The organism is Pseudoalteromonas lipolytica, assembly GCF_900116435.1.
GTDB lineage: Bacteria > Pseudomonadota > Gammaproteobacteria > Enterobacterales > Alteromonadaceae > Pseudoalteromonas > Pseudoalteromonas lipolytica.
This window is the reverse complement of record NZ_FPAZ01000001.1, coordinates 284,439-342,109: the sequence shown is the minus strand read 5'-3', so window position 1 is coordinate 342,109 and position 57,671 is coordinate 284,439. Positions and strand designations below refer to the sequence as shown.

Below are 57,671 nucleotides of genomic sequence, written 5' to 3'. Positions count from 1 at the left end.
GTTTTGGCCAGGCGTTTGTTGGTATTGCGTTGTTTTTCTTTGCATTTACGACAATTCTTGCTTATTACTATATCGCAGAGACAAACGTTGCTTACTTAAATCGTTATTTCAAGGGGAGCATTCCACTTGTTCTTGTAAAGCTCGTTATTATGTTTATGGTGGCATACGGTATGGTTAATAGCTCTGGGTATATCTGGGCTATTGGTGATATCGGTGTTGGCTTAATGGCGTGGATTAATATTGTGGGCATTTTAGCTATCTTTTTCGTGGCTAAGCCTGCGCTTAATTGTTTACGCGATTATGAAGAGCAAAAGAAAGCCGGTGGCGAAATTACATTCGATCCTATTAAGTTAGGGATTAAAAATGCCACATTCTGGGAAAAACGCCTTGAACAAAAGGCAAAAGATAAATTATAAGTTGCTAAAGCAATAAACTTAAAGTGTGGGTTAGAGCGTCTTAGTTATTACTATTTTCGAATCTTCACGATTGAATGCAATTCGAAAAAGACATCGACTCATAAAACAAGTACAATAAAGGGCGCCTAAAGGCGCCTTTTTTATGCGTAGTATGGAGAAAGATATGGCGATTATTAGTTGCCCGCAATGTGCAAAATCAATATCTGACAAACATAAACAATGTCCTCATTGTGAGTGCCAAGTCACTGAGCTGAGCAATGAGCAGTTGCAGCAAATGCAAAAAGAAACGCGCATTCGTAAACAGCAAAAGTTTATGAATCATTCTTTCCTCGCACTGATTTTATTTTTAGGGGGCTTTTTCTGTTATTACTTTATTCACCCTGAAGCAGAATCTTTAGAGTGGTATGCCTATTCGGCAGCCATGGCAGTAGGCTTTGTATGGTATATTGTAAGCCGTATCTATTTAGTTGTTTTAAAAAAGAAAAAGTAACATGAATATTGATCACATCGTTAAGAATATCACCCCAGAAGTATTTGAACGTCTTCAGTATGGCGCATCAACAGGCAAATGGCCTGATGGCACGGTATTGACTGAAGAGCAAAAACAACAAACCGTTCAACTCGTGATGCTTTATCAAGCTAAAGTTTCGCAGACCAATGAGCAGTTTACCATTGGTGCCAATGGTGAAATGGTGCAAAAGAGCAAAGCTCAATTGCAAAAAGAATTCGCATCTGAAAATGAAATAGCTAGGTTTAGTGAAAATGATCTTTAAACACCTATTTACACCGAAATGGAAACACCCTAAGAGCCAAGTTCGTTTGGCTGCTGTTGAACGCCTTGACTCAGAACGTGATGTCAACATTTTGAATAGCATCGCGCTTGAAGACAGTTCAGCAGAAATCCGTAAAAAAGCATTGAATAAAGTAAATGATATTGTTTTATGGTGGCAAGTATATAAACAAGATCAGGCATTAAAAGAGATTGCCGAACAGCATATAAATCAAGCGGTGTTAAACACCGACAGTCAGCTTGATGAGAGCATAAAAAACGAATTCATTGAACGTTTTGCACCCGTTAAAACACTTGAAAAACTCGCGTTTGCAGAAAAAGAAATTCAAGTGCGTGTTAAGTTACTAAAACGCTTAGCTAACCCAAACCTAGTTGATAAAGCTTTCAAAGAAGGAAGCGAAGAGTTACAGCTCAAATTAGTTGAACTTGTAATTCAACACCAACTGTCTAAACCACTTTTGAAACATGCTAAAGGTGAAGCGCATACGCAACTTGCTGCCCATTTAGAAAATGAGCGTTTAGCCGCTGAAATGCCGGCTAAAGTTGAAGCTGATACCCGAATTGTACTTGCTAAACTTAATGCACTGCGTGAAAAAAGTGATTTCAACCTAGTATCTCAGCAACATGCTGATTTACTACAGCAATGGCAGGCCATCGAGTTAAAGTGGCTAACGGATGAACAAGTCAACTTATTAGATAAAAAATACTCAGTCATTATCGCAAAGTTAGATACACATCTTGCGATACTTAGCAAAGAGCATGAGGCGCAGCAGCAAAAGCTTGCAGAGCAACAGCGTCAAGTGTTGGCACTGGCTACTTTAGAAGCGCTAGGCGAAGAAATTGAAAATGCATTACAGCTCGGTCTAGAGACCCCAGAACAAATACAGCAAGATTGGCTTGAAGCGAAAGTAAGTCAAGCAAAAGAGGCACTTGCTGAGACTGAGCTTGCTGACAATCAAAATGTACGTGATGTGAAACAGCATTTAGCGAATTTGTTTAAACAAGTGGAGCAGTTACCACAGTTAGTTGCTGCGATTGCTGACTATAAAGCGGCATTCGATGCTTTATCTGCGGTTACGACAAGCGACGATGAAACACAGTTTGATACGCTAAATAAAGAGTTTGAGCAGAAAAGCAAATTCGCGCGAAAAAAACTCTCGCATATCCCGTCTCGCCTACAAGGGCGCTTTAAAGCTAACTTAACGGAATGTGTGAAAGCGTGGCAACATGCTATGTTGCCATTAACGAGTAAGTTTGACAAAAACCAACAAGCCGCGAAGCGCAAAGCACGTGATGTTAAACGTTTGATTGATCAAGGTCGTTTTAATGTTGCCTTTGGTGTTTTTAAAGGATTTGAAGAGTTATATGAGACATTAACCGAGTCTTATAAGCAGCCATTAAATACATTAAAAGCAGATCTTGAGGCACAGCTAGCAGAAGCGAAAGACTGGCAAAAATATGCATCGGCGCCGAAGCGCGACGCTATTTTACAAGAGGTCAGTGAGCTTGTTGCAACGCCATGTACCGATCCTAAACAGCGTGCTGAGCAAGTTAAACAATTACGCCGTCGTTGGAATGAATTAGGTCGCTTAGATACTGATGCCGAAAAACAGCAGGGTGAACTTTTTGATCAACACATTGAAGTGTTGTTCACGCCTTGTCGTGAGTATTTTGCAGAGCAAGAGCAGTTGCGCGAGCACGCAAAAACACAGCGTTTAGATATTATTGCACAAATGCAGCAATTAGCTGAGCTTGATGCACAGACCGATGATTTTGACTGGAAACAGTTTGAAAGTAAGTATAACCGCATCAGTAAATCATGGCGTTCTGCGGGTAATGTAGACCCTAAAACGTATCGTGAATTACACAGCGAGTTCAAAACGGTTCAGTCGCAAGTGAATGCGAAGTTAGCTGCATTTCACAAAGCCAATGCGGAACAGAAAAGTGCCCTCGTTGAGCAGGCAACACTACTTTCTCAATCTGACGACCTTGCAACCGCATGTCAGCAATTAAAGGCATTGCAACAAACATGGCAAACAATTGGTTTTGCTGGCATGAAAGCAGAAAACACGTTATGGCAGCAATTTAGACGTGTCAACGATGAGACATTTGCAAAGCGTAGCGCAGAGTTTGAAATACAAAAGCAAGCTCAACAGCAGAATGATGAAGTCGCTGCAGTGGAATTAACCGAGCTTGAGTCTGCGTTAGGCAGTGTGGTTCACTTAGCACAACTTAAAGACTTAGCGGCTAAATTATCGGCATTAGACTACTCTAAATCACTTAGTGGTCGAGTTGCGCAATTAGAAAGTGCCATCGCGGCGAAAACAGAGGTGCTTGGTAAACAAGCTGAACAATCAAAGCTAGCTGCTTTGTTTAGTGCCCTAGAAGAGGGCAGTACTATACCGGCTCAATTTCAGGCTTCGTTAACAACAGCATTAACTGCGCAGCAGTTGTTGACACGTATTGAAATTTTAGCAGGGGTTGAATCAGCCGATAGCCAATTACGTATGACAGAGCAAGTTGCAATGCTTGATGATAAGCATCGTGGCGAACAGGCTGATGTTTACTACTATCTAAAACAACTTTTAGCGGTCAGTGAAGGTTCAGTTTCACCTGACACACTAGCTAGGCTTAAAGTTATATTCGCAATTTAACGATTAATAGCAATCGATTAAGGTATTTAGTTTTCTCTCAAGATAAGTGGGGTGTCATATCCTACTTATCTTGATTATTGAAAGATTAAATAAGTTAACATGGTTGATTTAAGCCGCTTTTAAAGCGGCTTTTTTGAGGAAAAAAATGAGAATTTTAATATTACTTACGTGTTTATTTTTAGGGGCGTGTAAGAGCACAGATCAAGGTGTATCTGTTTATTCATTTACAAATTCAGAAATAGAAACTGCACTTGCAAATCAGTTACCAAAACTCAGTGAACAAATTAAGTTGATGGGTTTGCCAGTTGATTTTTCAGTGAATGACTTAAGTGTTAACGTTGGTCCAGATAAACGCGACGTAGTCGTTTTAGGCGCAGACTCAAGTGCAGTGATTAAAGCGTTTGCACTTAAATACCCAGTAAGATTAAAACTAAAAATCGAGGGGAGTCCTTTCTATGACAGTGAGAAAAAAGCGGTGTTTCTTCGTAATGTGAAATTAATAGACACCACGGTCGATACTGCTGGGTTTAAAGGTAATTTAAACTTACTAGATGAGCAAGCGATGCAAGTTATAAATAGCTTTTTAGCCGTTAATCCAGTTTATAAATTAAATATGAATGACCCTAAAGTGGCACTACTAAGTAAGTTACCTTTGGATATGAAAGTATCACAGGGTGAAATTCTCTTAGTACCTACTCTCTAGAAAGGGTATCAGCAAGCAGTGTAAAAAGCGGCAAAATGCCGCTTTTTTAATGTATTGAGTGCGTCAATTTAAAAATAGTTAAGTCGTTTTTCTAAAAACGTCAGTGTAATTTTGTAAACGTCAAACTTAGTCGCCAACTGACTATCACCAATCCGTAAAAATAGATAATCATTTTGAGTGATAAAACCTGTGCCACCTGCGACAAAAATGTCTGATTTACGACTGCATGGATGCAGGAGGTAGAGCAATGCAGGAGCAATTGCCGAAAACAACTAAATAGCGACATTTTTACCTTATTATTGACGCGGTTTTATTGCCTAAACATAGACCACTTAATTAAGCCAATTGGTATAACAGTCCTTTATTACTTTACTTGTTTGCTAATCAAAAGCTTGTCATAATGCTCGTGATATTTCGCGAGTGGAACCTATGTATGATTAAGGAATTTTTAAACGACCCAACATTATTACTCAATGCGGTAGGTGAAGGGATTTATGGCTTTGACTTATCGGGCAATGCGGTGTTTGTTAACCCTGCCGCAGAGCGCATGACGGGGTGGCATGCCGATGAGTTATTAGGTAAAAAAATTCACCAATATCATCATCATACTAGAAAAGATGGCTCGCCTTATCCTGCCGACGAATGTCAGATATATTGCACCATGTTTGATGGCAAGCACCGGCATGTAACCGATGAGGTGTTTTGGCGCAAAGATGGAAGCCATTTTGCAGTAGAATACACCTCAACACCTGTCTATAAGAATGGTGAGCTGATAGGGGCTGTCGCGATTTTTCGCGACGTTTCAAAACAACAGCAAACCGAACTCGCTTTGCGTGATGCATTGGCGCAAGTACAGCACTTATCTGAACAATTACAAGAAGAGAATGCTTATCTTATTTCTGAGTTAAATGAAGATTGGCAAGATTCGGGTCTTGTTGGAAAAAGTCACTCATTTCAAACGATGCTTGAACAAATTACCCTTGTCAGCCAAACAAACAGCACAGTGCTTATTTTGGGGGAGAATGGCACAGGTAAAGAACTTGTCGCACGTAACTTACATCGTTTGAGTACGAGAGCTGAGCAACCTTTTATCAAAGTAAATTGTGCTGCATTCTCAGCAAATTTGATCGAATCTGAATTATTTGGTCATGAAAAAGGGGCGTTTACAGGCGCGAATGAACGCAGGAAAGGTCGCTTTGAGTTAGCTGATAACGGAACGCTTTTTTTAGATGAAATAGCAGAGCTACCGCTTGAATTACAGAGTAAACTTTTGAGAGTATTACAAGAACATGAGTTTGAGCGCGTAGGGGGAACACACACTTTAACTGTGAATATTCGTGTTATTGCAGCCACAAATCGAAACTTATGGCAGATGGTAGAGCAGGGAAGTTTCCGTATGGATCTCTATTACCGATTAAATGTATTTCCTATTCGCGTACCAGCATTGCGTGAGCGAAAAGAAGATATCCCCTTGCTTGCTGCTAATATTATTAACCAGCTTAATAAGCGTCTTGGCAAACACTTTAAAGGTCTTACAAAAACAACCTTGGCACAGCTTGCTAACTACGAGTGGCCTGGCAACATTCGTGAATTACAAAACATACTTGAGCGTGAAGCAATTCTATCAAAACAAAATGTTCTGCAATTATCATCTGCGTTGAGTGATAAAGACCCTGCTTCTGGTGTGGTACTTTCACTTGATGCCGCGCAAAAACAGCATATTTGTACTGTACTCAAGCAGTGTCATGGCAAAATTTCTGGTGAGGATGGTGCTGCGACATTACTTGAGTTGCCAGAAAGTACTCTGCGATCAAAAATGAAAAAGCTAGGTATTAAATACTAAGGCGCGAAATATCACGCAAGCTCGCGGTATTTCACGAAATTAAGGCGTTCTATATATTTTATATCGTTATTTTTCAATGTGTTATGTGTGTTTTGTTGTTGGCCTGATTGTTGCTCTTACTTGTTAGAACCGAGACTAACAGTAAGTAGCAAAATGAAATTAGAAATCAAAGAGCAAGACCTAATCATCAAGCCCTATAATCAAGCCCTATAATCAAGAGGGTCCCATTTATATTCGTGAGCAAAAAGGCCGTTTTCAACGTATTCGTCGATACCTTGGATGGGTTTTAATGCTTATATTTATAGCGATTCCATGGATACCTTATAAAGGTCACCAAGCAGTGCTATTAGACGTTGCGAGTCAAAAGTTTAGCTTGTTTGGCCTAACGCTATTACCCCAAGACTTTATGATTTTAGCTATGTTATTTATGACTGGTGCATTTGCCTTGTTTTTCGTTACGAATTGGTTAGGGCGAGTATGGTGTGGCTACACCTGTCCGCAAACAATCTGGATGTTAATGTTTACATGGGTTGAGCAAAAAATAGAAGGATCGAGAAACCAACGTATAAAAATGGATAAGGCACCTTGGTCGGCAACAAAAGTACAAAAAAAAGTGATTAAACATGCTGCGTGGTTACTTATTTCATTAATCACATCGATGTCTTTTATGGCGTACTTTATTCCTGCAAAGTCGTTATACATGAGTTTATTTACGCTTGAAATGTCAGGTATTGTAAGCTTCTGGGTGTTTTTATTTGCATTTTGTACGTATGGCAATGCGGGTTTTTTACGTGAAAAAATGTGTACTGTCGCCTGTCCTTACTCTCGTTTTCAATCAGTGATGTTTGATAAAGACACGTTAGTGGTAACTTATGACCAACAAAGGGGAGAAACACGTGGTGCACGTAAACGTAAAGCCGACCCTAAAGCACTTGGGCTAGGTGACTGTGTTGACTGTAATCTATGTGTTGAAGTTTGCCCTGCTGGCATCGATATTCGTAATGGCTTGCAATACGAGTGCATCAACTGTGGGTTATGTATTGATGCTTGTGATAGTACAATGGAAAAATTTAACTATCCAAAAGGGTTAATAAAATATGCTTCTGAAAAGCAAATGGATGGTGAAACGACAAATCCATTTAGGTTGAAGCTACTTGGTTATGGTGGTCTAACAGCTTTGTTTATTTTAGCTATGGTTGTATGGACAGCAATGCGTACGCCAATCGAAGCATCAGTGATAAGGGATAGAAACGCTTTATATCGGGTTAACTTTGAAGGGCTAGTTGAGAATCCTTACACGTTGTCGATTATCAATAAAACACAGCAGCCGTTAAATTATACGATTGGCATTTCAGGAATTGATGGGGCAGTGTTGCAAGTAGCAGAGTCAATTTTAATTGAAGCCGGTAAAATGAAGCGAGTGCCAGTGACTGTTGTTGCAGATGGCTATGGGTTAAAATCAAAAGTGACATCAATTCGTTTTCATATACAAGCACTGGAAGATGCGAGTATTGGCATAACGAAAGAAAGTAAATTCTACAGAGATTAAACAGTGGCTACCTATACCATTGTGCTTAATTAAGTGGTCTATTTTGAGGCAATAAAACCGCGTTGATAACAAGGCAAAAATTTAGTTATTTAGTTGTTTGAAACCAGACATTTTTAACGCAGGTAGCGACTGGTTTAATCACTCAAAAAGATTAAGTATTTTTGCACATTGGTATTAAATGGCTTGTTTTTAACAAGCCATTTCTGCTAACTCTAGTTGTTTTAGAACATAGGCCTTTGCACTGTCTAAATCATCATATAAACAGTCTAGAATTTGAATCGGTGATTGTGCTTGCGCAATTACACGCTTCATTTGGTTTAGCACAATGGATGAGCTAAATATAAACGCGGTGGCTTTACAATTGGTATCTTTCAACTCTTTTAATAAGCTGACAAAACCGTGCTCAGCATCTGGGGTAGTTGCATATAAATTTGTTGAATGACTAATGTATGCCCACGGTTTTCCAGCTAAATCGCAAATATGTTTTTTTAATCCAGCCGCGAAGTCGTTGACCAAACGTGCATTAATATTACCAGAAAATTGCCCAATAATAATGGGGCCATCAGTGATTATAGCGACACTGCCATAGTGATTCTTAAAATTCAATTTGCTTCCCTATCTAATTAAAAGAGCGCGAATTTTATACAATCTGCAGTGCGTGTCTAGCGATTTTTTGAACAATAGCGAAAAAGCATAACTTTTTCGCTATTGTTTATTTTAATTAATAATTTACCTGTATTACGTCCATATGTGTATAATTTATATGCAACATAATTGATTTATAACTAACTAATTATTAACAACGTAATCAAGTGCTCCGGTAATAGAAGCGACTTGAGCATTGATGCAAATTGTATCGTTAGCGTGTGGGCTGTCAGGGTATACCTCTGTGGTAGTAACATATTTTGCATTGGTTAAACCCATGCATAAACCCAGTTTTTTCGCCTCGTAATTTATGACGCCAAATTGAGTTTGTACAACACCAATGAGCTGGTTGTTTTCATCGCTTGGAGCAATATGTGTTACCTTTTCAACGGCTTTAATGATTGCTGTTTGAAAGGCATCCTGCGGTCGTTCACTGTCTGCAACAAGGTAAAAACCATCAGGAATGTTCCAATTATCGTGGGTTTTTGCATCTCGGGCTGCCAGCGCTGGACGAAACTCACTGTTATCGGTATCGGTTGTTTCATGCAAATCAACATGCACTAACGGCGCGATATCATGCTCTGCTAAAAAAGACATAATAGCTGCTGATTCTTCTGCGGGGCTATTTTTATAAAATGAACGATTAGGATCTGTTGCGTTCGGATTCCAGCGGTTGATTGTTTCATAACCCCATGGGCTAATACACGGCACAACCAAGATATTAAAATGTTCAAGGTAGTCAGCTGCTTTTGTTTTAGCAAAGGCTAGTGCACCATGAACGCCACTTGTCTCATAGCCATGAACACCTCCGGTTATCAGCACACACGGTTTATCTGCTTGCCAATGCTTACTTTTTAGAATGTAAAGAGGGTAGTTTTCGGTGTCATAACTTAGTGCACCATACTGCTCAATATCGAAGTGAGCTGATAAGGCGTCTAATTGTGAAACAACATCATCTTGGTAGCTTCGCTTGACAGATTGTAACTCAAGCCATGCTTTTTTATCTGCGTCGTTCCATGGCTTACCAGGGGTTCCGATAGGATAATTCATAAAATACCTTTTTGGATTTAGGTGCAAAAAAGCCAAGCTTAACGAAGCTCAGCATAGCCTGCAACTAGATAAGGTCAGTGGTAATATTTTCCTCTTCATACAGTTTTGCATGATGATGCTTATGAATATCAAACAAGTATTGACGCATAGCGTCTTCACCTTCGCAAATTTTTTCTATTTTAGCTGCAACGCCATTACTTGTGACACGCACAGGTTTTGCACTAATGACGACATGCTCATTATTAGGCAGATTAAAAGCGAGTAAAATTTCTTTATCGAGCGTTTCCTCAGCATTTTTGGGTTGCAACAATACGCCCGTGCTAGACAGTGAAATAATCAGGTATTGTTCTGTTTGCAATTCTAGGTTGGGGGTACGCCAGCTGCGTTCAATTCCTTTTGTATCGATCACTTCGGGGGCACTTAACGTGGGGGTAACTTGCCCTTTGTCGTCAACAATAAACTCAAGTGGAAACCACAATTGATAAATACCCACTTCAGCAAGTAAGGTTAGCTTGGCATTGTTTAACAGACCATTCAGCTTGTCGGGTAAATTAAAGTTAACAGATATTTTAGTGTCGGTTGTTAAATCTTTTACACCGTGTTCTGCCTCAAATAGGCTGTTGAAAAAAGAGAGCTCTTGTTCTGATAAATGTGACATTTATAACTCCTTTTAAGCGCCTTCAACGCATGGTAACTCAATATTATAATTTGTACAAATTTCGTACATATGCTAAGCACTTATTATGCCAAGTGCGTTGTGATTTATTTTGTTGCTCATTTCACTTACACTGGGGGAAATAGTTTACAAGGATTTTATTTTGTCGAGTTTGACGGGTGTTAATAAGAGTTTAGTGATATTTGCTGCATTAGTTATTGTTCTAGCAGGAATTAAAGCTGCAAGTGTGATTGTTATTCCATTTGTCTTGGCGGCATTTATTGCCATTATATGTAATCCCTTAATTCGTTTTTTTGCCCGATATGGCATCCCCAAAGCGATAGCAGTGATATTTGTAATGATGATAATTGTTGGTGTGGGGATCAGTCTTGCCGGGTTGGTTGGGCAATCGATGACAGATTTCTCGAAAAATCTCCCAGAATATAAAGCGCAATTAAAAGAAGAATTTGTGTGGGTAGTCAATGTTGCCGCGCGTTACAACATTTTGATAGACAAAGAACAAATAATATCACTGTTTGATCCAGGTAAAATAATCGATGTTGCCACTAACATGCTAACGGGGCTGGGTGGTGTAATGGCAAATCTATTTTTGATTATTCTAACCGTAGTATTCATGCTGTTTGAAGGCCCTATGTTGGGCAAAAAGATACATTTGGCATTAGATGACCCCGAAATGAAAATGAAGCAAATTGACCGTTTCTTAGACTCAATTAACTCCTATTTAGCCATAAAAACGATGGTGAGCCTAGGCACGGGTCTGCTGGCTGGTTTTATGCTTTGGGCGCTTAATGTTGATTATTTTGTGCTGTGGGGTGTTGTTGCTTTCATGTTTAACTACATTCCTAATATAGGGTCGATTATTGCCGCGATACCTGCAGTATTATTGGCGCTGATAACCCAGGGCCCGCTGGTGGCCAGTTTTATTGCCGGTGGTTATCTCGTTATTAACACTGTAATGGGAAATATTGTTGAACCAAAATTTATGGGTAAAGGCCTTGGTTTATCAACGCTGGTGGTTTTTTTATCGTTAATATTTTGGGGATGGCTCATGGGTACTGTAGGTATGTTGTTGTCGGTACCGCTTACGATGATCGTTAAAATTGCGCTAGAGACAAGTCAAGAAGGGCGCTGGCTTGCTACTTTGCTTGGTAATGGTGAAGAGTTAAAACTAGAAGATTAATAAAGGCGCTTAAGCGCCTTTTTTAATTTAATGGTCGTTGTAAAACTTTAATATGATTTTCTAAAATCTCAATCTCACAGTGTTTATAGGTAATTGCCGCTGTTGTTGCATTTGGCATTTTTTGTAAGTAGCGCCAACGACAGCTGTCTTCTAAATAACGTTCTTGGTTTTTTAAACTACGCTGAAAAATAGGCAAAAGTTGACTATTACCTGTCTCTTCTTTAATTTTTTCGATATCCATTGTAAGTTTGTTGACCCACATTTTATGGTCACGTTGTAAATCTTCAATGGTTTGATCTAAGCATTGAATATAATGCTTAGTTTCATCAGGATGATTGCCTTTAAGCACACAGTTTTGATCTGCGATTGCATGCGAGCTGAGGGCGAGTAGGCTTATTAGGGCTGATGAACTGATTAAAGAAGGTCTATTTTTTATCATGATAATTAAACTCTAAGATAAACTCTGCACCACCTAGTTTTTCAGCATCGCTGATTGTTAGTGTGCCATTGTAGGAGTTTACTAAATCGGAAACGATGGCCATACCCACCCCATGACCGCTTTCGTAAGTGTCTAGACGTGTGCCACGTGTTAATAACGATTCACGCTTATCGTGTGGGACACCCGGGCCGTCATCACAGATACTCACCGTTAACGTTTTATTTTGTATAACCTTTATATCGACCTGAGAACGGCAGGCTTTACATGCATTATCAATTAAATTCCCAAGTAGCTCCATTAAATCAGTTTTATCCCCTAAGAAGTAATCTTTTTCGCTCACCTCTGAAGTAAAAATAATATCTTTATCACGATACACTTTAGTCATTGCACTTAGGATAGAATCAATAACAGGTTTGATGTGGGTTTGCTTTTTCCACGTGTCAGATGCTCCCGTTGCAGCGCGTTTTAATTGATGTTCGATCATCACATTTATGCGGTCTAGCTGTTCTTGTGCATCTGCGTCATTGGCTAAAGGGCTCGACTTTAATACAGCCAGCGGTGTTTTTAGGGCATGCGCCAAGTCGCTGAGTGAAGCACGGTAACGTTCTTTTTGTCGCTGCTGTGATTCAAGCAAAAGGTTTAAATCGGCTTTGATTGTTTGTAGCTCAACAGGGTAAAGCCCTCTTATTTGTTGATTATCACCCGATTCAATCGCTTTAATTTCTTTATCTAACCGTTGTAAAGGTCGCGCACTCCAAACAAAGCCGATTGCCATCAATGCCGCAATGGCTACCCCCATTACATACATCCAATTGACGAGTGTTTGTTTAAAACCATCCATTAAACGCAATAGGGCGTCGTTGCGTTTGAGCAAAATGAAGCGAGCATGTTCTGATTGATCGATGTTTTCTAATATAACGGTGAGCGTTAATTGCCAGTACACAACATTATTGTACTCTACACGGCGAAAATCAGCGGAGCCTGCAGGCGCTTCAAAGTTATCGGGAATAAAATTAATATTTGTGGCTGACTCAGAATACCAGACGGGTAAATCACCTCGGTAAATCATTGCATAGGTATCTGAATTTAATCGGTTTAATTCTGGCGTTAAAATTGTGCTTGGCATCACAATACCACGCTCGGTGAAATCAACTTCAGAGATCAATGAGTAAAGGTGAGCTTCAAGGGTTTTTTCGGTCGCTTCGACTAGGGAGGCATAATAAGCTTTACCAATTGAGAAAAATAAAATGGGTAAAGCGACCAATAAAACAAAGACAAGGATAAATCCTTGCCTTACTTTAAGCGGAATTTGCGATGCTACCACTGACTTTTAAGCCTGTAACCACGGCCGCGTAATGTTTCAACAGGGTTCAATGTACCCTCAGGGTCAAGCTTTTTACGCAAACGTAAAACAAAAACTTCGATAACGTTTGAGTCAAGGTCAAAGTCTTGGTCGTATATATGCTCAGTTAACTCAGATTTTGAGATCACTTTTTGCGGATTAACCATCAAGTACTCTAACACTTTGTATTCGTATGCCGTTAAGCTTAATTCTCTATCATTAACCCAGACTTGTTGTGAGCGGGTATGGATTTTTATCGGGCCGGCTGTCATTTCTGGGTTTGCTTTACCTGCACTGCGGCGGATAAGTGCATTACAACGGGCAATTAACTCTTCAACATGAAATGGTTTTGTTAAATAGTCATCTGCGCCAGCATCTAAGCCTTCTACTTTATCTTGCCAACGGTCACGTGCTGTTAAAATCAAAATAGGGATTGTAATACCCTGAGCACGTGCTTTGTTGATTAGCTCAATACCATCAATTTTTGGTAAGCCAAGATCGACCACAGCCATATCAAGCGGGTACTCTGTAATATGAAATAAACCAGCTTCACCGTCGTGACAAAGGTCTACACTATAACGCTCTTTTTCTAGAGCATTACGAAGGTTGTCTGCTAAATGTAAATCATCTTCAATTACTAAAATTCGCATTCTTAATCCTTTTTCACTTCGCCAGTTTTTTTGTTCACGTGGACATCAACCACATGGCCGTTCGTTTTTAAAATTCTCACGGTATATATTTTTTCTTGCTCTGTGATCTTGAGGGTTCGGCCATCTTCAGCTTTTTTAGCTATAACAACAGCTTGCTTTTTAGTCACCTCAGCAGGTTGCTTGTTATTTGCAGCAGCTTGATAGCTTGAAAGTGCAAATAGTAGGCTAAAACTGAAGGCTAACAATATGCGCATGATGGGGAACTCCTAAACCAGACCCTTTTAGTTTAATTAACCAATTAACTAAAACTCAAGTAAAAACGTTAAATTAAGTGATTCAACGAGCAAATTTTAGTTAATAAGCAGTGAACAAACACTGAATTGTTGCTTCAGTTAAGTTCAGGCCTAAAAGGGCTTAACCAAATACTTTTTTAAACGGCTTAACCACAGAATTATCATAAACGCCCGCAGCGATATAAGGATCGTTGGCTGCCCATTCGCGAGCCGCTTCTAATGATTCAAACTCTGCAACGACTAAAGAGCCAGTAAATCCAGCTTCGCCAGGATCTTCATTGTCAGTTGCTGGCAATGGGCCTGCAGTGAATAATCGGTTTTGATCGGCTAACTCTTGCAGGCGAGCTAAGTGAGCAGGACGTGCAGACTTACGTGCCTCTAAACTATTTTCAACATCTGTTGAATAAATCATATACAACATGGTGTGTTCCCAAAGTAATTTTTGAAAATAGTAGCATATTCTTGTCAATAGACGAGAAGTTATTCGCGTAATAATCTTTACAGCTGGGCATATAGCTTTAACTTATAAAGCTTGAAATACGCGGTGTAACACTGGTAGAGTCGCGGGATTGAAAAAATAATAATAAGGTTTTTAAATGAGCGAAAAACGCGAGCATTTTAGCTCCCGCCTCGGTTTTATTTTAGCGGCAGCGGGTTCTGCTGTAGGAATTGGTAACTTAGTGGGTTTTCCAGTTTCGGCAACTAAAAATGGCGGTGGCGCTTTCCTTTTAGTTTATGCACTGTTTGTCATTTTTATTTGTTTACCGGTAATGATGGCCGAAATGGCAATGGGTCGCAAGGCGCAAAAAGATCCCCTTGGTTCGTACAAGCTTTTAGCGGGTAATGAGCCTAAATGGAACTTTGCAGGCTTTTTAGCAGTATTAACGCCATTTATGATTGCTGTTTTTTATATGGTAATCACAGTGTGGATTTTTGGTTATTTATCGCAAACTGCATTGGGTAATTTAGATGCACTCGCTCAGCCAGATAATTTTGGCACGTTTATAAACAGTTATACTGTGTTTGGTTACATGGCTGTTGTCGCCATTATTGTAAATTTAATTCTGGTGGGTGGTGTTAAAGAAGGTATTGAAAAAGCCGCGAAGTTTATGATGCCAGCGCTTTTTGTACTTTTAACGGCCTTAGTTGTTTATGTATTAACCCTTGATAATGCTATGGCGGGTGTTAAATATTACATCGTTCCAGATTTTAGTAAAATGGATGCTAGCGTATTAAATGGGGCATTGGCTCAAGCGTTTTTCTCTTTATCGTTAGGTATGGGTATCTTAATGACCTATGCGTCGTATATTTCTAAGAAAGATGACATTGTTGGCAGTGCAAAAATGGTCGCGGTCACGGATTCATTAGTGGCATTTATTGCTGGTCTTATGGTGTTACCTGCTATTTTTAGTTTTAACCCAAATACAGATCCAAGTACGTTATCAGACTCATCAGTATCAATGATTTTTGTGTACTTACCCAAAATTCTGTTAGCTCTTCAAGCTGACATCGGATACTTTGGTGCGTCGGTCGTTGCTTTTGTATTTTTCTTATTGGTGTTTTTTGCCGCAATTACGTCATTAGTTTCAATTGTTGAAGTACCAACAGCAACGCTAAGCGATCGTAAAGGTATTAGCCGTAAAAAAGCGTTAGCTATTTTAACGCTTTCAACAGGTGTTTTAACGGTTTTATGCACCATGTCGTTTGGTATGGTGGAGTCGTTAACGTCGTTTGTAAATTATGGTGGCGCAGATAAAAGCTTATTCGATATTGTTTATGACGTGTTCTACGATACTATTTTGCCGCTGAATGGTTTAATGGTGTGCTTGTTCGTTATGTATCGCTGGAAAAAAGCAAATCTATCTGAAGAGTTAAGCCAAGGTTGTGAAGGTTATATAGGCAGCTTTACAGAAAAGTATGTGAACTTCTCTTTATCAACATTTATTCCGGCTATTTTATTGCTTATATTTGTAAATACTGTCGCAACGAAGTTCTTTGCATTTAGTATTTTCGGATTTTAAAAACCCGTTCGTTATTGAGCCGCGCACCTTGCGCGGCTTTTTTATATTCGCTAAATAGCCCCTGCATCTAAAACATCACCCAGTCCCAAAGTAAACATCCAAAGCCCCCATAAGCTGTGCTCGATAACACAAACAAAAGTGGAGCGGCTTTTCGCATATGTATAGGAGAACAACAGGCCGCCCATAAAGGCAAGCAGTACCGCAAGTACATTGGCATAGACAATATGAGCGAGGGCAAAGACTGAAGCACTCACAAAAATCCGCACTGTTTTGCTTGGCATAATGCGTTTATAACGGTGAAAAAAATACGTCCTAAAAATCAGCTCTTGTGGCATCACAGATAAAATAGGATAAAGCAGCAACAATAACAGCCAGTCGTTGAATGAGTTTCGGGGTAATGAAAACCAATTTTCTTGATTTATGATGCCGTAAAACATACCTGAAAAGAGTGCACCTAAAAAGAAAAAGCTAAATAGCCTGCGCTTAACGGCACTAAATTGACCAAGACTGGTTAGACGAAAGCGCTTAAAGTGGGGGTCTGATAACAGTAACATCCCGCAGACACTCATTAAAATGATTAGGGCGGGTATCAGCCAATTCGCAAGGTGTGCGCGTAACAAGAAGCCTAAAAGCGGAAGCGAAACAAATATGAGGGTAAATTCAAACCAGCGGTATTGATTGGCGTTCAATGTCGTCTCAGCGCGTTTTTTGTTTACGTTACCAAGCTAAGACGACAGTTTTATGACATTACAGTTCTTTCGTATCGGTGTTTTCGTCATCTTCGGGTAAGTATTTGAACAGCAGGATAATGGTCGCAAGTACGCAAACAAAGGTGATACCCATTAAACCAAATACTTTAAAGTTAACCCAAAAATCGAGTGAAAAATTATAAGCAATATAAATATTAAGTGCTGAGATACCCGCTGTAACAGCCACCCAGAATAAATTTAGTTTATTCCACAACGAGTCGGGAACAATGACTTCTTGTTTACTTTCTGAGGCATTTTCTAAAATTGAACTCAATGCTTTTTTTACGAGGTTTTTACCAAGTACATAACGGCTAAATAATAAGGTGAAACTTAAAATTGCGTATACAATTGTGGCTTTCCATTTTACAAATTGCTCATCATGGAAAACTAACGTTAATGTTCCTAGCACGACGGCAATAGCAAAAAAGACCCAGTGGCGAGTCGGTACTTTACCTTCCTTAAAATAACAATACGCAACTTGTATCAAGGTAGTTAGCATAAGTACTGCTGTTGCCCAGTAAATATCAACGAGTTTGAAAACCGCAAAAAACAGAATCAGCGGAATATATTCAATAATTGCATGCATAGATTTTAAAATGCTCTCATTTAAAAAGATAATGGGTTGTATCAATATATTGGCTAAGATACAAGGTTGACTTAGCTTTCCTTAACGCTTAGCCTGCCGAGCCAATTTAACCTAAACCCGTGTTTAGGTTGTTTTACCTTATCTTTTTCCGCTTAACCTTAGATGATTAAGCGGCGTATTTTGGAGCAGTTTATGAATAAAGCCGCCTTAGTGTCACAAATGGCAGCCCACAGTGAATTAACTAAAAAAGACACCCAAGCAGCGCTGAATAGTATGTTAAATGCCATTGAAAAATCACTCTCAGAAGGTGATCAAGTACAAATTAACGGGTTTGGTACCTTTGCTTTAAGTTATTACCCAGCACGTAAAGGCCGCAATCCACAAACGGGTGAAGAAATTGAAATTGAAGGCGCAAATAAACCTGTTTTTAAGCCTGCTAAAGCCTTAAAGGATATTCTTTAAGTAGGATTTGCAAAGGCACTGTAGTATTTACAGAGGTTGTCGCAACTCATTAAATATAATTTGAATAATATCAATGTATTAAGCTTGGCATGTTGTCTGCTTTTACTGGTGTAGTTTCACAGTAATAAGGAGGTAACATGTCAGATTTAAACAGCCAACTTAATGGTAAAAAGATTGCAATTCTAGCCACCAATGGCTTTGAACAAAGCGAACTACTGTCACCACGAAGCGCTTTATTAGAAGCTGGGGCGCTAGTCGAAGTGGTATCTCTTGAACGTGGGGATATTACAGGCTGGAATGAAAATCAATGGGGGGAACGTGTCACTGTAGACCGTGTTGTGAGTGAAGCTGACTCAACGGAGTATGACGCGTTATTACTGCCAGGTGGATTATTTAATCCAGATACGTTACGACAAGATAGCGATGCAAAAGCATTTGTGGATGGCTTCTTCAGTGCCGGTAAGAACAAACCGATTGCGGCGATATGCCACGGCCCATGGTTATTAGCCGAGATTAACAAATTACGTGATCGGAAAGTGACCTCTTATCCGAGCATTAAAACCGACTTAATTAATGCAGGTGCCAATTGGGTTGACCAAGAAGTGTGTGTCGACGAAGGGATTGTAACAAGCCGCAGTCCTGCTGACTTAGAGGCGTTCAATCGTAAGTTTATTGAGGAAATAAAAGAAGGCGTTCATCGTCATCATTAGTCATAAGCAGCAAAAAAGGGCCACAGGGCCCTTTTTTAATATTGGTTGCGCGTTACTTCGTTGCCGCTTTCATACTGGCAACAAACGCCTTTAAACCACTTTGCATTGCTGCTTGGTCGTCAAGGTTTGCTTCGATGATTTTTACAACCGCAGAGCCTGAAATTGCACCAGCAGCACCCGATTCAAGCGCCGATTTCACATCGTCAGGTGTTGATACACCAAAGCCGAGCAAAGCAGGGGCAGCATGGTACTCTTTTAACTTTTTAACCAATGAATCAGCAGGCATTTGTGCTTTGGTTTCAGTGCCCGTAACCCCAGCGCGTGAAAGCAAGTAGGTATAACCACGCCCGTATGATGCACACTGACGTAAGGTGTCGTCATCGGCATTCGGGGTTGCGATAAAAATTGGGTCAATGCCATTTTTCATTGCCGTTTGACGAAACAGCTTTGATTCGTGCAGCGGCACGTCAGCCACTAAAATTGAATCAACACCGGCGTCTTTTGCATCGTGATAGAACTTTTCGATGCCCCGCTTAAACACAAGGTTTGAATACAGTAATAAACCGATGGGAATGTCGGCATTGTATTCACGTACTTGTTTAATAATATCAAAACAGTCTTGGGTATTTATGTTCTCATCAAGTGCGCGAATGTTCGCTGCTTGAATAACTGGGCCATCGGCAATTGGATCTGAAAACGGGATACCTAGCTCAAGCGCATCTGCGCCGCCATCTATCAAACTTTTGATGATTTCAACACTGAGCTCTTTATTAGGATCGCCAATGGTGACAAAGGGCACAAACGCACCTTGGTTTGTCTCGTTTAATGTGGCGAACATGTTTCCGTAACGATTAGTTTGGCTCATAGCGCGCCTCCTTCTGATAAAACACTGTGAACGTGAGCCAAATCTTTATCGCCTCGGCCACTTAAATTAACCACTAAAATTGTGTCTTCGGTTTGTTGCTCGGCATATTTCAGTGCATAAGCCAGTGCATGACTTGATTCTAGCGCAGGGATGATCCCTTCATTTTTAGCAAGGAGCTGAAATGCTTCAAGTGCTTCGGTATCGGTAATACCGACGTACTGAGCTCGGCCCGTTTCATGTAAATGAGCGTGTTGAGGACCCACAGCAGGGTAATCAAGGCCAGCAGAAACAGAGTAAGACTCTTCAATTTGGCCATCATTATCTTGCATAATGTACGTATAGGTGCCGTGTAAAATACCTTTCGTGCCTTTACATAAAGTAGCACCGTGCTGGTGGGTATCTAAGCCTTTACCCGCAGGCTCTACACCAATGAGTTTTACACTTGGCTCATCGATAAAATCAGTGAACATACCAATGGCATTTGAGCCACCCCCTACACAGGCTAATACGGCATCAGGCAAACGGCCTTCTGCTTTTAATACTTGCTGTTTTGCCTCTTCGCCGATCATTTTTTGGAACTCGCGAACCATGGTCGGGAATGGATGCGGGCCTGCTGCTGTACCTAGCAAGTAATGGGCATCTTTGTAGTTTGCAGACCAATCACGAAGTGCTTCGTTTACTGCGTCTTTTAACGTACCAGAACCGGCTGTTACGGGTATAACTTCTGCGCCCATTAACTTCATACGAAACACGTTAGGCTGCTGACGCTCAACATCTTTTGCACCCATATAAACGCGGCATTTTAAACCAAGTAGGGCACACGCAAGTGCTGTTGCAACACCGTGCTGACCAGCCCCTGTTTCTGCAATCACTTCTTTTTTACCCATGCGTTTTGTTAATAACGCTTGGCCCAGTACTTGGTTGGTTTTGTGTGCACCACCGTGAAGGAGATCTTCACGCTTTAAATACAATTTAACCTTGGGGTTTTTTATTAAGTTTCGGGTTAACGTTAATGGCGTTGGACGACCTGCGTACTCATTCAATAATTTTTCAAATTCTGCCTGAAAAGCAGGATCGTTTTGTGATTTATTAAACTCTGCTTCTAATTGCTTAAGTGCTGGTACAAGCAGTTGTGGTACGAACATACCACCAAATTCACCGAAATAAGCTGGATTTTGCATTCTAACCTCAATAATTTCTGATATGCGAAAACGCATTGTGTAATTTTGTTGGGCATTTTTTACCTGCTGACGCTTCTACGCCAGAATTTAGGTCAAGCCCCTTGGCACCGCGATAAAGCGCTGCATGAATATTCTCTGGATTTAAGCCGCCCGCTAACATAAATGGCACTGTGGCTGTGTCTAATATTGACCAATCAAAGGCTTCGCCAGTGCCACCTTTTTGGGTTTTGCTGTATGTGTCGTATAAGTGGCGGTCAACCCCTTCAAGCGGTTTTGGTAAAGTGCCATTTACCGCTTGCGCTTTCCAAATCTCACAGCCAAGTGGCAACTGCTTTCTGAGACTTTGAATATACTCGCTATTCTCATCACCATGTAATTGGACGGCGGCTAATTTTAGGCTTTGTGCGTAGTCAACGACTTGTTCAAGTGGTGCGTTAACAAACACGCCAACATAGGCAAGCGGGGCACTTTGTGTCACTTGTTTTGCGCAGTCAATATCAACATAACGAGGCGATTTAGGGTAAAAAATTAACCCTCCATACACCGCACCACTTTGATAAGCAGCCTCAGCATCTTGTGAACGGGTTAAACCGCACACTTTATTTTCACCTAAAATCACCTTGCGGCAAGCTGCGTCTAAATCGCGTTCAGCCATGAGTGAACTGCCAATTAAAAAGCCGTCACATAAAGGAGCAAGGCGTTTTACATCGTTGTGTGTGTATATACCAGACTCTGAAATAACTACTTTGTCGTTTGGTATTAAGGTGCGTAAGCGTTCAGTGGTTGCCAAGTCAGTACTTAAATCACGCAGGTCTCTGTTGTTGATGCCAATCAAACGAGCATTCAGTGCAAGTGCACGGCTCACTTCTTCTTCGTTGCTAACCTCAGTCAGCACCGACATATTTAAAGTATCTGCGACGTTATGCAGTGCTAAGTATTGCTCATCATTGAGTACTGACAGCATTAATAAAATGGCATCACCGCCTGATAACCGCGCCAAATACACTTGGTACTCATCGATGAAAAAGTCTTTACAAATAATCGGCTGCTCAACCTGACTGCGCACATACTCAAGGTAGTGATAGCTTCCTTGAAAATATTTCTCGTCGGTTAATACGCTTATACAGGTTGCGTATTTTTTATAGACTGCTGTAATTTCATCTAAGTTAAACGGTTCACGGATAAGCCCTTTAGAAGGCGATGCCTTTTTACATTCTAAAATAAATTGTGTGCCTTTTGCCGCCAGCGCACCTTCAAAATTACGGGTGGTTGGCACAACATCCGCAATGAATGATGTAAGTGGACGCTGTGCTTTTCTGGTTTCAAGTTCGATACGTTTGTCGGCAACAATTTTGTCTAATACGTTAGCCATGACTTACCTCAATAATTGCGTTCAATGTGTTCATCGCGCTGCCAGATGCTAACAACTCGGTTACGTGTTTCGCGGCTGTTTTTAAGTCGCTTGCTTTGCCTGTTAGGTAAAGTAGCGCTGCAACGTTGGCAATAATGGCTGCGTTGTGAGCGTCTTCCCCTTGGCCTTGTAAAATCGCTAAACTGGCTTTCGCATTATATTCTGGGCCTTGACCTGCTAATTGTTCAAGTGAATAGTTTGCAAGACCAAAATCGTTTGCTGTCAGCGTGTACTCGGTTAGCTTGCCATCATTGAGCTCAACGACGTTGGTTTCGCCGTGTAGTGCAATTTCGTCGGTACCGGCTCCATGCACTACCATAGCGCGTTGCGTGCCGAGGGTTTTTAGGGTTTCGGCCATCGGTAAGCAAAGAGATGCATCGTAGACACCAAGCAATTGCACGTGGGGTGCGGCTGGGTTGGCAAGCGGACCTAAAATATTAAAAATAGTGCGGCTTTTCAGGGCCGTACGTACCCCCATCGCATGACGCACACCGCTGTGATAATGCGGGGCAAATAAAAATGCAAAGCCAGTGTTTTCTAAGCATGTGGCAGCTTGCTCTGGGCTCATATCAATATTGATGCCCAAGGCTTTTAGTAAATCAGCTGACCCCGAGTTACTCGATACGCTACGGTTGCCATGTTTTACCATATTGATACCCGCAGCTGCGGCAACAATGGCAGCCGTGGTACTTATATTAATCGTATTTGAGCCATCGCCACCGGTACCGCAGCTATCGGCTAACAGTGTTTTACTGGTGGTAAATGGCACTGCATTGGCGCGCATAGATGCTGCAGCGCCAGCGATTTCGTCGCTCGTTTCACCTTTAAATTTTAACGCGATAAGTGCAGCAGTTAGCTCTATATCATTTAATTGGCCATTCATTATTGCATCGAATAAGGCACTTGATTGCTCAAACGATAAGTGTTGATTGGCCAATAATTGGTTTAACGGGGATAGGGTTGTTGCTTCCATGTTATTCCTCTACTGCACGCGTGCGGTTAAAAACTCAATACTTTGCTGTAATAGCAAGGCGCCGTTTGGCGTTAAAATCGATTCTGGATGAAACTGGTAACCAAGTGCATTATCTTGCGGGTGATAAATTGCCATTGGAATATTTTCATACGAGGCAATGACATCGACTGCGTCTGGCACTTTAGTTGCCATGAGTGAGTGATAACGCGCTACTGGCATTTTTTCACCCATCCCTGCAAATACAGGGTGATCAGACAACGCAATAATCGACGATTTACCATGTACGGTTTCACCTGCATGGCCAATCACGCCACCATAACTTTGTGTTAATGCTTGTTGGCCTAAACAAATACCTAGCATTGGGAAACGTCCCTTACAAAGCTCAATTAATGCCATTAAGCAGCCCGCATCTGAGGGGGCTCCCGGCCCAGGTGATAACACGAGTAATACTGGCACAGTTTCTTGGCACATTTTGTTATAAATGCTTTGTGCACTGATATTGTTACGGTATACCACTAACTCGCACCCTAACATAGAAAGTTCATCGACTAAGTTATAACTAAATGAATCAAAGTTATCTAAAAAGTAGATTTTATAGGCTGATGGTGTGTTCATTATTGTGCCTCATAAGTCGATTGAATTGCGGTAATCACTGCTTGTGCTTTAGCGCGCGTTTCATTGGCTTCTGACTGCGGGTCTGAATCAAACACCACGCCAGCACCTGCCTGTACATAAGCCATGCCGTTTTTCACAAAGGCTGAGCGAATTACAATACAGCTGTCCATCGCACCATCACCGGTTAAATAACCAACTGCACCACCGTAGCTACCACGGCGCTTTTGTTCTGTTTGACGTACAAGTTCAGCGGCTCGTACTTTGGGAGCACCGACTAAGGTGCCCATATTCATACATGCTTGATACGCATGCAGGGCATCAAGTTCAGGTTTTAATGTACCGACCACGCGTGAAACTAAATGCATCACTTGTGAGTAGCGGTCTACTTTTAATAGCTCTTTGGCATGGCGTGTACCCGGCACGCTTATGCGGGCGACATCGTTACGGGCTAAATCAACCAGCATTAAATGTTCAGCGCGCTCTTTTTGGTCGTTACGTAGTTCAAGTTCAATGCGGCTGTCTAAATCTGGGTTTATTTGTCCATTGGCAAATTTACCGCGTGGACGAGTACCTGCAATTGGATACACTTCAACTTGCTTGCTATCAACACAATATTTAAGTGCTGACTCAGGCGATGCACCAAATAACACAAACTCTTCGTCGCGCATGTAAAACATGTAAGGACTGGGGTTTTGTTGCTTAAGTTGGCTGTAGGCATGAAGTGAATCTGGGCAGGCAAGAGAAAAAGTACGTGATGGTACGACTTGGAAGATATCGCCATCGACAATGTTCTTTTTTAATTTGATGACATGCTCGCAGTATTGCTCATCGCTGACATCAACCGAGACAGGGCTTGCACCGTTTTGCTTTTGTCCTTGGTATTGCACTGCGTTGTCACATACGCTGTTCAAGCGTTCTAGCTGCTGACCGACTTCGAAGCAGTTGGCATGCACTTCTGGGCCGTTAAACACATTACCAATCAACTCGGTGGTTTTGGCTTGATGGTCAATTATCACAAGTGTTTCGGCTAAATAGAAAACATAGTCTGGGCAGCTGTTTTCACCTTCAGGTACGTCAGACAGCGTTTCAAAATTTGCGACCATGTCGTAGGCAAACACCCCGCCAAGAAAGACTGAAAAAGGGTTGTCTGTGGTGCTTTTTATACTGTTTATACAGCTACGAAGAGCGCTAAAAGCATTGTCGGCAATCAGTTTGCTGGCTTCGTCAATATCGATCGCTACTTCGTTGTAGGTCAATGTGAGTGTGTCTTCAATAAGCACAGCATCGCAGTTTTGCACATGGCTTTGTAAATAAGGTAGTAATTGTTTGCCGTTATTTGACTGTGCTGTCAGTGTGACGTGTTTACCATGGCAAACAATACGTAGCGCTGAGTCAACCAAAATTAGGCTTTTGACACTGTCTTTAGAGTCAATTTCTGCAGACTCTAACAGCAGTGAATTGGGTTTATCGAGTAAACTGTATAATGCAAGTGGGCTACTAATGTAGTCACGCACTTGAGTGATACTGGTTACCTCACCCGGTGTCGTTGTTATATGACTAAAAATCAAACCTTATTCTCCCTCATTCCCAAAAATAAAAACCCCGCAAAGCGATGCTTAAGCGGGGTTCGTATAATAATGTCTATAAATTAGATAGACCCTTACCGTCCCGCTAAGCCAGGCGCCACCCCCAATGATGTGTAAGAGTTGCTATGTTATTCATTTATAAAACCTTAAAATTTAGATATAAAAAAACCCGCTACATGAGCGGGTTTTGAAATCGTATAGACACGACAATTCGTCACCCGCTATTTACGAGTGCCACCACCAAATTGTGATTTGAATTGTTTTGTTCATTGTTATTTCTTTTTCAACGTGTCTTAAAGTGCATACAGTAAAGCGTACCTGAGCCGATACTGTCAAGCATTAATTTACAACAATTAGTATAAAATCTTTGTTATACTCCTATCAATGATTCAAGAACTTACGTTAAGCAGTCTTTTCCTTTGATAAAATACGATTTACATAGCCACACCACATATTCTGATGGTCAGCTATCAGTCGAGCAACTATTACACCGCGCGGTTGAAAAAAATATAGATGTGTTCGCAATTACCGATCACGACACATTGGCGGCGATAGCCCCTGCACGTGACATCATTGCGAATGACGATTTACCGCTTAAATTAATTGCCGGTGTTGAAGTGTCAACTAAGTGGGAAAGCTTTGAAATTCATATTGTTGGTTTAAATATCGACGATGAGAATGAAGCCTTGATTTCGCTATTAAGCTCGCAACAGGCGAAGCGTGAAGAGCGTGCTATCGAGATAGGTCATCGCCTCGCAAAAAATGGCTTTGAAGGTATTTATGACGAAGCGAAAGCATTTGCCGACAATGCCCAAATTACCCGCGGGCACTTTGCTCGCGCACTCATTGAGCGCGGCGTAGCCAAAAACTTTCCAGGTGTCTTTAAAAAATACCTAGGCCGTGGCAAAACAGGCTATGTACCAAGTTGCTGGTGCGATATGCAAACGGCGATAGCGGCTATTCATCAAGCGGGTGGGGTGGCTGTTCTGGCGCATCCTGGTCGTTATCAAATGTCGAATAAGTGGTTGCGTAAGTTGATAGTCGAGTTTAAAAACGCGAGGGGCGATGCAATGGAAGTTGCACAACCCCAGCAAGCACCAAGTGAACGCCAGTTTTTAGGTGAGCTTTCTAGAGAATATGATTTACTCGCCTCACAGGGGTCAGACTTTCATTTTCCTACAAGCTGGTTGGAGCTGGGAAAAAATTTATACTTACCCAAAGATTGCCAAGGTGTTTGGCAAGCGTGGGAAGGGCAATAGGAGCGTGTAATGAGTCAGTTTTTTCATATCCATCCAGATAATCCACAACCGAGATTAATTAGTCAAGCTGTTGATATTATTAAACAAGGTGGAGTTATCGTGTACCCAACTGATTCGGGTTATGCGATTGGTTGCAGTATTGGTAATAAACAAGCAAAAGAGCGCATAGAACGTATTCGAGGCATTGAAAAACACCATAATTTTACCTTGGTATGTCGCGATTTATCTGAGCTCTCAACATATGCACGTGTAGACAATCAGCTGTTTAGGCTGATTAAAAATAACACACCAGGACCGTACACCTTTATTTTTAAAGGAACCAAGGAAGTTCCTAAACGTTTACTAAACGAAAAGAAAAAAACCATTGGTATTCGCGTTATTGAACACCCGATTACATGTGCCTTATTGGCTGAATTAGGGGAGCCGTTGATGTCGTGTTCCTTAATTTTACCGGGTGAGCAATTCACCGAAGCTGATCCCGATGAAATTCGTGATCGCATCGAAAAGCAAGTTGATTTAATTATTCATGGTGGTTATCTTCCTGAACAGGCCACTACAGTGATTGATTTATCAGATGATGATATCGAAATTTTACGTGTTGGTTGTGGCGATACTAAACCGTTTGAAATATAGAGACATCATTGACAAGCTCAGAGCGTAATGCCCCAAACGACATACAAGAGCCAGTGCAGCAAAAGCTGCCACTGGCTTTTTTGCATGGCAAAGCGGTGGTCGACAAGCCTGAAGATTTATACATTCCACCCGATGCACTTGAGGTTATTTTAGAGACCTTTGAAGGTCCGCTCGACTTACTCTTGTATTTAATTAAAAAGCATAAATTAGATGTACTAGAGCTGTCGATTTTTAGTATTACGGAACAATACGTTCGCTATGTTGAAATGATGAGTGAGTTTCAACTCGAGCTTGCGGGTGAATACCTAGTGATGGCAGCCTTGTTAGCACAAATTAAATCACGATTGCTGTTACCAAAACATGAGGAACTGGAAGAAGACGACGATCCGCGCGCAGAGCTAGTCAGACGCTTACAAGAATACGAGCAATTTAAAAAAGCAGCAGAAAACCTTGACCAGATCCCTCGAGAAGGTCGTGATATTTTTGTAGCAGAGGCATTAGCCCCCGAGTTTAGCGAGCGTGAAGCGCTATTACCAGACGTCGAAATGAAAGACTTATTACTTGCATTAAGCGATGTAATGGCACGTGCTAAAACATTTGAACATCATCATATCACCGCAGAAGCACTGTCTACTCGTGAGCGCATGAGCTTAATTTTAGACAAGCTATCCGAAGCCCAATCACAATTACCATTCCATACGCTGTTTACCGTTGAAGAAGGCCGAAGCGGTGTCGTTGTAAGCTTTATCGCTATGCTAGAGCTGGTAAAAGAAAACCTCATAAGCTGCTTTCAAGTTGATGCCAATAGCCAGATTTACGTAGGGCTGGTGGAAGAAAGTTAAAGTTTAAAGCTGTCAGAGTTTAGACACCCTTTTACTGAGAGAAGCTTTTAATCCACTAACCACTGACTATTCTAATGTTATTTGTGCGTATACGCACAGAAGCTGTTTGTTTTACGCTATTTTCATTGTATTACAGCTGAGCTAAGCTGTGTTTAGTTTCATGGTTCTCATGGGAAATGAGTATGTTAAAGAATTCAAAGTCAAGTTACGGCTGGGTGGCTATCTTACTTCACTGGTTAATGGCACTTGGAGTATTTGGTCTGTTTGGCTTAGGTGTCTATATGGTTGAGTTAACCTATTACGATACGTGGTACAAAGGCTCTCTTGATTTACACAAAAGCGTTGGCATTACCTTAGCTGCTTTATTATTGTTTCGATTTGGCTGGCGTTTATTAGGCACGCAACCAGACCCTGTTGCAGGAAGCTCTAAAGCGGTAAACATGGCTGCGCACTCTGTACATAAATTAATTTATTTAGCCCTTATTGTCATTGTTACATCTGGCTACTTAATTTCGACGGCTGATGGCCGTGCGATCGACGTATTTAACTTATTTGCTGTTCCGGCTTTACCCGAGTCGGTGGCTAATCAAGAAGATATTGCAGGTAAAATTCACTTTTATGCCGCGTATGGGCTAATAGGTGTTGTTGTTTTACATGCTTTAGGGGCACTAAAACATCATTTTATCGATAAAGATAAAACCTTAATTAGAATGATCAAACCATTGAAGGATGATTAATATGAAAAAATTATTATTAAGCACAGCACTAAGCGCTGCACTTTTATCTACAGCGAATGCAAATGCCGCAGACTATGTGATTGATACAGACGGTGCTCACGCATTTGTTACATTTAAAATCAAACATTTAGGCTATAGCTGGTTACACGGTCGTTTTAATACGTTTTCAGGTGATTTTAGTTACGATGACAAAGCACCGGATGCATCAAAGATCAATGTCACTATTGACACAAAAAGTATCGATTCGAACCATGCTGAACGTGATAAGCACTTACGTGGTAAAGATTTCTTAAATGTAGATAAATACCCTACAGCGACGTTTAAAAGCACATCAATCAAGTTTGATGAAGAAGGCGATGAAGCCGATGTCACTGGTGAGTTTACACTTAACGGTGTAACAAAAACGATTACTTTTGAAATTGATAAAATTGGCGAAGGTAAAGATCCATGGGGTGGTTACCGTGTTGGCTTTGAAGGTGAAACAAGCTTAAAACTGGCTGATTATGGTATTGATTACAACTTGGGCCCAGCATCAACTCATGTTGATATTGGCCTGTTTATCGAAGGTATTCGTAAGTAACGACTACACGAAACGTGCCGCTTAATGAGCGGCACTTTCATTTCTATCTCTTAACCTTTTTTCTAAGATTGGTTTTAAGTTATCTGGCAACCATCGTACTAAGATATCTTCAAAATTTTGTGTATGCGCTATTTCCTCCAGCGCTTTATCTAACAAGGTAATCATTGCATGGCCTTGTTCATTGTTTGTGCAGCCAATATAACCAACACTTAATTTAGGCGCTTCAGAGAGTGTTAGTTGGGTTAATTCATTCTCGAATCCCATCGAGTGCGCCAAATAATAATGCTCACTTGGGTATCCTAATAAAATATCAATGCGCTTTTTGTGTAGCATATAAGTTAAGCTTGCAAGGGTATCGCGGCCTGGTCTTGAGATAATATTTGCATCATGGCTTGAGTTAATTACGTTATCTATATTACTGCCAAATGAGCGGCTCATTGATACACCTAATGCAAGGTGTTTGTCGTTAAGTAATGACTTTAGTGATACCGGCTTAGAGGGATCTAAATTAAGTTTTTCAATTAGCTCTTTACGAATCGCAATGGAGGGTGACAAACCTACAGTGGACGTGTGTGTTGTAAATGCAATGTGTTGTTTGCGATGTTCGCTTTGATATAGAGACAAAATGCAGTAATTATTGTGTGGATTTGATAGCTCATGAATGGCACGACTAGCAGGCAATAAAGTGCGTGTGAAAGTGTAATCGGGTAGAGCATTTTTAAGCAGTTTAATGACACTTTCGTCACGTCCCATGCCTTCGTAACGGTCATTCATTATGTAGTAGGGGGCAAAATCAACTACGATCCATTCAATCGTTTTAGATTGATTAGTTGCATTTGCAAAAGGGCACAAAAAAAATAGTAAAAAAAACCATGCCAAACGCATTTTCACTACCTATTCGTAGGTTAAAAATATAAGTGTAGCAGGAATTTAGATAAGCGTACGAAAGTTAAAAACTAAAACGCCAGCGTGGTATGCTGGCGCTTTTTCGGTTTGGGTTTAGTTGGCCTTTAACCATTTTACAAATTGGCGTGCATCGCTCGCCTTTTGGAAGATGGCATTCTTTAGGCCTTGCGTGTCGCTAAAAATTACACGCTGTTTGTTAACCGAAATTGATTGCACTGGATGTGCTATTTGGATCAAAGATCCATTGTATTTGTATGACATAATAAAACTCACTCTTTCTTTTTGTCAGTGTTCTGTAGAGCTTTGTAAGGGAACTTATAATACAGACTGACATTTGTTGTCTTGCCTACAGTGTTGACTATATTTGTGACAGTTTGGTGATAATTTTAAAATTCATCAAAATGTCATTGAGTCACACAGGTGCAAGTATTTATACGAATATGCGGGAATTACTGGATCAAGGTAAGGGGTTAACCGCGAGGTTTATAAAAACCAGACGAGTAGACTACTGCAATAAATATTTAAACGCAAGTATTATTTTTCTGGATGTTTATTTGAAACGCGCGTATTCTTTACGGGCACAATAATAACAACACAGAAGTACATAAATGAACTACCTTTTGGTGTCAGATATATTCGGAAATACAGCACATTTATCACAGCTTGCGCAGCAGCTTAGTGGCAAAGTCAGTTTGTGTGAACCTTATTTAGGAGAAATACAAACACCGGTTTCTGAGCACGTTCAATATCAACACTTTTTGAATCAGTGTGGTCACGACACCTATCTTGAGCGAGTCTACATTAAAATGGCCGCTATTAAGCGACCAACTACGATCATTGCCTTTAGTGCGGGAGCATCAGCAGTTTGGCGAGCGCAAGCAGAATTACAAAACCCCTACATAAAGAAAATTATTGCATTTTACCCATCACAAGTTAGAAACCACCTTGATTTAGCGGCGACAGTGCCTTGTCAGTTTATTTTTGCGCACAGTGAAGCACATTTTGATATTGAACCGGTGGTGGCTACACTCAGAGATAAACCGAATGTCAGCTGTGAAGTGTCACAGTATGCCCATGGTTTTATGAACCCGTTATCTGATAATTTTGATCATGCTGGTTACCAAGCGTATATAGAGCAACTTTTCACCAAAAAATGCAATGAACAACTTGTAACGAACTAGTAAAACTAGTCTATAGTCATGAGTAAACAACAATTTAGTTAATGACTATGACTAACCCATATAAATACTGCCACTTTTTATCAAACCCCGTTGCTAAGCCGCCATGCCGCATGATTAACGCGGCAATGTATGGTTTTTTCGTGTCTGCTTGTGAGCAAAAAATGCAGCAATATGTCGATGCGACACTCAATACAGTTGCAAATGATTCTGTGTCATTCAATGTGTTAGGCAGTGTGTGTTTACTCACGTTTACTGATATTGAAAAAATATCGTCTCTGACCCCTCCGTTTTCTGAACAGGGCTGGATGCAAGAAACCGACATTATTATTTGGTTACCTGTTTCTAAAGTGGTTAATGGTGATATTGCCCACCTGTATTGGTATCCCGCCTTCATTAGTGTGAATAATATTTATGCGCTAATAAATGGGCGTGAGGTATGTGGTTACAACAAATATTTATGTGACTATGACATGCCCACACCGGCGAACAAAACATCACGTTTTTCAATTTCATTGCCGTGTTTTGATGTGTTCTCGGCTAATTCAAAGCTTGCAATGCATGAACTATTATCAATTGAGCAAGACAATATCAACACATAAGAAAACTTATTAGATAACCTTGCTCTTTTTTCGAAGCGAGTGGCTGATTTTTTTGATGATGAAGTTAAAGGCGTGGATTTTTCATTAATTAAGCAACTGTTTGAGGGGTTTATTCACCCGCAAATGGATCAAATATTGTTTAAGCAATTCCCAGATGGAGAGGGTACAAGTGCCGTTTATCGCTCTGTTGTGCATTCTCCATCAGTGATAAAAAAAATTCACCAACTTAAGTTGTTAACTAATAATTTTACCCTTGATGTGAAGTCAGTAGCGAGTTTTCCGTTGCACGATATGTTTGGTATTCAATTAGGAAGCCAAGCGGTACATTTGCCTTTTTACATCAATATGGACTTTGATCAACTTGGCGCAAGCCAGGTTTTACCTGCGTAAAGGATGACCATGAGCAAAGAAAAAATCACAATCGTAGGGGGTGGCGTTGCTGCAATGACTGCCGCGGTGTATTTAACCGAGCAAGAAGATTGGCAGCAACATCGCGAAATAACCGTTTATCAACAAGGGTGGCGCTTAGGAGGCAAAGGCGCAAGTGGTCGCAATCAGCACTTTGGTCAACGTATTGAAGAGCATGGCTTGCATGTGTGGTTTGGTGCTTATGTAAATAGCTTTCGCACTTTGCAAGGGGTCTACAATAATTTGGACAGGCCAGCGAGTTCGCCGCTTGCAACTTGGCAACAGGCGTTTAAGCCGCATAGTTTTATTGCATTACAAGAGTTTATCGATAACGAGTGGCAAACATGGCCGATAGATTTCCCAACCGTTGTGGGTAATCCAGCAGATGGAAGCTTGGATATTACAGTGTGGGATTTTGTTACGATGACACTGGCTTGGCTGAAAAAATGGACCGAAGACATTGAAGATGTCTGTGAGCAACACGCAAAAACCACATTAGTTACTAAAAAGCCACGAGATCAGTTTTTACTAAAGCACCTCTATCAGCAAATAAAAGCGAATATTGATACTCAGGTTACCTCGGCAAAACAGTTTATTGATGACATTGAATCGGATGCGGCCGAGATTATCTCCACTCCTCGCTCTTTACTTACGCACTTACAACAGTTTACCGCACAGCAAACAACCCACACAGACAAGCAAGCTGATCGTTTAGTGATTTGGTATATCGTTCGCAAATTAAAGCGTTGGTTTAAAGAGCAAGTAATAGAGTTACTGGATGATAATGCACAACTGCGCAGGCTCTATATTTGTGCCGATCTGGCTATTGCGATGCTGACAGGTCTGATAAAAGATAAAGTTTATCGCGATGGTTTTGGGGTAATTAATTGCTATGATTTTCGTCAATGGCTCGAAAAAAATGGTGCAAATAGTGCCTATAGCGTTAATTCTGCTCCTGTACGAGGTTTTTATGACTTGGTGTTTGCATACCCCAATGGCGACTTTAACAAGCCTAATGTCGAGGCAGGTGTTGCAGCACTTGCCATGCTAAGAATTGGCCTTTGTTATAAAGGGGGAGTGATGTGGAAAATGCAAGCAGGCATGGGAGATGTCATTTTTGCTCCTATTTATGAGCTACTCAAAAAACGCGGTGTAAAATTTAAATTTTTCCACCAGCTTACACAATTAACGCCGGGTAAAGATTCTCATGGGCAAGCTGTGGTATCGCATATTGAACTGCGTCAGCAGGTCAGCTTAAATTCGGGTGAATATGCGCCGCTTATCAATGTAAAGCAGCTGCCTTGTTGGCCAAGTGAGCCGCTCTTAGACCAAATAAACCCGCTACAAGCGCATTTGTTGCAAGAATATCAGGTTAATTTAGAGTCGTTCTGGAGTGACTGGCCAGAAGTATATGAAGCGCATTTTAAGCAGCCACTTCCAAGTCTTACGTTAGTGCATGGAGTTGATTTTGATACCCTAATATTGGGGGTATCTGTTGCTTCGCTTGAGCATGTGGCGGCAGATTTACTTAGCGACGATAATGCCCTTGCTTTACAAGCGAGTAAAGTGAAGAGTGTTGCGACACAAGCTTGCCAAGTTTGGTTGAATAAAACTGATCAACAACTCGGCTTTACCGATACCAATTCGGCTCAAGAAGGGCCTATATTAAGTGGTTTTGTTGAGCCCTTCGATACATGGGCTGCAATGAGCAATCTCGTTGACAAAGAGGCGTGGCCAGACAGTGATCCGCCCGTTAATATTGCCTATTTTTGTAGCGCTTTTACGTGTGAGCATTATCCACCCGCTACGGCACATCATTTTCCTGAGCAAATGAAAGCTGAGGTGAAACATAATATGCAGTATTTATTCAGCATTGATATGCAAGCATTGTGGCCGCACGCTTATACCAATAATAAGTTTGACTGGCAGGTGTTTTATCAAGATCCGCACAGTATTTTGCCTGTTTTAGAGCAACAGTATTGGCGGGTAAATATTGATCCCAGTGAGCGTTATGTACTCTCTGTTACAGGGTCGAGCAAATTTAGATTAGCGACTGATGGCAGCCACTATAAAAACTTACGCCTTACTGGCGATTGGATAAAAACAGGCGTTAATGCTGGCTGTGTTGAAGCGGCGGTGATGGCTGGCATGCAAACGTCACGCTCACTCTGTGGCTTTCCAAGTCAAATTAGCGGCGAACACGCTTTTGAAAAAGGGTAATGTTTAGTCAACAGCGACTTTAATGTGGCATAAAAGCCGTTAACCCTCTGCTTTTTATGCGACTTTACAGCGTTGTTTGGTCTATACTTACTGGAAATTACAATAATTTAACATACGTCCCTCTTTTTAAGGTCTAAAAACGAATGAAACGTCCTTATCAATTCAATCCTAAACTCACTATGCTTGCGAGTAGCTGCTTAGCGGCATGTGTCATGGGTAATGCCTCAGCGCAAAATACAGAGGCTGAAAAGGACATGGAAGTTATTAGTGTCTATGCACAGAAGCGTCCGCAATCAATTCAAGACGTCAGTGTTGCGGTAAGCCAAGTGAATGGCGAACTTTTAAAAACGCAGCATTTTAAAGATTCAACCGAAATAGGGTTATTTGCACCGAACGTGAAAATAACGCAAAACGCGGCCGAGGGCACACCTCCCGCCGTCAGTATTCGGGGAATTGGCTTACTTGATTATAATACTGCGAATACATCGCCTGTAGCTATGTACCTTGATGGCGTGGCGGTTGGTTCGGCAAATAACCAAATTATTAACCTGTATGACGTAGAGCATGTTGATATTTTGCGTGGCCCGCAAGGCACGTTATTTGGTCGAAACTCAACCGGTGGGGCAATTTTAATCCGCACAAATAGGCCTGAGTTTGAGCAAGCAGGGTCGTTAACACTGGGTATTGCCAACAATAACGCCAGTAGCTTAGAGGGGATGTGGAACCAACCGCTGGGCGATGAAACGGCGATGCGGTTAGCATTCAATTATCAAGATTATGACTATTCGACACAAAATAATTTTTCTGCATCACCGACCGCGGGCATGGAGCAAAAAAATGCACGGCTGTCACTGTTAAGTCAATGGGATAACGTAGAGCTTTACCTGCAAGCACATATTGAAGATTGGGATGGCATTTCGCAGCCAGTGGGGAGTATCGGTATTATAGCAAACCCATTAACGGGTGAATTATGTTCGCCAGCCGATGCGGGTTCAACACGGTGCTTTGATAGCTTTGGGTTTAACGATGGGAGTGACGACTTTTTTACTGTGAGTGTTAATAATGACTCACCGCATAAATCAGACGGCTATGGCTTTATCGGCGAATTAAATTGGCAGTCGAGTGATAACACAACGGTGACCTCCGTAAGTAGTTTTAATAATTTAGAGCGAAGCCATGCATTTAATTGCGATGGCTCACCAGCTAGGTTGTGCGAAGGAGTGTTAGGTTTAGACACCCATTTATTCAGTCAAGAGTTTAGGGTCCTTAATGAATTTACTCATTACACGCTGACCAGTGGGGTGTATTTTGCTGATGAAACGATTAAGCAAGATAACATCAATGATATTTTACGCGACTTTCGTGGTATTTTGCCTGCAGATTTAACGGCCACATTTTATTACGATAATCATATCGATACACAAAACGTAGCGCTATTTAGCCAAATTGAAGTGCCATTAGCCACGCGTTGGTTGCTCACTGCGGGTCTACGTTACGATTATGAATCACTTGAATACAGCTCTACATCAACCTTAAATGTGGTAGTCAACCCCAATGATTTAGCAGGGGTTTTAGTGCCATTTTACACGGTTTCTGATAAGCAATCCGATAATGGCATTACCGGTCAGTTTGCTCTCAATTATACGTATTCTGACACAGCGAACCTGTATTATCGTTTTGCTAATGGCAGCAAAAGTGGCGGGTATAATGGCGGCTTTTTATCATCTGAAGAACAAGCAATCTTAGCTGATTACGGCAAGGAGCGTTTAAATGCCCATGAGGTTGGCCTGAAAACGTATTGGCCGGAACAACGGTTACGAATGAGCTGGGCTGCGTTTTATTATGATTATAATGACCAGCAAGTGTTTATGAATCAAGCCTCTGAAACACCGCAAATGCCGCCTGTTCAATTGCTTGAAAATGTAGCCGACTCTATAATTTATGGTCTCGAAAGTGAAATAAATTATCAGCCCACCCAACAACTCGCTATGCAGTTATCAGTGGGCTATATTCCTCATGCCGAGTACGAAGAGTATGTCGATCCATTGGGTAATAGTATCACCGATAATCAATTACCTTTTACTTCAAAATGGGATGTATCGGCAGGGTTGCAGTATGATACGCGGTTAATGAATAACCCGTTTTCAGCCAATGTGATGGTTGACTATCAGTCAGCATTTTACTTTGATCAAAATATGAACCCGTACGCCCGTCAAGAAAGCTACAGCCTTGTTAATGCACACTTTAAATATGATGTAGATAACTGGTCGTTTATATTATGGGGAAAAAATCTATTTGATACAGAGTACAGTCAGTTAAAATTCGATTTGAGCTCATTTCTGGGTATGTTAGAAGACTTTAAAGGAGAAGGGCGACGTTATGGCTTTGATGTGGCTTTTCAATTTTGATGATTTATGACTTTTGTTTATTAGGGGCGCTGTGAATGCGGTTAAAGCTATTCTTAGGCAGTTTGCTTTTTCTATTTTATTCAACATATTCAGTGTGCGCCGAACAAGCGTTTATATATACAGACGCATCTTTTGAGCAGAACCTACATGATGTCGGGCAAATATTAGCTGCGAGAGACAATCGATTTCCTCAATCTGCGGCTGATATTAAACGCTGGCGTGCCACAAAAAGGCCACAATCACGTATCAGTTCGATTGGGGGCGGTTACTGGTTGATTGTCGATATAGAAAATCAAAGTGATATCGAAGACCTTGTCCTGTACCCCTACAATACCTTGGTTTCAAAAATAGAAAGTCGGATTTATGACCTAACCGATGTTTCTCAACCTGTACGAAGTTTTGTGACAGGTGGCGTCGAAAAAAACCAATTTGCATTTCACTATGGAAACCGCCTAAACCTTGAAAAAGGCAAGCGCTATACGTTGATCACACATTTTGAAAGCGATTATTTTTATACTCCTGCAAAGTTAATCTTAACGCCGTATCAAGATTATTTCGAAATTATCACGCTCGAAAATGTAATCATCATGCTGTGTTTTGGGGTCGGTATAGCGCTTGGTTTGTATAACCTGTTAATTTATTTAGTGTCTAAAGACGTCACGCATTTATATTATGCTTTATTCACCGCTTCGTGGGTGTTCGCATGGAGTCATTTCTTTCATATTTCGGATCAATTGTTTGGGTATTATAACCCGCACTTACATTGGCTAGGTTTTGCACTCACGCCACTGACCAACATTTTATTTTACAATAATCTCCTTAAGTTAAAGGAAACGTTTCCGAAATTATCGCAGCTGTCTCTGACTGTCGGGGTTATCGCAACATTGGGGATCCCATTTTGTGTTGTGTGGCCTAGCTTTGGTTTTTATTGGTCAACATTAGTAACGGGTGTCGCTTTGTGTTTAGGCTTGTATATCGGTGTACGTTGTATGTTGATTGGCTTCAAACCTGCACGTTATTTTGTACTGGCCTATGTTGCCATGATGGTGCCTAACATGGTGGGTAATCTTACAAACTTAGGATTATTGCCTGCCACGTCGATGAATTTATATTTATTAGGACTGATTGGCACCGCGATGGATGCTATGCTACTAGCGTTTGCTGTCGCTGATAAATTTAGGTTGTTGCATGAGGATAATGTTGAGCTTAATAAAAATCTCGAGCAAAAAGTACAGTTAAGAACACTTGAACTTGAAGAATTAGCCGATGAATTACGAGACGCAAATGAAGCTAAAAGTCGCTTCTTAGCCAATATTAGCCACGAAATACGCACACCCATGACGTCGATTATTGGCTATGCTGATGGCATTATGCTTGGTGATATTAAGCCTCATGAACGAAATCATGGCATCGGTGTCATTTTACAAAATAGTCGCCATGTACTCGGCCTTATTAATGATATTTTGGATATGTCGAAAATAGAGGCGAATAAGCTTGAAATTGATCTAATTGAAACCGATTTATTTGCCACGATAGCGAATATTGAATCACTTATTGGTAAGCAAATACGTGATAAAGGCTTAAAATTTAGCGTTGATTATCAATTCCCTCTGCCTGATTACATCGTGACCGATCCTAGCCGATTAAGGCAAATATTATTAAACTTGACGACCAATGCACTAAAATTTACTCAGGTTGGGCGAATAACGCTTACGGTGAGTTGTGAGAATAATACCTTAGCGATCAGTGTGAAAGACACCGGTATTGGCATGACAGATTCTGAACAAAAGTCGTTATTCAGTGCCTTTTACCAAGCGGATTCGAGTATTTCTCGTCAGTATGGTGGCACAGGTTTGGGTCTTAATATTTCTAAAAGTTTAGCGCTAAAACTGGATGGTGATATCAGTGTAAAAAGTTACGTTGGCTCAGGTAGTGAGTTTACTTTAACAATCGCTGTGTACACAACAGACAATACGCGTTGGCTCAATGATATGAGTGAAGTTAGATTAGTCGAAACCTCTCCGTTTAGTAAACTTGATGCGCCAGAAAATTTAAAAGGTCGGGTGTTACTCGCTGAAGATCACCCTGACAACAGACGTTTATTTGCACGTATTTTAGAGCGTATGGGGCTAACAGTCACAACGGTTGAAAACGGTAAAGATGCCGTGCAGCAAACGCTTGAGAACACATTTGACCTAATATTACTTGATATTCAAATGCCAATTATGGATGGTCAAGAAGCACTGAAAATGATGCATGCGACGGGGATCTCGGTGCCCATTATTGCTTTAACCGCGAACACGATGAAGCATGAGGTAGAGCGTTACATGAACCAAGGTTTCACCGATTTAATTGCAAAGCCCATAGACCGTAATGCATTTAGTCATAAAATTGCCAGTTACCTAGACTGCGATGAGTTGGCTGATATAAAGCTACCTGAACACGAATTCCAACTGCTTAAGGATGACTATATCAAAGGACTTAAAAATCAATATGCCGATATGCGTACGCAATATAAAAAAATGGATATCGAAGGCTTAAGTCGAAATGTGCACATGTTAAAGGGCGCAGCCAACATGTTTGAGTGTGAGACGCTTTATATCAAAGCACTTGCTGTTGATAGTGCATTAAAAAATGACACCGTAACGCTAGACACGCAGTTGTTTGCCTCGCTATTCAAGGCCATGGAAGACGAAATAGACAAAGTGTGTCATTAATGATTTGAATAATGGGTATTTCCATACATACGCAGACAGTGCAGACAAATCTTGGTATTAATAGATACTCACAAAGCATATTCAACCGACTAGTTGCTAAAACGTTATGATGCAGTATCAACATATTTCAGTGCCAGAGCAGGGTGAACAAATCACCATCGATAAAAATGGCCAGTGGTGTATTCCTGACAATCCAGTAATCGCTTACATTGAAGGGGATGGTGTTGGGCAAGATATTAGCCCCGTTATGCGAAGTATCGTTGATTCTGCTATTGAGGCGGCTTATCAAGGAGAGCGTCGGATTCACTGGATGGAAGTGTTTAACGGTGAAAAAGCGGCCGCACTCTACGACGGAGATTGGTTTCCACAAGAAACACTCCATGCCGTAAGGCAATTTAAAATTGCCATAAAAGGTCCTCTAACCACTCCTTTGGGTGGGGGCTTTCGTTCTTTGAACGTCGCACTTCGCCATGAAATGGATTTATTCGTTAATATGCGGCCTATCCGCAGTTATCCGCATTTACCCTCACCATTAAAAGAGCCTGAAAAAACCCACATAACCGTTATTCGCGACAGTTCAGAAGATGTTTACTCGGGTATTGAATGGCAAGCTGGCAGTATTGACAACGAGCGAATGCTCGACTTTTTATGTCAAGAAATGGGGGTGACACGATTACGTTTTGATACCCAGTGTGGGCTTGGCATTAAAAATAGTTCAAAAGAAGCGGCCGAGCGTTTGATGCGATATGCACTCAATTATGCACTAAAACAACAAAGTAAATCTTTAACTGTGGTGCATAAAGGGAATGTATTAAAGTTTACAGAAGGGGCGTTTAAACGCTGGGCCTTTGCGGTTGCAGAGCAAGAGTTTAATGCTGTTGCCCATGAGAATGGCCGTTGGTTGCTAGTAAAGCGTGACAATCAGGACGATTTAGTCATTAAAGAAGTGATTGCCGATAATATGCTTCAGCAGGCGTTGCTTACACCAGAACAATTTGATGTAGTCGTAACCACCAATCAAAATGGTGATTATTTGGCCGATATGTTGACTGCACAAGTCGGTGGCGTTGGTATAATGCCAGCAGCAAATTTAAATAATGAGGTGGCTTTTTTTGAGCCAACACATGGCACTTTTAACCGGATAGCGGGTGAAAACACGGCGAACCCAAGCAGTAGTATTTTAAGTGCAGTAATGATGCTGCGTTTTATGGGGTGGCAGGAGGCTGCACAAAAAATTGAGTCAGCTCTGGAAGAAACATTATTGGCAAAAGAGCTTACCTTTGATTTGGCTGACTATGTCACCGGTGCGACGATGCTTAATTGCAGTGATTTTGCAAAAAGCATCATCGCTCGAATAAGTAACTCAAAGTAATGCGCATATTAAGCAGCGTGTGCGCTATTAATGGCGTAGACGCATGGTTTACCTGTCAGTGCTGCGGCACGTTGGTAAATGTGCTTTGCACCAGGCTCGTCGCTTGTAATACCTGTTAGCGTATCCATAAGAGCAACTACTAAAATAGCCGGTACTTGGCAGCAATACTCATCAAGTACCGCCGGCGTCGTTTGAGCATCTACATGACAATGTGGATGAGTGCGTACAGAGCTGTAGGCAGTTAACAGTGTTTCGGTTGGTAAAACATCATCTGCTTGGTGTTTCGTTTTACGACACTGACACCCAAATTCATCAACCAGTGTTGCAAGAATCTGGTATATCTCGTCACACGCAATTTCGCTTTTTTTACAAAGTTGCTGTTCAATAAGAGTATGTAATTGACCATTAATGTAAAGGCCGTCTTGTTGAGTGAATTGTGCTGAAGTTTCCATATCAAGTTCTCTTTGTTTATGTGCTTAACTTCACTCTAGCCTGACACTCATTATTAATGAAATTGTTGTTTTCAATAACTGATATTGATTTTATCAATATTGTTAATTTGTTACCTGTCGGCCACTGTATTTGCAAAAGCTAATAGTTCTCGACGCAGCCATTGGTGCGGGTTTGCATGGTGTAATAATGGACTCCACAGCATTTTTACTTCAATGGGAACAATTTGAAATGGCACTGGACTTATGACTAAATCGGTGTGTTTTGCGAGCAACATCGCTTGACGACGAGGCAGCGTGGCTATCAATTTAGGCGATTGGCAGAGCAAGCTTGCGACCATGTAATGGCGAGTGAATACACGAATATTACGCGTTTGTTCGAGCTGCCATAATGCTTCATCTACCCAGCCTAATTTTTGACTTCCGGATTTATTAGTCACCGCTGCTTCAACCCCCCAGCCAGCCCTATTTACCCAAATATGCTCTTTTGCAAGGTAGTTCTCAAGCGTTTGCTGTTGTAGATAAGGATTGTCAGGGTGACTTAAGCAGCAATAGTTATCGCGCCAGACACTGGCTTGGTGAAATGAACGGGGTAAACCATTAAAGCGGTTTATAGCTAAATCGATTGTGCCCTTTTCCATATCTTGTAAGTTGACGTCGCTTGGACTCAAAATATCAAAATTAAGGCCGGGGCTTTTCGCCAGTTGTTGGGTGATAAAAGGGGCTATTAAGGTTGATTCTAGATAATCATTTGCCATGATCCGAAACGTTATATTTGCAGTGCTTGGGTCAAACAGTTCACTTGGTTGCGTTATTTCTTCGGCCATTTTTAGCAGTGCTTCAATTTCAGGCTTGAGACTCAGCGCTTTGGCTGTGGGTGTCATTGTGCCAGCGGCTCGAACGAGCAAGGGATCGTCAAATAAATCACGTAACCGTTTTAATGCATTGCTCATCGCAGGCTGCGTTAAGGCAAGTTTATTGGCTGCTTTTGATACATTTTGCTCATCTATCAGTACATTTAAATACACCAATAGATTTAGGTCGACATGCCTAATATTCATCTGATCAATCTTATTTATTATCTTTATTAATTACCTAAATTAAAGCGTGCTTGCTATTGTGTGTAAACACGGCAACTAAAATAATCAGCATAAGTGATATCAATAATGCCTCAACACGATGCAATTTTTCGTAAAAAAACAGAGTCGGAACAACTAAAGAATATTATTGCCACGAAACTAGCCCGCGCTGTGTATGCAGGGTTTGAGGCCATGTTTGCAGAGTTTTTGAATATCACTTTAGGGGCACAAAGCCGGTTTGAACAACGTCAATGGCATCAAGTGCAAACAGCAATGAAGTTACGGTTACAGGTTTACGAAGGCCAAGTAAAAAAAGTAAGTGAAGCTGTAAAGATCATAGCTTACAGCGAAGTTAACGATCCTGCTCTGTGGTTATTAGCAAAACAAATTTATGCAGAAATGGTGAAAAATCACGAAAACCAGCCCATTGCACATACGTTTTTCAACTCGACATTTGGGGCTATTTGGGACTCACGTAAAATCCGTAATGTTCATTTGTTTGTTTTAAAGGCACGGTATCGCTTAGGGCCTCGTCCGTTTGATTCTCTGGTAAGTCGGATCTCGTTACAAAGTGGTTTTGAAAATGCGATAAAAACCCTTGTGAGTCGTCATGTTTTTCGCTCCGATTATGCACATTTCACTGATGATATTGCCATGTTGCAGCGTACTTTAATCGCAGGAGCAAAAAAACAGTGCCCACAGGTTTATGAGCTGCTAGCACTGAATGATGGGTATATCGAATACGCTAATTCATTATTTTTCAGAAATAAAGCGTGTTACATCATTGGGCGATGCATTGCTAAAAACGGTGATAATATGCCGTTTGCCATAGCCTTACTAAATAGTGAAAAAGGGCTGCACATTGATGCCGTCATGATGGGCGCCGATCAACTTAGTCTGCTATTTGGGTTTGCGCGAACCTACTTTATGGTCGACACCGACCAACCTGCGCGTTACGTTGATTACCTCAGCGTGCTGATGCCCCATAAGCAACGTTTTGAGTTATTTAACGCGATAGGATTTATCAAGCATGCCAAAACCGAGTTTTATCGCTATAAAGTTGATACCACTAAAAATAGCCCTCCTGATGATAAATACATTATTGCCCCAGGTACGCCTGGCATGGTGATGTTGGTATTTACGACACCAGGCTCTGATTATGTGTACAAAGTGATTAAAGATAAATTTAGCGCACCAAAAACCGCCACTAAACAACATGTCATGGCGAAATACGACTTTGTAAAGCAAGCCGATCGCGTGGGGCGCTTGGTTGATACCCATGAATTTCGTTATTTAGCGTTTGATTTAAGCCGATTTAGTGAAGAATTACTCACTACGATGCAGCGCCAAATTGGCGACAGTTTAATTATATCGGGTAATGCGCTTATTTTGCGTCATGTGTATGTTGAACGGAAAATGACACCGCTTAATTTATATATTAATCAGTGTGATGAACGAAAACTTGAACTTGTTATGATTGATTATGGTAAAGCAATCAAAGAGCTGGCAGGTGCAAATATCTTTCCAGGCGATATGTTGATGAAGAACTTTGGTGTGACCCGCTGGGGAAGAGTGGTGTTTTATGATTACGATGAAATTTGCCCGATGACGGCGTGTCAATTTCGAGAGTTACCAAAAAGTGCTGACTCGTTAGAAGAGTTAAGCAGCGAGAGTTACTTTGATATTGCTGAAAACGATGTGTTTCCGAGCCAATTCAAGGTATTTTTCAGTGCAAATAAAACGGCTTTTTCATTTTTTAATGCTGTGCATCACGACATTTTCAGTGTTGCTATGTGGCAGCGACTGCAAGCGGCTATTAATGAGGGACAATTATTGGATGTGTATCCGTATAAACAATCGTGGCGGTTTAGTGAAATGAGAGCAAAACAGGGGTGAAAAAATCTCAACCACGTAGTCCTTCATCGGGATCCGGTATTGGCGTATGCTAATACGAACAATCAAGGGAGTACACTATGCTAAAAATATTCGGCATTTCAAGTTTGTTGCTAGCCTCATTCGCGAATGCGAACCCGCTGGTGGGGAGTTGGCAATTTGTTGAAGGAAAGTATGCGACAAAGGAAGGGTATGTTACGGCAAAAGCACCCGAATTAACCTCGGTAAAGCTAATTACCGATACTCATTTTAGTTATATTACGCAGAAAAATGGCAATTTTCATTATGCGGGTGGCGGCAAATATGTTTTGCAAGACCAGCAATTTATCGAGACTTTTTCTTATGGTAATGTGCCTTCATTACAAGGTAAAACCATGGCATTTGATTACAAAGTAGACGGTGATTTATGGCATCATACTTTATATGAAAATGGTAAATTGGTGGAAGCTGAAATCTGGCAGCGAATTAAATAGAAGGTGTTATGCGTTATATTAAGCACGAAAATTCACAGTTAACGTTTGCAGAAATTGAAAAGCCGAATATTAAACACGATGAGGTACTGATTAAGGTCGCCGCAATAGGCGTTAATCGTGCTGACTGTTTACAAAGGCAAGATAAATACCCACCTCCTAAAGGCGACAGTGAGATTTTAGGTCTAGAGTGTGCTGGCACTGTCGTCGCACAAGGGGAAAACGTTGAGGTTGATTGGCTTAATAAACCCGTTTTTACTTTGTGTGCCGGAGGCGCATACAGTGAGTATGTTACGGTAGATGCAGCACAGGTGATGCCGCTTGCTGACTCAATGAGTATGACAGAAGGGGCTGCGGTGAGCGAAGTTTATCTCACTGCATTTTCGGCGTTATTTCAATTTGGCAAGCTTGAAGCTGGGCAAACCGCACTTATACACGCTGGTGCAAGTGGTGTGGGTGGTGCCGCTATTCAAATGGCAAAAGCTATTGGGGCTCAGGTAGTCATTACTGCGGGGAGCGATGAAAAATGCGCGCATGCAAAAAAGTTGGGTGCCGATCACTGTATAAATTATAAAACCACCGACTTTGTGGAGTATATGAAGACACATCAGTTACAAGCAAATACAATTGTCGACCCCGTTGCAGGGCATTATTTAAATAAAAATGCTGCTGTTGCTGCAATGGATTGCCAAATTGTGATGTTGGCATTTTTAGATGCGCGCTTTGCTGAGGTTGATTTCGCACGTTTGCTGAGTAAACGTATTTCATTTCATGCTTCTACACTTAGAAACCGCTCTATTGCTTTTAAACGTGAACTAAAAGCACAGTTTATAGCTCGCTTTTATGGCGAACTCGCTGCGGGTAAATTTGACTTTAATATATATAAAACCCTGCATTGGCAGGATGCAACTGAGGCTCACCGCATTTTAGATAATAATGAAAATTCGGGTAAAGTGGTGCTACTGGTTGAATAACGAAAAATTGCCCACATTATTGAGCTTATTAGCAGTAAATTAATAAAGGTTAGTATGAACCCAATTATCGCAATGCTGAAAGAGCATAACGTGAGTGACGAAAAAGTACGTGAGCTTTTTCAAGCATTTATGGAAAACCCAATGATGGCTATGGGCTTAGTTCAGCAACTCGGGATCCCGCCCGAAAAACTTCAACAACTGATGGCGTTGGTTATGACACAACCGCATTTAATAAAAGAAGCGGCTGAGTCAGTAGGTATCAGTAATGACGAAGTTGAACAAGCGAAAGCACAGTTTAAAAATCAACAGTCTTAAATAGAATAGAAGAGGTTAGCTGCATGCTAACCTTTTTTATTGCAAGCGTGCTATTGATAAGAAAAAACGTCATCGAGTTTCTTATCAAACAATTGAGCAATCTTAAAAGCCACTTCAAGTGAAGGGGAATATTTGCCTTTTTCAATGGCGACAATTGTTTGTCTTGAAACACCGACGGCTTCGGCCAGAGCTTGCTGCGTCATTTCATTGTGATGAAATCGTAATTCTCGAATAGTATTACTGAGCTGTTTTTTCATTAGCTATCTCTTCGATAGAAATACACCTTACTGGCTGTCGTGATAATCTCACTGATCAAAAAGCCTATAATGAGGTAGTGCATTATATTATATAAATCTGAAACTTCAGGTAATAACATGCGACCAGATACACGCTCTATCTGAGTGGCTAAAAATACACACATTAAAATAATTGCTGAAGTTAACCAATGGCCAAGCTTAGCGCTTTTAAGTTCAATGAGTTTATCGCGCTCATCATCACCTAAATCTGCTTCTTTGTGCTTAATGCCTGCAAGCACTGATTGCATAATAATTTCGAGTATCACCGCAGTAATTACGACCTTATATAAGTAAGAAACCATTGTATCTTGGCTTAGGTTTCCATTTGTTTGTAATGAGTTAATACCAGTAAGGTAATAAATTAACAAACCAATAGTCACTCCCAACGTGCCCCAAATTGTCAGTTCTTTGTAGCTCATCTTTTATCATCCAGTGTAAAAAATATTTGACTTGGTGTTAAGTAAACTACTCATTGCTGGTTGTGTCAAATATTTTTAACACCATGTATGATATTTTTATCTTTGAAGTATTTCGTTACATTTAGCTAAGAACTAATTTGAACGGCAAAGACTCTTAATGAAACTAACAACACAAGGAACGAATATGAATTGGCTTGCTAACGTATGGAAAAATAACCGTTCATTGATTGTATTCATCTGCTTAATGAGTGTATTTAGGAGTGCTGTTGCCGATTGGTATGAAGTACCCACAGGGTCTATGAAACCGACAATTGTTGAGGGAGACCGTATTTTAACCGATAAAATGGCCTATGATTTACGGTTACCATTTAGTCATATATCACTGGCGCGCCTTGATGAGCCAAAAGCGGGCGATATCATTGTATTTGATTCAACTGCTGCTAATAACCGCTTAGTCAAACGTGTGATTGCAGTGCCGGGTGATACGGTTACTTTAGTTGATAATAAATTGATTATTAATGGTCAAGTACTTGATTACTCGCTAGTGGATGATGAAGCAGGACAGCAAACGTATTTAGAAAATCTTGCGGGTATTAAACATGCAATTCAGGTGTCGAAGACCCCCTCTGTGATGCAGCATTTTGCGCCAGTGGTTATCCCTGCAGATATGTATTTAGCGATGGGAGATAACCGTGATAACAGTGCAGACTCGCGTGTAATCGGTTTAGTGCCGCGTAGTGAGCTGTTAGGAAAAGCAGAAAGGGTGCTGGTGTCGCTTGATTATGATCATCATTACTTACCCCGCAAAGAGCGGTTTCTTAAAGATTTATATTTAGCACCCTGAAGATGAAATAGTTAAGTGTGAGTAAGCGTCAGATAATAATTGGCTATTTATCGTTTTGTGTCTCAATATTGACTACATGAAAAATAATACGTCTAAATAAGGAATAATCAGTGACGGACAGCAAACGATTTAAGCCTTTTATTGTTTACTTTTTATTGATGAGTTTTGTTGGGTTAGTTGCATGTGGTTCGAGTTCAAAGACTGAAAACCCAATCGCAACCGAGCCTGACAGCTCACTTCCTAATAATAGCACCGGCATTGTTGATAATAGCGCAAGTGCTGATTATAACATTATCATTTATGGCAATAGTCATAGCGCAAAACTTGCGACCTTGCTTGAGCAGTTAATTTCGAGTGAGTTAAGTAATAGTCAGGTTGTGACCCTCACGGTGAGTGGCCGTTTTTTGGATGAAATAGTTAACTCCCCCGGGAATATCGAAAAGCTAAAACAAAACAAGTGGAGTCATGCGATTTTTCAAGGGCAAAAGTATTCTCAATCGGGATCTGTAAATTATTCTACGGCAGAAACCGAGCGTCTAATTGCGAATGCAAAAGTGCTGGGAATAACGCCAATTCTATTCCCTGAACACCCACAAAGGGGGGATAGTAAAGAAGGTGAAGCGGTTTATAAGTTACATTTATCCATTAGTGATAAAGAAACGAGCTGTGTTGCGCCCATCGGTTTAGTGTGGGACAAAGCGATAGCAAGATTACCAGAAGTGAATTTATACCATAGTGACGGTAATCATGCCTCGGATGCTGGGCATTTGCTAACTGCGATGACCTTTTATGAAATTATTACCGGAGAACTTGCCGATACGCTTTCTTACAGCGCCTCTTTCCCTATTACTGAGCAACAGCACCAAGTATTTGGCCAAATTATTACCCAAGTATTAACCGAACACCCCGCGTGCCCAACAACATAAATGCCGAATATAAAAAAACCGTTGTGTTTGCACACAACGGTTTTTTTACAATAAGGTTTTACCTTACATGACACGCATGCCTGGCTCTGAACCCTCATCAGGGTTAAGAATATAGATTTCTTTGCCGCCAGGGCCTGCTGCTAACACCATGCCTTCAGACATACCAAAACGCATCTTACGTGGTTTAAGGTTCGCTACCATAACGGTCAGCTTGCCTTCGATGTCTTCAGGCGCATACGCAGATTTAATACCGGCGAATACCTGGCGAGTTTCGCCACCTAAATCTAACGTCAATTTTAATAATTTATCAGCACCTTCAACGTGTTCTGCTTTTGCAATTTTCGCTACACGTAAATCAACTTTAGCAAAATCATCAAATTCGATTTCAGGGCTGATTGGCTCTTTCGCTAATGGGCTATTAGGATCAATCTTGTCTTTTTCAGCGACGAGGCTTTCTTTTGATTCTTCAATCATTTTATTTACTTTATCCATTTCAACGCGTTGCATTAACGGTTTAAATTTATTAATAGCATGACCCACAAGTGCTGTTTGCACACCTTGCCATGTTAATGCGTCATTTAAAAAGGCTTCAACATTGGCAGCCATTCCTGGTAAAACAGGCTTTAAGTAGGTGATAAGCACACGGAACATATTGAGACCAAGTGAGCACACGTCATGCGCTTCTTGTTGTTTTGCTTCGTCTTTAATTAACACCCAAGGAGCTTTAGCATCAATAAATTGGTTGGCTTTGTCTGCAAGCGCCATAATTTCACGAATAGCACGGCTATAGTCACGATTCTCGTAATGATTAGCAATGCTGTCTGATGCCGCTTGGAATTCACTTAGTAACGCTTCATCCATCACTGTGTCGCTTAGTTTTCCGTCAAATTTCTTGGTGATGAAACTAGCACAACGGCTTGCAATATTGACCACTTTACCAACCAAATCTGAATTTACACGCAGGGCAAAATCTTCAAGGTTTAAATCTAAATCAGTAATACCGTTGTTAAGTTTTGCCGCGTAATAGTAGCGTAGATATTCAGGGTCTAAATTATCTAGATAAGTACGTGCCTTTACAAAAGTGCCTTTAGATTTAGACATTTTTGCGCCATTTACGGTGACAAAGCCGTGAGCGAATACATTCGTTGGTTTTCTGAAGTTTGCCCCTTCTAACATGGCAGGCCAGAATAAACTGTGGAAGTAAATGATGTCTTTACCGATAAAGTGGTAAAGTTCGGCTTCTGAGTCTTCACGCCAGAACGCATCAAAGTCGATGCCTTTCTTGTCACATAGGTTCTTAAAGCTGGCCATGTAACCGATGGGTGCATCTAGCCATACGTAGAAGTATTTACCTGGAGCACCTGGGATTTCAAAGCCAAAGTAAGGTGCATCACGACTGATATCCCACTGCTGCAGGCCATCTGCAAACCATTCGTCTAACTTGTTAGCCATTTCTTGTTGGATAGTGCCAGAGTGTAACCACTCTTTTAGCATGTCTTCAAAGGCTGGCAAGTCAAAGAAGTAGTGCTCAGAGTCTTTTAACACAGGCTCCGCACCCGACATGACAGAACGTGGATTGATAAGTTCAGTTGGGCTGTATGTTGCACCGCATGCGTCACAGCTATCACCGTTTTGATCTTCAGACTTACACGTTGGGCAAGTACCTGTTACAAAACGGTCAGGTAAGAAAATGCCTTTTTCTGGATCAAAAAGCTGAGAAATAGTGTGCTTCTTAATGTGGCCCGCATCATTTAAGCGGTTATAAATAAGCTCGCTTAACTGCTTGTTTTCTTCGCTGTGAGTGCTGTGATAGTTATCAAATTCTATGTTGAAATCAGCAAAGTCGCGTTGGCGTTCTACACTGACATTTTTAACCATTTCCTCTGGCGTGATCCCTTGTTTCTGCGCATTAAGCATAATGGGGGTGCCGTGAGCATCATCTGCGCACACGTAATAGGTCTCATGACCTTGTTGCTTTTGAAAACGCGCCCAAATATCAGTTTGGATGTATTCTAATAAATGACCTAAGTGAGTCGGGCCATTGGCATAAGGTAATGCGCTAGTAATCAGGATCTTTCGCTGTGCCATAATCATTCCGAATTGAGGATAGTTCGTTGCAAAAATGCATGAATATCATTATTTAATTCATTGCGAGTTGCCTATATACAAAACAACGCAATGATATTATCTAATTGTCTGGTTTTAATGCCTTGAATGTTACATAATTCCGAAGCACTTTTCATCAAAGAAACGCTATTTTATTGCTATGTTTGGACTGTCAAAATTATTCTCTGGTAAATCGGCTGAAAAAGAACCGCTACTTGATGCGTTAGCTGCTTATAGAAGCAGCGCATTTGCGATTGGGATTGAAGCCCAATGGGTAAAAGAAATAACAATAAATACCGACAAAAGCTTTAAGGTTAAGCTGGAATTACCCTTTGCTGGCAAGGGAGAATTAGCACAAATCGGAGAGTTTGTTAGCAATAAGCTCTCAGTATCGGTGAGCATCGACGCCGAGGTGTCATTACCCAACCAATGCTGCTTTAAGCAGATTAAGCAGATTGTACTTGTTGCATCTGGCAAAGGGGGAGTGGGTAAGTCGACAACGGCTGTGAATCTTGCCTCAGCACTTGAGCAAGAGGGAGCTAAAGTGGGGATTTTAGATGCTGACATTTATGGCCCATCGATCCCTTTACTTTTAGGTCTGCAGGGTGCTGAGCCTAAAACACTGGATAATAAAACCTTATTACCATTTGAAGCACATAATTTGAAAGCGCAATCAATTGGTTTCTTAGTGCCGAGTGATGATGCAACAGTGTGGCGAGGCCCCATGGCATCGGGGGCGCTTAATCAACTTATGAATGAGACCGATTGGGGTGAACTTGATTACCTCATCGTTGATATGCCGCCCGGCACCGGTGATATTCAACTAACCATGAGTCAAAAAGTACCTGCTAGTGGCGCTGTAATTATTACAACACCGCAAGATTTAGCCCTAGCTGATGCACAAAAGGGGATTGCTATGTTTAATAAAGTCAATATTCCAGTATTGGGTCTTATTGAGAACATGAGTTACTTTTTATGTGGTCATTGCGGCGAACCCAATCATGTATTTGGCAAAGATGGCGCTGTAAAATTAGCTCACCGCCATGGTGTGCCTGTATTAGCCAACATCCCTCTTGCGATTGAAATACGTGAAAGCTCGGAGCAAGGGCAGGTAATTTCTCGAGATAATGCAGCATCAATCAGCGCTACCTACAAAAATGCTGCACGTGTCCTAGCCAGCAGCTTGCATTACCAGCAAACACAAAATAGTTCGGTAGAAATACTGATAACAGAAGATTAAACACAGAAAAAAATGTTAATTTTTTGTTGTTTATTACTCATTGTGACAATGAGGTATTTGTGTTTTTGTGCTTAATGAGTGCATTTACTGCCCTTTAGAGTGTTTTCTGTCTACTTAAAAGACACATAAAACAACTTGCGATGGCGCTTTCTGTAGCGACATTAGCTGGCTGCGGTGGCTCTGCCACAGAAACAAAAATTGACACTATCGACCCAAGTGAACCCACTTCTGATTGGGGGATGGTATGGGAGGATGACTTTAATGGCGATTCAATTGACAAAAACTAACATCGCGAGAGTACGAACTCGTTAACGTATTTGAAGGTTCATATTTTCTCAGCTTATGTCGCGTCTTGTTATACATTCATTGTATTAAAAAAATCATTTCACCCCATACTAAACGTAAAAGTTATTCTTAACGGTTTAAATGAGTATAAAAAATTAATTCATGAAGAAATGTCTGTAAGACTAACTTGATAAGTGAGTTTTGTGTCACAATAATCCCAGCATACTGTGAGCTTTAACGCTTATTGATTGCATTAAATGCATGAACTAACGTGAAGCAAGATAATTTTTACAGCGCAACATGTTGATAATAACTGTTTGGCTGTTTTAGGTAGAATAATAAATGAGATTATCAGATACCCATATTCAGCAATATATTAACGAGGGTCGTATCGTTATAGAACCTTCACCGAGCAAAGACATGATTTCTGGGGTGACGGTAGACTTACGTTTAGGCAATAAGTTTCGAGTGTTTCAAGATCATACCGCAGCTTACGTTGATTTAAGCGGTCCGAAAGATCAACTTAATAAAGCGATGGAATCAATTATGAGCGACGAAATCGTGTTAGCGGAAGAAGAAGCCTTTTTTCTTCACCCAGGCGAATTAGCCTTGGCGATTACGCATGAAAAAGTTACGTTACCCGCTGATATTGTGGGTTGGTTAGATGGCCGCTCCTCACTCGCTCGCCTTGGTTTAATGGTGCACGTAACGGCACACCGAATTGACCCAGGTTGGTCAGGTAATATTGTGCTTGAGTTTTATAACTCGGGTAAATTGCCTTTGGCATTAAGACCGATGATGAAAATAGGGGCGATGAGTTTTGAGACCATGACCAGCCCAGCCGAAAATCCTTACAACACCCGTAAAGATGCGAAATATAAAGATCAAAACTCGGCGGTAGCGAGTCGTATTAGCGACGATAATAAGTAAGCTTTTCTTATGTGGCCTACGGGCCACAGTACTTTAATTGCAAATCGTTCCCAAAAGTTGGCAATTTACGCTGTTCCCCCCCATACTTTTAGCTGGTGTTTAATGGCACGGAGCTAAAATGCTTTCAATCAGCAGGTGCATCCTTACGTTTTATAAACAGCTGGTAACTGCTACTTGTTGTCTTTTTTTGTATACCTTTACAGCGACTTTAAATGCGGCTGAACTCCCTGTTTGGCTGATAAACACTGATGACCCAGTTTTTATTGTTAGCCAATCACTGCAGCAGAAATTAGACGATAAGCATAAAGTAAATATGCTTGAACCCAAAACACTTCGCTTAAAAGCACACAGTTCGTATTGGCTTGTCATCGACTTAAATAAGTTACCAAGTAATCAAGACTACGTTGTGTATATTGCTGAACCCAACTTAACGTGGAAAAAGTTTTATCTTCTTGATGATTTATTACAAATTCAAAATAAAGATAGATTGGCATCATTAGTCAGCTTATCGAGTGTGAGACCACACTGGTTAGTCGATCACAATCGTCAAAATCGCTGGGCACTTCTTAATTTCCAACATGAGCATGCGATATCAATTGAAGTCGGGGTTGTTTCAGCTAAAACGTTTGAAGTTAATTTACACCAAACAATTTTGGGGTATGGCGCTATCCTGGGTGTCTTGGTTTTATGCATGTTTGTATGTGGGGTGTATTACTTCATATCGAAACGCTTTAAGTATCTGACATTAAATGCTTACTTCGTTTTAGTGACCATTGGATTTATGATAGATAATGGTTTAACGAGCTTTTTTGTTAGCGGGTTAGAGTGGAGCGCTAAGTGGCTTATAAACCAGTATGCATTGTGTTTTGGTGCTTATTTTTTGTATCACTTTGCTGCAATAAACAGACTTAAAAGTCACTATAAATCGGTGTGGATCGCTTTATTAGGTGTGTCAATAATTACTGCAATAATGGCTTCGTTATTGCCGCAACTCAATCTGCAATCGTCGTACATTTTTAGTTGTATTGTCTTTTTAATGCTCGCAGGTATTGCGATTACTATTTTGTACAAAGGAAAAGGTGAGCGTACGCGTTTAAGATTATTAATGGTGCTTACATTGTCTGTTCAAGCGTTTAGTTGGTTGGTGTGGAATGGCTTTGGTGTTGGTAATCACACCATGCAAAATGTCATTCTATTATTCACATCGTTAGCTATTAGTTCATTGTTGTTACTTAAAGATAGACACAGAATTTCATCATTTAATTATTCAATGACACATGATGCGGATACAAAATTACCCAATAAACAATTGCTACTGAGTGAAATAATGAAAAAAGTAGCGCACAAACAACATTTTTCTGTGATGTTGTTCAGGCCCCATGTCTTGGTAAATGCCAGAGCAACATTTGGCTATGAGCATGCTAATAACTGCATTGTGACTACGCTGGATTTACTTACCCAACAGCTTGAATCGATTAATGCTTTAAGGCTGGAAACCCATGTTGATCAAGGTGTCTGGATAGCACGCGTTGATGACAGTATTTTTGCTTGTGTTGTAATGGGGGAGTTGGAACTGAGTCATATAGAGCAATTTGCTTGTTTGATTCATGGAGTGTTTGAAGAGGGCATCACGCATAACAATGTAAAATTAGTTGATAGTGTTGATATTGGTGTTGCCCATTATCCTTTACATGGTAATACCGCCAGACAAATTCTACAGTGCGCGATTCAAGCTATGAGTGAAAAGCGCCTGCAAGGTGAGCGCTGGCGTATGTTTGATTTAGAAAGTGCGAGACTCTCAGAGCAAAGGCTGCTCATTGCCGCATCATTAAAATTAGCGATTGAAGAAGACCAATTAAACTTACATTTTCAGCCACAGATATGTTTAGAAACGGGTGATATTGTGGGTTGCGAAGCGCTACTTCGTTGGCATCACCCTGCACTTGGAGCAATCGGCCCTGATACCTTTATTCCGATTGCTGAGTCCTCAGGGGTCATTAATCAACTTACCGAGTGGGTCGTTGCGAAAGGCATAGAATGGCAAGCAAGGTTTTGTGAGTTAATACCTGAGCATGTCATTTCTATTAATATCTCGGCAAAAGATTTGCTCAATAAAGATTTACCTGTGCTGTTTATTACTAAGTTAAATGAGCTAGGTGTAAGTGCTGATTCTGTGATGCTTGAGTTAACAGAATCAGCGACCCTGGAAGAAAGTAAAAATATAAAAATAACACTGGACGATTATCGCTTAATTGGTGTGAAACTCGCCATTGATGATTTTGGTACAGGTTACTCTTCACTCGCTTATTTAAGTCAACTGGGCTTTGATGAGGTGAAAATTGATAAGCAGTTTGTTCTTAATCTCGCTTTTTCGTTAAATGATCAAAGTATCTGTAAAGCAACCTGTGATATTGCTAAAACGCTCGGTGCCAAAGTGGTGGCCGAGGGCATTGAAGACCCGCAGAGCTTGGCCATTTTACAACGTTATGGCTGCCAAATAGGGCAGGGATATTACTTTTCCAAACCGCTTGAGGCTGACGATTATTTACTGTGGATCAAGAACTTTAAGTCGGTTGATGTTAGCCACGATGTAAAAGCACACCTAGTTGATTAAAATACCGTAATAATGCGTCTGAGCAGCGTGATGTATGCTCTATGCTTGGGTAAATTAAACCACCGTCATTTAAGCCACTCACTAAAAAACTATTTTTAATCGCAGGATGGACAGCAATGCATTGCTCAAAACACCGTGCCGCAAGTTCTTCTGGCATGCTCATATAAATATGCTGTCGTTGTTTATCAAAGGCTATCGATTGTGTGACGAACTCGTTTGGGTTATTACCTTGAGTATCTAAAAAAACCTGATGAAAAAACTGATTGAGGAAATGATTTAACGGGTGTGTTAAATCAGGTGTTTGGGTTAACCACAATGATGAGCAAAACTGCATGGGTTGTCTGTGTGGGAACATATGCTGGCAAATATGGTGATCAAAGGCATGAAACCACTCATGTGCGAGGGCTCCTCCTCCGGCATTTTTTGCCAGAGCAAGTGTTTGGCTTTGCGCATTATAATGTGCTTGCACTCCTTTTTGACCGCCATGACCGAAAGCAAAATTCAGTTTGCCACGAAGGCCCATTGCCACAGGTGGTAATGACAGTATTTGTGCGAGATCTGCCAGCGCGTCATAAATTAAATTTGCAGCTAATAATCGTTCTTGCTTGGTAACCCAATGACCCACAACGAGGGTACGAAATCCGAACGTGTCGCGAATATCGTCAAAATCAACTTGGTCATCAAAACGGTAATCGGGACCTTGGCGGCTAAACCCCGCACTTAAACGTTTAGACACTCGCATTATAAGTAACGTGCCTTGACTGCTTGAGGCATGTGCTGAGTTTGTTTTTCAACAAGCGCCGTGAGTAAGTGATAAAGCGGGTCAACATTACACTGTTCGATTAAATTAAGGCTCTGTGCAACGGCTTCTAATGTCGACAAGCTATCGGCGCGAGGTGCTTTTCTGATCACGTATTTGTTTTTTGGTAAAGTGGCGAAGCTGACAGCCTTGAAGTGCTGCAAACTTGGGGTCAGCATCAGCATTTTGTAGGCTTTTTTCCATGTGCCATCAAGCACCACTAAATGAGTAAGCTGTTGTTTAAAGTCTAATGTTGCATCAGTGCACTTATCAAGCATGATTGCATTATCGGCGGGATACAACAGTGCCGTGCTCTGTGTTGGCAGTGAGGCAAGCTCAGGAAAGTCTTGTTCAGACTCGCCACTCAAAATAATACAGTTCGCTAAACCTAATTTAAGCAGGTGCGCTGTGTTTTTAGTTACTTTTTCTTCGCTAGGATGACGTAATATAATGATTTTTAGTTTATTATTAATTATGCTTATCGCATTACATAAGCAGGTTCTGACTGAAAAGCCACAACCCGAACACAGTTCTCTAGCCATATTAAACTTCTAGCATACAATTAAAGTATGGCTATTATACATGAGCTCTGGTCATAGGGTTGCTTTTTTACAATGAACAGCTAGAGTTGCGATTTAAATGATGACGTTTTTGATCAAGGGATAAACATGACGACGATCACAATAGATGAAGGTGCACTTGAAGGTATGGAATCGCTTTTGGGTGATCAATTTGCCGACACCTTAACCTTTTGCTGCAGTGAGTTTCAACGCTTGAGTGG

The 57,671-nt window shown here is 40.9% G+C and carries 57 protein-coding genes and 1 pseudogene (2 of these 58 cut by a window edge); 34 read left to right on the top strand and 24 right to left on the bottom strand.

Translation table 11 applies throughout. The features are described from left to right. From BM378_RS01515 to ccoG, 7 genes and pseudogenes are all read left to right on the top strand, one after another. Nucleotides 1-416 carry the end of an alanine/glycine:cation symporter family protein gene (locus BM378_RS01515; RefSeq protein ID WP_065979799.1) on the top strand. Its footprint begins 1,087 nt before the window's first position, so only the last 416 of its 1,503 coding nucleotides appear in the window; the start codon falls outside the window, past its left edge; the stop codon is at nucleotides 414-416. A gap of 163 nt (nucleotides 417-579) precedes the next feature. After that, nucleotides 580-906: a hypothetical protein gene (locus tag BM378_RS01510; protein ID WP_036969280.1), complete on the top strand. Its 327-nt coding sequence runs from the start codon at nucleotides 580-582 to the stop codon at nucleotides 904-906. Nucleotide 907: 1 nt separating this feature from the next. After that, nucleotides 908-1,189 carry a YeaC family protein gene (locus tag BM378_RS01505; RefSeq protein WP_036969024.1) on the top strand — a complete coding sequence of 94 codons (282 nt, stop codon included), beginning with the start codon at nucleotides 908-910 and terminating at the stop codon, nucleotides 1,187-1,189. Further along, entirely contained in the window at nucleotides 1,179-3,860 is a 2,682-nt protein-coding gene (locus tag BM378_RS01500; RefSeq protein ID WP_074988354.1) for a DUF349 domain-containing protein, read from the top strand. The genes BM378_RS01505 and BM378_RS01500 overlap by 11 nt, the downstream gene beginning before the upstream one ends. Nucleotides 3,861-4,005: 145 nt before the next feature. Beyond that, complete coding sequence (locus tag BM378_RS01495; protein ID WP_036969019.1) at nucleotides 4,006-4,563, top strand: YceB family lipoprotein; 558 nt, start codon at nucleotides 4,006-4,008, stop codon at nucleotides 4,561-4,563. Between the two features lie 433 nt (nucleotides 4,564-4,996). Beyond that, nucleotides 4,997-6,406, top strand: coding sequence for a sigma-54 interaction domain-containing protein (locus BM378_RS01485; RefSeq protein ID WP_036969017.1), 1,410 nt, complete (start codon nucleotides 4,997-4,999; stop codon nucleotides 6,404-6,406). 153 nt (nucleotides 6,407-6,559) lie between these two features. Next, nucleotides 6,560-7,955: pseudogene (ccoG, locus tag BM378_RS01480) on the top strand (cytochrome c oxidase accessory protein CcoG). Between the two features lie 189 nt (nucleotides 7,956-8,144). On the opposite strand, the gene BM378_RS01475 reads toward ccoG, so the two are convergent. The 3 genes from BM378_RS01475 to BM378_RS01465 form a co-directional block, all read right to left on the bottom strand. Further along, entirely contained in the window at nucleotides 8,145-8,561 is a 417-nt protein-coding gene (locus tag BM378_RS01475; RefSeq protein ID WP_036969014.1) for a hypothetical protein, read from the bottom strand. Between the two features lie 183 nt (nucleotides 8,562-8,744). Next, a complete protein-coding gene (locus BM378_RS01470) occupies nucleotides 8,745-9,650 on the bottom strand; it encodes a M14 family metallopeptidase (RefSeq protein ID WP_074988349.1) in 906 nt (301 codons plus the stop codon). Between the two features lie 64 nt (nucleotides 9,651-9,714). After that, nucleotides 9,715-10,308, bottom strand: a complete 594-nt coding sequence (locus BM378_RS01465) for a hypothetical protein (RefSeq protein ID WP_036969010.1) — start codon at nucleotides 10,306-10,308, stop codon at nucleotides 9,715-9,717. Nucleotides 10,309-10,468: 160 nt separating this feature from the next. Here BM378_RS01465 and BM378_RS01460 point away from each other — a divergent pair, with 160 nt between their 5' ends. Further along, nucleotides 10,469-11,506, top strand: coding sequence for an AI-2E family transporter (locus BM378_RS01460; protein WP_036969008.1), 1,038 nt, complete (start codon nucleotides 10,469-10,471; stop codon nucleotides 11,504-11,506). A 22-nt stretch (nucleotides 11,507-11,528) separates the two neighbouring features. Here BM378_RS01460 and BM378_RS01455 read toward each other — a convergent pair whose 3' ends face one another. From BM378_RS01455 to BM378_RS01435, 5 genes are all read right to left on the bottom strand, one after another. After that, a complete protein-coding gene (locus BM378_RS01455) occupies nucleotides 11,529-11,945 on the bottom strand; it encodes a hypothetical protein (RefSeq protein ID WP_074988347.1) in 417 nt (138 codons plus the stop codon). Further along, nucleotides 11,932-13,269, bottom strand: coding sequence for an ATP-binding protein (locus BM378_RS01450; RefSeq protein ID WP_074988346.1), 1,338 nt, complete (start codon nucleotides 13,267-13,269; stop codon nucleotides 11,932-11,934). The genes BM378_RS01455 and BM378_RS01450 overlap by 14 nt, the downstream gene beginning before the upstream one ends. Continuing rightward, a complete protein-coding gene (locus BM378_RS01445; protein WP_036969002.1) occupies nucleotides 13,263-13,937 on the bottom strand; it encodes a response regulator transcription factor in 675 nt (224 codons plus the stop codon). The genes BM378_RS01450 and BM378_RS01445 overlap by 7 nt, the downstream gene beginning before the upstream one ends. 2 nt (nucleotides 13,938-13,939) lie before the next feature. Then, nucleotides 13,940-14,191 (bottom strand): PepSY domain-containing protein, encoded by a 252-nt coding sequence (locus BM378_RS01440; RefSeq protein ID WP_074988345.1) that lies wholly within the window; start codon nucleotides 14,189-14,191, stop codon nucleotides 13,940-13,942. 160 nt (nucleotides 14,192-14,351) lie between these two features. Beyond that, complete coding sequence (locus BM378_RS01435; protein ID WP_036968998.1) at nucleotides 14,352-14,651, bottom strand: YciI family protein; 300 nt, start codon at nucleotides 14,649-14,651, stop codon at nucleotides 14,352-14,354. A 175-nt stretch (nucleotides 14,652-14,826) separates the two neighbouring features. Here BM378_RS01435 and BM378_RS01430 point away from each other — a divergent pair, with 175 nt between their 5' ends. Beyond that, nucleotides 14,827-16,251 carry a sodium-dependent transporter gene (locus tag BM378_RS01430; RefSeq protein WP_074988343.1) on the top strand — a complete coding sequence of 475 codons (1,425 nt, stop codon included), beginning with the start codon at nucleotides 14,827-14,829 and terminating at the stop codon, nucleotides 16,249-16,251. A 50-nt stretch (nucleotides 16,252-16,301) separates the two neighbouring features. Here BM378_RS01430 and BM378_RS01425 read toward each other — a convergent pair whose 3' ends face one another. Both BM378_RS01425 and BM378_RS01420 read right to left on the bottom strand, forming a co-directional pair. After that, complete coding sequence (locus BM378_RS01425) at nucleotides 16,302-16,940, bottom strand: CPBP family intramembrane glutamic endopeptidase (RefSeq protein ID WP_036968994.1); 639 nt, start codon at nucleotides 16,938-16,940, stop codon at nucleotides 16,302-16,304. 58 nt (nucleotides 16,941-16,998) lie between these two features. Further along, nucleotides 16,999-17,586: an inner membrane-spanning protein YciB gene (locus tag BM378_RS01420; protein ID WP_036969278.1), complete on the bottom strand. Its 588-nt coding sequence runs from the start codon at nucleotides 17,584-17,586 to the stop codon at nucleotides 16,999-17,001. 192 nt (nucleotides 17,587-17,778) lie between these two features. On the opposite strand from BM378_RS01420, the gene BM378_RS01415 reads away from it, so the two are divergent. After that, nucleotides 17,779-18,048: an HU family DNA-binding protein gene (locus BM378_RS01415; protein ID WP_065979805.1), complete on the top strand. Its 270-nt coding sequence runs from the start codon at nucleotides 17,779-17,781 to the stop codon at nucleotides 18,046-18,048. Nucleotides 18,049-18,185: 137 nt separating this feature from the next. Further along, nucleotides 18,186-18,758 carry a type 1 glutamine amidotransferase domain-containing protein gene (locus BM378_RS01410; RefSeq protein WP_036968990.1) on the top strand — a complete coding sequence of 191 codons (573 nt, stop codon included), beginning with the start codon at nucleotides 18,186-18,188 and terminating at the stop codon, nucleotides 18,756-18,758. 52 nt (nucleotides 18,759-18,810) lie between these two features. Here BM378_RS01410 and trpA read toward each other — a convergent pair whose 3' ends face one another. Genes trpA through BM378_RS01380 form a run of 6 tightly spaced genes read right to left on the bottom strand, consistent with a single transcriptional unit; the run spans nucleotide 18,811 to nucleotide 25,371 of the window. Then, complete coding sequence (gene trpA, locus BM378_RS01405; RefSeq protein WP_074988341.1) at nucleotides 18,811-19,623, bottom strand: tryptophan synthase subunit alpha; 813 nt, start codon at nucleotides 19,621-19,623, stop codon at nucleotides 18,811-18,813. Further along, nucleotides 19,620-20,804 (bottom strand): tryptophan synthase subunit beta, encoded by a 1,185-nt coding sequence (trpB, locus tag BM378_RS01400; RefSeq protein WP_036969276.1) that lies wholly within the window; start codon nucleotides 20,802-20,804, stop codon nucleotides 19,620-19,622. Before trpB ends, trpA begins: the two co-directional genes overlap by 4 nt. 7 nt (nucleotides 20,805-20,811) lie before the next feature. Next, nucleotides 20,812-22,176 (bottom strand): bifunctional indole-3-glycerol-phosphate synthase TrpC/phosphoribosylanthranilate isomerase TrpF, encoded by a 1,365-nt coding sequence (trpCF, locus tag BM378_RS01395; RefSeq protein ID WP_065979806.1) that lies wholly within the window; start codon nucleotides 22,174-22,176, stop codon nucleotides 20,812-20,814. Beyond that, entirely contained in the window at nucleotides 22,169-23,188 is a 1,020-nt protein-coding gene (trpD, locus tag BM378_RS01390) for an anthranilate phosphoribosyltransferase (RefSeq protein ID WP_074988339.1), read from the bottom strand. The genes trpCF and trpD overlap by 8 nt, the downstream gene beginning before the upstream one ends. A 9-nt stretch (nucleotides 23,189-23,197) precedes the next feature. Continuing rightward, nucleotides 23,198-23,803: an aminodeoxychorismate/anthranilate synthase component II gene (locus BM378_RS01385; protein ID WP_065979808.1), complete on the bottom strand. Its 606-nt coding sequence runs from the start codon at nucleotides 23,801-23,803 to the stop codon at nucleotides 23,198-23,200. Beyond that, the gene (locus tag BM378_RS01380; protein WP_074988337.1) at nucleotides 23,803-25,371 is read right to left on the bottom strand and encodes an anthranilate synthase component 1; all 1,569 of its coding nucleotides are present in this window, start codon (nucleotides 25,369-25,371) and stop codon (nucleotides 23,803-23,805) included. Before BM378_RS01380 ends, BM378_RS01385 begins: the two co-directional genes overlap by 1 nt. Before the next feature lie 437 nt (nucleotides 25,372-25,808). On the opposite strand from BM378_RS01380, the gene rnm reads away from it, so the two are divergent. From rnm to BM378_RS01355, 5 genes are all read left to right on the top strand, one after another. Beyond that, complete coding sequence (rnm, locus tag BM378_RS01375; protein ID WP_074988335.1) at nucleotides 25,809-26,648, top strand: RNase RNM; 840 nt, start codon at nucleotides 25,809-25,811, stop codon at nucleotides 26,646-26,648. Nucleotides 26,649-26,657: 9 nt separating this feature from the next. Continuing rightward, complete coding sequence (locus BM378_RS01370; RefSeq protein WP_036968977.1) at nucleotides 26,658-27,281, top strand: L-threonylcarbamoyladenylate synthase; 624 nt, start codon at nucleotides 26,658-26,660, stop codon at nucleotides 27,279-27,281. A gap of 8 nt (nucleotides 27,282-27,289) precedes the next feature. After that, nucleotides 27,290-28,123 carry a segregation and condensation protein A gene (locus BM378_RS01365; protein ID WP_405127522.1) on the top strand — a complete coding sequence of 278 codons (834 nt, stop codon included), beginning with the start codon at nucleotides 27,290-27,292 and terminating at the stop codon, nucleotides 28,121-28,123. A 182-nt stretch (nucleotides 28,124-28,305) separates the two neighbouring features. Continuing rightward, the gene (locus tag BM378_RS01360; RefSeq protein ID WP_036968975.1) at nucleotides 28,306-28,860 is read left to right on the top strand and encodes a cytochrome b; all 555 of its coding nucleotides are present in this window, start codon (nucleotides 28,306-28,308) and stop codon (nucleotides 28,858-28,860) included. 1 nt (nucleotide 28,861) lies between these two features. After that, on the top strand, nucleotides 28,862-29,440 hold the full coding sequence (locus BM378_RS01355; RefSeq protein ID WP_036968973.1) for a YceI family protein: 579 nt from the start codon (nucleotides 28,862-28,864) through the stop codon (nucleotides 29,438-29,440). 21 nt (nucleotides 29,441-29,461) lie between these two features. On the opposite strand, the gene BM378_RS01350 is transcribed toward BM378_RS01355, so the two are convergent. After that, nucleotides 29,462-30,325 carry a TIGR02285 family protein gene (locus BM378_RS01350; RefSeq protein WP_074988333.1) on the bottom strand — a complete coding sequence of 288 codons (864 nt, stop codon included), beginning with the start codon at nucleotides 30,323-30,325 and terminating at the stop codon, nucleotides 29,462-29,464. A gap of 629 nt (nucleotides 30,326-30,954) precedes the next feature. On the opposite strand from BM378_RS01350, the gene BM378_RS01345 reads away from it, so the two are divergent. The 7 genes from BM378_RS01345 to icd all read left to right on the top strand — a co-directional run bounded on the left by BM378_RS01345 (nucleotide 30,955) and on the right by icd (nucleotide 41,251). Continuing rightward, the gene (locus BM378_RS01345; protein WP_065979813.1) at nucleotides 30,955-31,527 is read left to right on the top strand and encodes a dienelactone hydrolase family protein; all 573 of its coding nucleotides are present in this window, start codon (nucleotides 30,955-30,957) and stop codon (nucleotides 31,525-31,527) included. 47 nt (nucleotides 31,528-31,574) lie between these two features. Beyond that, complete coding sequence (locus tag BM378_RS20575) at nucleotides 31,575-32,126, top strand: hypothetical protein (protein ID WP_227006823.1); 552 nt, start codon at nucleotides 31,575-31,577, stop codon at nucleotides 32,124-32,126. A gap of 39 nt (nucleotides 32,127-32,165) precedes the next feature. Then, nucleotides 32,166-32,516: a hypothetical protein gene (locus BM378_RS20570; protein WP_227006822.1), complete on the top strand. Its 351-nt coding sequence runs from the start codon at nucleotides 32,166-32,168 to the stop codon at nucleotides 32,514-32,516. 9 nt (nucleotides 32,517-32,525) lie between these two features. Then, on the top strand, nucleotides 32,526-34,754 hold the full coding sequence (locus BM378_RS01335; protein WP_074988332.1) for an NAD(P)-binding protein: 2,229 nt from the start codon (nucleotides 32,526-32,528) through the stop codon (nucleotides 34,752-34,754). Between the two features lie 143 nt (nucleotides 34,755-34,897). Then, nucleotides 34,898-37,162 carry a TonB-dependent receptor gene (locus BM378_RS01330; RefSeq protein ID WP_083422848.1) on the top strand — a complete coding sequence of 755 codons (2,265 nt, stop codon included), beginning with the start codon at nucleotides 34,898-34,900 and terminating at the stop codon, nucleotides 37,160-37,162. 35 nt (nucleotides 37,163-37,197) lie between these two features. Then, the gene (locus BM378_RS01325; protein WP_074988330.1) at nucleotides 37,198-39,879 is read left to right on the top strand and encodes a 7TM diverse intracellular signaling domain-containing protein; all 2,682 of its coding nucleotides are present in this window, start codon (nucleotides 37,198-37,200) and stop codon (nucleotides 39,877-39,879) included. A 109-nt stretch (nucleotides 39,880-39,988) separates the two neighbouring features. Beyond that, nucleotides 39,989-41,251, top strand: coding sequence for an NADP-dependent isocitrate dehydrogenase (icd, locus tag BM378_RS01320; protein ID WP_074988384.1), 1,263 nt, complete (start codon nucleotides 39,989-39,991; stop codon nucleotides 41,249-41,251). Between the two features lie 8 nt (nucleotides 41,252-41,259). Here icd and BM378_RS01315 read toward each other — a convergent pair whose 3' ends face one another. Next, nucleotides 41,260-41,703, bottom strand: a complete 444-nt coding sequence (locus tag BM378_RS01315) for a hypothetical protein (RefSeq protein ID WP_074988328.1) — start codon at nucleotides 41,701-41,703, stop codon at nucleotides 41,260-41,262. Between the two features lie 110 nt (nucleotides 41,704-41,813). Beyond that, nucleotides 41,814-42,761: a LysR family transcriptional regulator gene (locus tag BM378_RS01310; protein WP_074988326.1), complete on the bottom strand. Its 948-nt coding sequence runs from the start codon at nucleotides 42,759-42,761 to the stop codon at nucleotides 41,814-41,816. A 105-nt stretch (nucleotides 42,762-42,866) separates the two neighbouring features. Between BM378_RS01310 and aceK the strand changes: the two genes are divergently transcribed. The 4 genes from aceK to BM378_RS01290 all read left to right on the top strand — a co-directional run bounded on the left by aceK (nucleotide 42,867) and on the right by BM378_RS01290 (nucleotide 46,431). After that, complete coding sequence (aceK, locus tag BM378_RS01305) at nucleotides 42,867-44,675, top strand: bifunctional isocitrate dehydrogenase kinase/phosphatase (protein WP_074988324.1); 1,809 nt, start codon at nucleotides 42,867-42,869, stop codon at nucleotides 44,673-44,675. Between the two features lie 77 nt (nucleotides 44,676-44,752). Then, nucleotides 44,753-45,145 carry a DUF4488 domain-containing protein gene (locus tag BM378_RS01300; protein WP_036968957.1) on the top strand — a complete coding sequence of 131 codons (393 nt, stop codon included), beginning with the start codon at nucleotides 44,753-44,755 and terminating at the stop codon, nucleotides 45,143-45,145. An 8-nt stretch (nucleotides 45,146-45,153) separates the two neighbouring features. Beyond that, nucleotides 45,154-46,116: a zinc-binding dehydrogenase gene (locus BM378_RS01295; protein ID WP_074988322.1), complete on the top strand. Its 963-nt coding sequence runs from the start codon at nucleotides 45,154-45,156 to the stop codon at nucleotides 46,114-46,116. A gap of 54 nt (nucleotides 46,117-46,170) precedes the next feature. After that, the gene (locus tag BM378_RS01290; protein ID WP_036968953.1) at nucleotides 46,171-46,431 is read left to right on the top strand and encodes a DUF2999 family protein; all 261 of its coding nucleotides are present in this window, start codon (nucleotides 46,171-46,173) and stop codon (nucleotides 46,429-46,431) included. Between the two features lie 50 nt (nucleotides 46,432-46,481). Here the strand turns inward: BM378_RS01290 and BM378_RS01285 are convergent, their stop codons facing one another. Both BM378_RS01285 and BM378_RS01280 read right to left on the bottom strand, forming a co-directional pair. Then, complete coding sequence (locus BM378_RS01285; protein WP_036968951.1) at nucleotides 46,482-46,688, bottom strand: helix-turn-helix transcriptional regulator; 207 nt, start codon at nucleotides 46,686-46,688, stop codon at nucleotides 46,482-46,484. Then, entirely contained in the window at nucleotides 46,688-47,146 is a 459-nt protein-coding gene (locus BM378_RS01280; RefSeq protein WP_036968948.1) for a hypothetical protein, read from the bottom strand. Before BM378_RS01280 ends, BM378_RS01285 begins: the two co-directional genes overlap by 1 nt. A 184-nt stretch (nucleotides 47,147-47,330) precedes the next feature. On the opposite strand from BM378_RS01280, the gene lepB reads away from it, so the two are divergent. Together lepB and BM378_RS01270 are read left to right on the top strand one after the other, a co-directional pair. After that, a complete protein-coding gene (lepB, locus tag BM378_RS01275; protein WP_074988320.1) occupies nucleotides 47,331-47,990 on the top strand; it encodes a signal peptidase I in 660 nt (219 codons plus the stop codon). 110 nt (nucleotides 47,991-48,100) lie between these two features. Continuing rightward, nucleotides 48,101-48,916, top strand: coding sequence for a hypothetical protein (locus BM378_RS01270; RefSeq protein WP_227006821.1), 816 nt, complete (start codon nucleotides 48,101-48,103; stop codon nucleotides 48,914-48,916). A 63-nt stretch (nucleotides 48,917-48,979) separates the two neighbouring features. On the opposite strand, the gene metG is transcribed toward BM378_RS01270, so the two are convergent. Further along, complete coding sequence (gene metG, locus BM378_RS01265) at nucleotides 48,980-51,004, bottom strand: methionine--tRNA ligase (RefSeq protein WP_036968946.1); 2,025 nt, start codon at nucleotides 51,002-51,004, stop codon at nucleotides 48,980-48,982. A 178-nt stretch (nucleotides 51,005-51,182) separates the two neighbouring features. On the opposite strand from metG, the gene apbC reads away from it, so the two are divergent. The 4 genes from apbC to BM378_RS01250 all read left to right on the top strand — a co-directional run bounded on the left by apbC (nucleotide 51,183) and on the right by BM378_RS01250 (nucleotide 56,091). Continuing rightward, nucleotides 51,183-52,262 (top strand): iron-sulfur cluster carrier protein ApbC, encoded by a 1,080-nt coding sequence (apbC, locus tag BM378_RS01260; RefSeq protein WP_074988318.1) that lies wholly within the window; start codon nucleotides 51,183-51,185, stop codon nucleotides 52,260-52,262. A gap of 140 nt (nucleotides 52,263-52,402) precedes the next feature. Continuing rightward, nucleotides 52,403-52,549: a hypothetical protein gene (locus tag BM378_RS20370; protein ID WP_162898032.1), complete on the top strand. Its 147-nt coding sequence runs from the start codon at nucleotides 52,403-52,405 to the stop codon at nucleotides 52,547-52,549. Nucleotides 52,550-52,889: 340 nt separating this feature from the next. Next, nucleotides 52,890-53,477 (top strand): dCTP deaminase, encoded by a 588-nt coding sequence (dcd, locus tag BM378_RS01255; RefSeq protein ID WP_036968938.1) that lies wholly within the window; start codon nucleotides 52,890-52,892, stop codon nucleotides 53,475-53,477. 187 nt (nucleotides 53,478-53,664) lie between these two features. After that, complete coding sequence (locus BM378_RS01250; protein ID WP_162898033.1) at nucleotides 53,665-56,091, top strand: EAL domain-containing protein; 2,427 nt, start codon at nucleotides 53,665-53,667, stop codon at nucleotides 56,089-56,091. On the opposite strand, the gene BM378_RS01245 is transcribed toward BM378_RS01250, so the two are convergent. Both BM378_RS01245 and BM378_RS01240 read right to left on the bottom strand, forming a co-directional pair. Then, nucleotides 56,057-56,836 carry a CLCA_X family protein gene (locus BM378_RS01245; RefSeq protein WP_371915637.1) on the bottom strand — a complete coding sequence of 260 codons (780 nt, stop codon included), beginning with the start codon at nucleotides 56,834-56,836 and terminating at the stop codon, nucleotides 56,057-56,059. The genes BM378_RS01250 and BM378_RS01245 overlap by 35 nt on opposite strands. Beyond that, the gene (locus BM378_RS01240) at nucleotides 56,833-57,432 is read right to left on the bottom strand and encodes a tRNA-uridine aminocarboxypropyltransferase (protein WP_065979822.1); all 600 of its coding nucleotides are present in this window, start codon (nucleotides 57,430-57,432) and stop codon (nucleotides 56,833-56,835) included. The genes BM378_RS01245 and BM378_RS01240 overlap by 4 nt, the downstream gene beginning before the upstream one ends. 126 nt (nucleotides 57,433-57,558) lie before the next feature. On the opposite strand from BM378_RS01240, the gene BM378_RS01235 reads away from it, so the two are divergent. Next, nucleotides 57,559-57,671, top strand: the start of a protein-coding gene (locus BM378_RS01235) for an Hpt domain-containing protein (RefSeq protein ID WP_065979823.1). 232 nt of this gene lie beyond the right edge of the window; the window shows 113 of its 345 coding nt (coding positions 1-113); its start codon is at nucleotides 57,559-57,561; its stop codon lies beyond the right edge, outside the window.

Excerpts from the sequence above, each read along its gene's own strand:
- BM378_RS20370 (WP_162898032.1), top strand. The coding sequence starts at position 52,403 with ATGGCGCTTTCTGTAGCGACATTAGCTGGCTGCGGTGGCTCTGCCACA.
- BM378_RS01510 (WP_036969280.1), top strand. The coding sequence starts at position 580 with ATGGCGATTATTAGTTGCCCGCAATGTGCAAAATCAATATCTGACAAA.
- BM378_RS01465 (WP_036969010.1), bottom strand. The coding sequence starts at position 10,308 with ATGTCACATTTATCAGAACAAGAGCTCTCTTTTTTCAACAGCCTATTT.
- BM378_RS01350 (WP_074988333.1), bottom strand. The coding sequence starts at position 30,325 with ATGCGTTTGGCATGGTTTTTTTTACTATTTTTTTTGTGCCCTTTTGCA.
- apbC (WP_074988318.1), top strand. The coding sequence starts at position 51,183 with ATGTTTGGACTGTCAAAATTATTCTCTGGTAAATCGGCTGAAAAAGAA.
- BM378_RS01335 (WP_074988332.1), top strand. The coding sequence starts at position 32,526 with ATGAGCAAAGAAAAAATCACAATCGTAGGGGGTGGCGTTGCTGCAATG.
- BM378_RS01420 (WP_036969278.1), bottom strand. The coding sequence starts at position 17,586 with ATGCATGCAATTATTGAATATATTCCGCTGATTCTGTTTTTTGCGGTT.
- trpD (WP_074988339.1), bottom strand. The coding sequence starts at position 23,188 with ATGGAAGCAACAACCCTATCCCCGTTAAACCAATTATTGGCCAATCAA.
- metG (WP_036968946.1), bottom strand. The coding sequence starts at position 51,004 with ATGGCACAGCGAAAGATCCTGATTACTAGCGCATTACCTTATGCCAAT.
- aceK (WP_074988324.1), top strand. The coding sequence starts at position 42,867 with ATGCCTCAACACGATGCAATTTTTCGTAAAAAAACAGAGTCGGAACAA.
- BM378_RS01385 (WP_065979808.1), bottom strand. The coding sequence starts at position 23,803 with ATGAACACACCATCAGCCTATAAAATCTACTTTTTAGATAACTTTGAT.
- lepB (WP_074988320.1), top strand. The coding sequence starts at position 47,331 with ATGAATTGGCTTGCTAACGTATGGAAAAATAACCGTTCATTGATTGTA.
- BM378_RS01295 (WP_074988322.1), top strand. The coding sequence starts at position 45,154 with ATGCGTTATATTAAGCACGAAAATTCACAGTTAACGTTTGCAGAAATT.
- BM378_RS01430 (WP_074988343.1), top strand. The coding sequence starts at position 14,827 with ATGAGCGAAAAACGCGAGCATTTTAGCTCCCGCCTCGGTTTTATTTTA.
- BM378_RS20575 (WP_227006823.1), top strand. The coding sequence starts at position 31,575 with ATGACTAACCCATATAAATACTGCCACTTTTTATCAAACCCCGTTGCT.
- BM378_RS01300 (WP_036968957.1), top strand. The coding sequence starts at position 44,753 with ATGCTAAAAATATTCGGCATTTCAAGTTTGTTGCTAGCCTCATTCGCG.
- BM378_RS01505 (WP_036969024.1), top strand. The coding sequence starts at position 908 with ATGAATATTGATCACATCGTTAAGAATATCACCCCAGAAGTATTTGAA.
- BM378_RS01285 (WP_036968951.1), bottom strand. The coding sequence starts at position 46,688 with ATGAAAAAACAGCTCAGTAATACTATTCGAGAATTACGATTTCATCAC.
- BM378_RS01315 (WP_074988328.1), bottom strand. The coding sequence starts at position 41,703 with ATGGAAACTTCAGCACAATTCACTCAACAAGACGGCCTTTACATTAAT.
- BM378_RS01495 (WP_036969019.1), top strand. The coding sequence starts at position 4,006 with ATGAGAATTTTAATATTACTTACGTGTTTATTTTTAGGGGCGTGTAAG.
- BM378_RS01325 (WP_074988330.1), top strand. The coding sequence starts at position 37,198 with ATGCGGTTAAAGCTATTCTTAGGCAGTTTGCTTTTTCTATTTTATTCA.
- BM378_RS01240 (WP_065979822.1), bottom strand. The coding sequence starts at position 57,432 with ATGGCTAGAGAACTGTGTTCGGGTTGTGGCTTTTCAGTCAGAACCTGC.
- BM378_RS01355 (WP_036968973.1), top strand. The coding sequence starts at position 28,862 with ATGAAAAAATTATTATTAAGCACAGCACTAAGCGCTGCACTTTTATCT.
- BM378_RS01290 (WP_036968953.1), top strand. The coding sequence starts at position 46,171 with ATGAACCCAATTATCGCAATGCTGAAAGAGCATAACGTGAGTGACGAA.
- BM378_RS01485 (WP_036969017.1), top strand. The coding sequence starts at position 4,997 with ATGATTAAGGAATTTTTAAACGACCCAACATTATTACTCAATGCGGTA.
- trpB (WP_036969276.1), bottom strand. The coding sequence starts at position 20,804 with ATGCAAAATCCAGCTTATTTCGGTGAATTTGGTGGTATGTTCGTACCA.
- BM378_RS01470 (WP_074988349.1), bottom strand. The coding sequence starts at position 9,650 with ATGAATTATCCTATCGGAACCCCTGGTAAGCCATGGAACGACGCAGAT.
- BM378_RS01445 (WP_036969002.1), bottom strand. The coding sequence starts at position 13,937 with ATGCGAATTTTAGTAATTGAAGATGATTTACATTTAGCAGACAACCTT.
- BM378_RS01370 (WP_036968977.1), top strand. The coding sequence starts at position 26,658 with ATGAGTCAGTTTTTTCATATCCATCCAGATAATCCACAACCGAGATTA.
- BM378_RS01440 (WP_074988345.1), bottom strand. The coding sequence starts at position 14,191 with ATGCGCATATTGTTAGCCTTCAGTTTTAGCCTACTATTTGCACTTTCA.
- dcd (WP_036968938.1), top strand. The coding sequence starts at position 52,890 with ATGAGATTATCAGATACCCATATTCAGCAATATATTAACGAGGGTCGT.
- BM378_RS01455 (WP_074988347.1), bottom strand. The coding sequence starts at position 11,945 with ATGATAAAAAATAGACCTTCTTTAATCAGTTCATCAGCCCTAATAAGC.
- BM378_RS01360 (WP_036968975.1), top strand. The coding sequence starts at position 28,306 with ATGTTAAAGAATTCAAAGTCAAGTTACGGCTGGGTGGCTATCTTACTT.
- BM378_RS01280 (WP_036968948.1), bottom strand. The coding sequence starts at position 47,146 with ATGAGCTACAAAGAACTGACAATTTGGGGCACGTTGGGAGTGACTATT.
- BM378_RS01435 (WP_036968998.1), bottom strand. The coding sequence starts at position 14,651 with ATGTTGTATATGATTTATTCAACAGATGTTGAAAATAGTTTAGAGGCA.
- BM378_RS01345 (WP_065979813.1), top strand. The coding sequence starts at position 30,955 with ATGAACTACCTTTTGGTGTCAGATATATTCGGAAATACAGCACATTTA.
- trpA (WP_074988341.1), bottom strand. The coding sequence starts at position 19,623 with ATGAGCCAAACTAATCGTTACGGAAACATGTTCGCCACATTAAACGAG.
- BM378_RS01310 (WP_074988326.1), bottom strand. The coding sequence starts at position 42,761 with ATGAATATTAGGCATGTCGACCTAAATCTATTGGTGTATTTAAATGTA.
- BM378_RS01410 (WP_036968990.1), top strand. The coding sequence starts at position 18,186 with ATGTCAGATTTAAACAGCCAACTTAATGGTAAAAAGATTGCAATTCTA.
- BM378_RS01415 (WP_065979805.1), top strand. The coding sequence starts at position 17,779 with ATGAATAAAGCCGCCTTAGTGTCACAAATGGCAGCCCACAGTGAATTA.
- icd (WP_074988384.1), top strand. The coding sequence starts at position 39,989 with ATGCAGTATCAACATATTTCAGTGCCAGAGCAGGGTGAACAAATCACC.
- BM378_RS01330 (WP_083422848.1), top strand. The coding sequence starts at position 34,898 with ATGAAACGTCCTTATCAATTCAATCCTAAACTCACTATGCTTGCGAGT.
- trpCF (WP_065979806.1), bottom strand. The coding sequence starts at position 22,176 with ATGGCTAACGTATTAGACAAAATTGTTGCCGACAAACGTATCGAACTT.
- BM378_RS01500 (WP_074988354.1), top strand. The coding sequence starts at position 1,179 with ATGATCTTTAAACACCTATTTACACCGAAATGGAAACACCCTAAGAGC.